Origin of the sequence: Oryzobacter faecalis, from assembly GCF_046764005.1 — a bacterium.
Lineage (GTDB): Bacteria > Actinomycetota > Actinomycetes > Actinomycetales > Dermatophilaceae > Oryzobacter > Oryzobacter faecalis.
The window spans coordinates 338488-392714 of sequence record NZ_JBKOFW010000003.1 but is presented as its reverse complement, the minus strand read 5'-3'; the positions used below and the strand labels follow the sequence as shown (position 1 = coordinate 392714).

The following is a 54227-nucleotide window of genomic DNA, read 5'->3' as shown; positions in this document are numbered from 1 at the left end:
GGTGCTGCGCGCCTTCGAGCGGCCCCTCGCCGACGTGCGGGTGCTCGTCGTCGGCCAGGACCCGTACCCGACCCCGGGGCACGCCGTGGGCCTGTCGTTCTCGGTGGCCCCGGACGTCCGGCCGGTGCCCCGCAGCCTCGCCAACATCTTCGCCGAGCTCGGCACCGACCTCGGGGTGCCGACCCCGAGCAGCGGCGACCTCACCCCGTGGGCCGACCAGGGCGTGCTCCTCCTCAACCGGGTCCTCACGGTCACCCCCGGCAAGCCCGCCAGCCATCGCGGCAAGGGGTGGGAGGACGTCACGGCCGCCGCCATCCAGGCCCTCGTCGACCGGGGCGGCCCCCTCGTGGCGATCCTCTGGGGGCGTGACGCCCGGGGCCTCGTGCCGCACCTGCCCGGCATCCCCTGCGTCGAGTCACCCCACCCGAGCCCGCTGTCCGCGCACCAGGGCTTCTTCGGGTCGCGGCCGTTCAGCCGCGCGAACGACCTTCTCGCACAGCAGGGTGGCGAACCCGTCGACTGGAGGCTCCCGTGACCACCACCTCGTCCCGCCGGGTGTGGACCCGGTACGTCGCGATCGGCGACTCCTTCACCGAGGGGATGTCCGACCCCGACCCGCACCGCCCCGGGGCCTTCGTGGGGTGGGCCGACCGCCTCGCGCAGCAGCTCGACGTCCTCGCCGAGCGCGAGCACCTCCCCTTCGGCTACGCCAACCTCGCCGTCCGGGGGCGCAAGCTCGACGACGTCGTCGGGCCCCAGCTCGACACCGCGCTGTCGATGCAGCCCGACCTCGTCTCGATGGTGGGCGGCGGCAACGACCTGCTCCGCCCGACGGCCGACGTCGACGCCCTCGCCGCACGTCTCGAGGACGCCGTCGTCCGGATCCGTCGAACCGGCGCCGACGTCCTCCTCGCGACCCCCACCGACACCCGCGACGCCGGGCTCTTCAAGGCCCTGCGTGGGAGGCATGCGGCCCATGCCGCCAACGTGTTCACCATCGCCCAGCGGCACCGCTGCTTCGTCCTGAACCTCTGGGGGATGGCGGCGCTGCGCGACTGGCGGATGTGGGCCGACGACCGCATCCACCTGACGACCGAGGGGCACCGGCGGGTGGCGCTCGCCGCCCTCACCGCCCTCGGCCACGACACCGACGTCGCCGACTGGACGACCCCGTTGCCCCCGGCGAGCCGGGCCACCCGCGCCGAGATCCTGCGCGGGCACGCCGACTGGGCCCGCACGCACGCCGCACCCTGGGTCCAGCGCCGGTTGCGCGGCACCTCCTCCGGCGACGACGTCGACGCCAAGCGCCCCTCCCTCGGCCACTTCCGCGACCCCGCGGGCGAGCCGACGCACCAGCGCCTCCCGGAGGGCTGAAGGGCCCTCGAGGTTCCGCAGGTGCGGTGCTAATCTGCGATCCATGACGCAGCTGCGAGTCAGTGAGGCCGCCGCGCTGCTCGGGGTCTCCGACGACACCGTCCGCCGGATGGTCGACACCGGTCGCCTCCCCAGCGGCAAGGACGACGCCGGTCGGCTCGTCGTCGACGGAGCCGACCTCGCGACGGTCGCCCAGGAGGTCGCTCACCCGGCACCGGTCGGCGTCGTCGCCGACGAGTCGGCGCGCAACCGCATGCGCGGCATCGTCACCCGCGTCCTCAAGGACACCGTGATGGCGCAGGTCGAGCTCCAGTGCGGACCGTTCCGCGTCGTGTCGCTGATGTCGCGCGAGGCCGTCGACGACCTCGGCCTCGAGGTGGGCTCGGTGGCCGTCGCCACCATCAAGTCCACCAACGTCATCGTCGGGGTGCCGCGATGACGACCGGCCCGGCCGCGGTCCGAGCGGTCCGAGCGGTCCGAGCGGTCCGGGCCGTCCGAGCCGTCCCCGCCGTCGTCGTGCTCCTCGCCCTCCCCCTCCTCATCGGTTGCGGCGCGGGCTCGGCGGACACCGCGACGCGGACCGGCGACGCGACCTCCGGCGCCGGTGCGAGGACCGGCGTCACCGGTGAGGTCACGGTGCTCGCGGCGGCGTCGCTGACCAGGCCCGTCAGGGCGCTGGCCGAGGCGTTCGAGCAGGCCAACCCGGACACGACCATCCGGCTCGGCTTCGGGTCGAGCACGACGCTCGCGCAGCAGATCGCCCAGGGCGCCGAGGTCGACCTCCTCGCCAGCGCCGGCACGCCCGCCCTCGACCAGCTCGGCGACGTCGAGCCCACGAGCACCGTGACGATCGCGCGGAACACCCTCGAGATCGCCACGCCGCCGGGCAACCCCGCGAAGGTCGCCGGGCTCGCCGACCTCGCACGGCGGGACGTCGCCGTCGTCCTCTGCGCCGAGTCCGTCCCCTGTGGCAGGGCCGCCGACGAGGTGCTGACGAGGGCCGGCGTCACCGCGCACGTCGTCTCGCGGGAGGTCGACGTCGGCGCGACGCTGGCCAAGGTCACCCTCGGCGAGGCCGACGCGGCCGTCGTCTACCACTCGGACGTCGTGTCCGCGCGGGGCGCGGTCGAGGGCGTGGTGATCCCGCCCGAGCGGAACACCACCCTCGACTACCCGCTCGCCCGCTTCGGCGAGGACGCCGCCGCCGCTGCCTTCGCCGCGTTCCTCGCCGGGCCGCAGGGGCGCGCGGCGCTGCGGGACGCCGGCTTCCTCGCCCCGTGAAGGACCCGAGCGCCGTGCCCGGTGCCGCCCCACCGGCCGCCGCCCCACCGGCCGCCGCCCCACCGGCCGCCGCCCCGAGGGCCGCGGGCGGGCGGGTCGGCCTGTCCCGGTCCGTCCTCGTCGTCCCCGCCGCCCTCGGCGTCCTCCTCGTCGTCCTCCCTCTCCTCGGCCTGCTCGCGGGCACCGAGTGGGAGGGCGTCCTCGGGCGGCTCGCCGACCCCGACGTCCGGCCCGCACTGCGGCTGTCCGTCGTCACCACGCTCGCGACGGTCGTCGTCTGCTGGCTCCTGGGGACCCCGCTCGCCTGGCTGCTGTCCCGGGCCGAGGGGCGCACGGCCACGTGGCTGCGGGCGGTCCTCACGGTGCCGGTCGTCCTCCCGCCCGTCGTCGGCGGTGTCGCGCTGCTGCTGGCCTACGGGCGGCGTGGCCTCGTCGGCGAGCCGTTGCTCGAGGTCTTCGGCCTGCGGATCCCCTTCACCCCCGTCGCGGTCGTCCTCGCCCAGGTCTTCGTGTCGCTGCCGTTCTACGTGCTCGCCGTCGAGGGCGCGATGCGCGGCATCGACCGCCGGCTGCTCGACGTCTCGGCCACCCTCGGCGCCCGGCCGCTGCGCGTCCTCACCCACGTGGCGCTGCCCCTCGCCGCGCCGGGCATCGCGTCCGGGACGGCCCTGGCGTGGGCCCGCGCCCTCGGCGAGTTCGGCGCGACGATCACCTTCGCGGGCAACTTCGCCGGCGAGACGCAGACGGCCAGCCTGCTCGTGTACGTCGCCCTGCAGGACGACCCGCAGACGGCCGTGGCCCTCAGCCTGCTCCTCCTCGTCGTGGCCGTGGCGGTGCTCGGCCTCCTGCGCGGGAGGTGGGTGCGATGAGCCTGGACGCGCACGTCCGGATGACGCGGGGCGGCCTCGAGCTCGACGTCACCCTCGCGGCCCCCGACGGCGGGGTCGTCGCGGTCCTCGGGCCCAACGGCTCCGGCAAGACCTCCCTGCTCCACGCGCTCGCCGGGCTCGTGCGGCTCGGGAGCGGCCACGTCCGGGTCGACGGGACGACGTGGGCCGACGAGCGCCACCACCTCGACCCGTCGTCCCGGGCCGTCGGGCTGCTCGCGGCCGACCACCTCCTCCTCCCCCACCTCACGGCGCGGCAGAACGTCGCGTTCGGCCCGCGCAGCCGGGGGACGTCGCGCCGCGAGGCCACGGCGCGCGCCGACCGCGAGCTCGACGCCCTCGGCCTGCTCGACCTCGGGCCGCGCCGCCCCGCCCAGCTCTCGCACGGGCAGGGCCAGCGGGTGGCCCTGGCACGGGCCCTCGCGACCGACCCCGCCCTCCTCCTCCTCGACGAGCCGCTCTCGGCGCTCGACCCCGCGCTGCGCCCCCAGGTCCGCGCAGGGCTCGCCGCCCGGCTGCGCGACTTCCGGGGCACGACGGTCCTCGTCACGCACGACCCGCTCGACGCCCTCACGCTCGCCGACCACCTCGTGTTCGTCGAGGCCGGCCGCGTCGTCCAGGAGGGCACGCCCACCGAGGTCGTCGAGCGCCCCCGCGACGCCTACGTCGCCCATGTCGTCGGACTCAACCTCCATGCCGGGCGGGCCGACGACGGCGACGGCGTCGAGACGGCGATCGGCACGGTCGTCTCCGCGGGGCACGCGCACCGCGGCCCCTCGTGGGTCGCGTTCGCCCCGTCGGCGGTCGCCCTCTACGCCGACCCGCCGCGCGGCTCGACGCGCAACACGTGGCCGGTGCACGTCACGGCGGTCGAGCTCGTCGGCCGGACCGCGCGGGTGCGGCTCGCGGTCGACGGCGCCCCGGAGGACGTCGCCCCCCTCATCGCGGAGGTCACCGCGGCGTCGGTGGCGGCCCTGCGCCTCCAGCCGGGGACGGCGCTGTGGGCCGGCGTCAAGGCGACCGAGGTCTCCGCCTACCCCGCCTGAGCCCCGCCCCGCCCTCTCCCGGCTGCTTCTCCTGTGTCCCCTCTCCCCTCTCCCCTCTCCCCTCCTCCACGGGCGAACGTGGGTGAAGATCGTCGGCCGGGCGACGGTCTTCACCCACGTCGTGAGGAAGGGCAGGGGCGGGCGCGACGTTTTGTTGGACGTCCGAGCACCTCGGTACCCTCGGCCCATGGTGGCGACGAGGCTGATGCCGACCGAGGAGGGCCAGGACCTCATCGACCTGACCCGCGAGATCTGCGCCAAGGAGCTGCGACCCAAGGTCGACGAGGCCGAGCGCGCCGCGGCGGTCGACGAGTCCTTCCCCACGGAGACCTTCCGCGTCCTCGGCGAGGCCGGCCTGCTGTCGCTGCCGCACCCCGAGGAGCACGGCGGGTACGGCCAGCCCTACGAGGTCTACCTCCAGGTCGTCGAGGAGATCGCCTCGGCCTGGATGAGCGTCGCCGTCGGGGTGTCGGTGCACTCGCTCACGGCGTTCCCCGTGACGACGTTCGGCAGCGCCGAGCAGCGCGCCGCCCTCCTTCCCGGCATGCTCTCCGGCGCGCAGCTGGGCGCGTACTGCCTGTCCGAGCCCCTCGCCGGCAGCGACATCGCCTCGATGACGACGCGCGCCACCCGCGACGGCGACCAGTACGTCGTCAAGGGCCGCAAGGCGTGGATCAGCCACGCGGGGCACGCCGACTACTACACGACCTTCGCCCGCACGTCCGACGACGGCGGCAGGGGGCTGTCCTGCCTCGTGGTCCCCGCCGACGCCGAGGGCCTGTCCTTCGGGACACCCGAGAAGAAGATGGGCCTGCACTGCGACACCGTCCGCGAGGTGATGTTCGACGAGGTCCGCGTCGACGCCGACCGGCTCATCGGCTCCGAGGGCCAGGGGATGGCGATCGCCCTCTCCGCGCTCGACGCCGGGCGCCTCGGCATCGCCGCCGCGTCGACCGGGCTGGCCCAGTCGGCGCTCGACCTCGCGGCGGGGTACGCGAAGGAGCGGAAGCAGTTCGGCCGGGCCATCGGCGAGTTCCAGGGCCTGTCCTTCCTCCTCGCCGACATGGAGGCCGCGGTCACCAGTGCCCGCGCCACCTACCTGCACGCGGCCCGGCTCAAGGACGCGGGCCGCCCGTACAGCAAGGAGGCCGCCGTCGCGAAGCTCGTCGCCACCGACGCGGCCATGAAGGTCACCACCGACGCCGTCCAGGTGCTCGGCGGGGCCGGCTACACCCAGGACTTCCCCGCCGAACGCTTCATGCGCGAGGCCAAGGTCACGCAGATCTTCGAGGGCACCAACCAGATCCAGCGCCTCGTCATCGGCCGCCACGTCCTGCGCTGAGCACCGGCGACGGAACCACGCGCCCCGGCGGGACGCCTAGGTACTGGAAGACCTCCCACCAGCAGGAGCCGACATGTCCCGACCCGCCAGCGCCGTGCTCGCCGCCGTCGCCCTCGCCGGCCTCGCCCTGACCACCGCCTGCGGGAGCACCCCGACCACCCCGGGCTCTTCGAGCCCGAGCCCCACGAGCCCGGCGAGCGCCACCCCCGCCCCGCCCCCGGCCTCCCCCACGACCCCGGCCCTGCCCACCGGCGGCACGGTCCCCGACGACGTGCGCGAGCGCCCTGCCGTGGCCGCCGCCCTCGAGGACGCTGCCGACCGGCAGCGGGTGACGTCCGACCAGGTCGACGTCGCGGCGTTCACCCCCGTGACGTGGAACGACGGCTCACTCGGCTGCCCGAAGGCGGACATGTCCTACACCCAGGCGACGATCGAGGGAGAGCTGCTCATCCTGCGCGTCGGGACGGCGCTCCTGCAGTACCACGGGCGCACCGGCGGGCCGTACACCTACTGCGAGGCGCCCAGCGGCGGCTACGCCGTCGGCTGACACGGGGGCTGTTCAGGAGGGTCGGGAGATGGATGACCGGGCCATCTCATACGTGGCCCGGTCACGGAGATTCTGCCAAAGCGCCTGCGGCCCGCCGTGACCGACACCCCGACGACGGCCGAACACCTCGTGAACACCACCCCCCTCAACCTGGGCACCCGAACCGAAGGTTCCGGCATCAGGCGGGAAAGTGGAGGTCAGGGAGGTCCGCGGGTCAGGCGTCCGGCTCGCGGGAGATGCCGGGGAGCAGGGTGTCGCCCCGGCGCAGCGCCTCGAGGGCGGCCGGGTCGACGTCCTCGACGTACCGCAGGCTCTTGCGGCGGTACCGGACGAGCTGGACGATCCCGAGCCCCCAGAAGAGGAACTGCACCGACATCGCGAGGCGGAAGTCCTCGAGCGTGTAGGTGTCCGGGCCGCCGGGTGCCAGCCGGTCGAGGACGATGCCGATGAGGGCGATCGCGACGAGCGAGGCCGTGAACCCGCCGACGTTGACGACCCCCGTCGCCCGGCCCAGCCGCGACGACGGGTGGAAGGTCCTCGCGAGGTCGAAGCCCACCATCGACCCGGGGCCGCCGACCGCGGTGACGACGACGAGCACGGTGAGCAGCCACACCGGGGCGCGCCCGGGCCAGAGGAGGACGACCGCCCACACGGTCGCGATGGCGCACACGATCCCGAGGACGAGCTGGCTGCGCCGGTACGGCACCCGGGAGGTGAACGCGGCGACGACGGGCCCGAACGCCATCGCCGTGACCGTCATGACGACGAGGAGCAGCGAGGCGGTGCCGGGGTCGAGCCCCTCGCCGCGGACGAGGAACGGGTAGCCCCAGAGCATCGTGAACACGGTCGCCCCGAACTGCGAGGTGAAGTGGACCCAGAGGCCCAGCCGGGTGCCCGGGTTGCCCCACACCTCGGCGAGGGTGCGCGCCAGCGCCCGCACCTTGATCCGCTCGACCGCCTCACCGCGGTAGGGCGAGTCCTTGACGAGGAGGGCGAGGGCGACGGTGAGGACGAGCCCGACCGAGGCCGCCGACGCGAACGAGCGGGTCCACCCCCAGGTCGACAGCGCTGCGGCGAGGGGCGTCGCGGCCCCGATGGCGCCGAGCTGGCCGACGACCCCGGTCAGCTGGGTGACGAACGGTGCCTGCTTGACCCGGAACCACACCGCGACGAGGCGCAGGAGCGAGGTGAAGACCATCGCGTCGCCGGCCCCGAGGAGGACGCGCGCGGCCAGCCCGGCCTCGAAGGACCCCGCCCAGGCGAACCACAGCTGGCCGCCGGTCATGAGCGCGAGCCCGGCGAGCATGAGCCGCTTCGACCCGAACCGGTCGAGCAGCACCCCGACGGGGATCTGCATCGCCGCGTAGACCGCGAGCTGGACGACGGTGAACGTCGACAGCTGGGCGGCGCTGATGTCGAACCGCTCGGCCGCGAGCAGCCCCGCGACCCCGAGGGAGGTCCGGTGGAAGACGGCGAGGACATAGACCGACAGGCCCACGACCCAGATGACCCACGCCCGGCGCCGCCCGATGGTGTGCACCTGGCGAAGAACGGGACGGGTCACCGGCCGATTCTAGGTTCGGGGGACGGCGAGCACCCCGGGCGTTCAGCCGACGGCGGCCGTGAAGGCCTCCTCGAGGACGTCGAGGCCCTCGTGGAGCAGCTCGTCGGAGATCGACAGCGGCGGCAGGAACCGGAAGACGTTGCCGTAGGTGCCGCAGGTCAGCGTGATGAGCCCGCGCTCGTGGCAGCCCTTGTTGACCGCCGAGGTCAGCGCGGCGGCCGGCTCCCTGGTCTCCGGGTCGGTGACGAGCTCCATCGCGATCATCGCGCCGCGGCCGCGGACGTCACCGACCTCGTCGTACTTCTCGGCGAGACGGCCGAGTCGGTCGAGGAGGACCTCGCCGATCTCGCGCGCGCGGCCCGCGAGGTCGTCCTCCTCCATCGACTCGATCGAGGCGAGCGCCGCGGCGCAGGCGACGGGGTTGCCGCCGTAGGTGCCGCCGAGCCCGCCGGCGTGCACGGCGTCCATGACGTCGGCGCGGCCGGTGACCGCGGCGAGCGGCATGCCGCCGGCGATGCCCTTGGCGGTCGTCACGAGGTCGGGGACGACGCCCTCGTGGTCGCAGGCGAACCAGTCGCCGGTGCGGCAGAAGCCGGACTGGACCTCGTCGGCGATGAGGAGGATGCCGTGCTCGCGGCACCACTCGGCGAGCCCGGGCAGGAACCCCTCCGGGGGCACGATGAACCCGCCCTCGCCCTGGATCGGTTCGATGATGACGGCCGCCGTGTTCTCCTCACCGACCTGTGCGTGCACCTGGTCGGTGATGACGCGCAGGGCCTCCTCGGCGCAGCGGTCGGCCCCGCCCGGCCAGCGGTACGGGTAGGCCATCGGCACGCGGTACAGCTCCCCGGCGAACGGCCCGAACCGGTGCTTGTACGGCATGTTCTTCGCCGTGAGGCCCATCGTGAGGTTCGTGCGGCCGTGGTACCCGTGGTCGAACGCGACGACGGCCGGGCGGCCGGTCACGTGCCGGGCGATCTTCACGGCGTTCTCGACGGCCTCGGCGCCGGAGTTGAACAGGGCCGAGCGCTTCTCGTGGTCGCCGGGCGTCAGGGCGTTGAGCTTCTCGCAGACCGCGACGTAGGAGTCGTAGGGCGTCACCATGAAGCACGTGTGCGTGAAGGCGTTGACCTGCGCCGTCACGGCGTCGATGACGCGCTGGTTGCCGTTGCCGACGGTCGTCACGGCGATGCCGGAGCCGAAGTCGATCAGCTGGTTGCCGTCGACGTCGCGGACGATGCCGCCCGCGCCCTCGACGACGTAGACGGGCAGCCCGGTACCGACCCCTGCAGAGACGGCGGCCGTCTTGCGGGCCTGCATCGCCCGGGAGGCCGGGCCGGGGATGGATGTCGCGAGGATCCGTCGCTGCTCGATCATGGCGCGATCCTATCCGCGCCCACGACCGGCGTGAACCACGGATTCCGTCGTCCGGAGGTCATCCGGCGGTCGAGCTCCCGATGATGTCGCTCCACACGACGGTCGACCCGGAATGGCCCGCCAGCACGACGAGCACGATGACCGCGACCCCGGCCAGACCCACCGCGACGGCGACGACGGTCTCGAGCGCGCCACCCGGCCCGCCCGCGTCCTCCCGTCCCGCCGACCGGCGACGCAGGAGCACGACGGCCACGACGACGAGCCCGAGGAAGAGGAAGGCGACGTTGCGCGCCTGCTCACCGCGCTCGGAGTGCTCCCCGATGGCCGCGAGGACGTCCTCGCCGAGCCCCAGTCTCGCGAGCCGGGCCTGGAGGGCCTCGCCGCTCTGGGTCGCGACGAACGCGGTGAGCGCGGCGACCGCCGCGAGCCCCAGGAGCGGCCACGCGAGGAGGGCCCGACGGGACGGGAGGGCGGCGAAGGCCACCCCGGCCACGCCGGCGAGGGGCCCCAGCACGACGACGGCGTGGATGACGAGGACGTGGACCGGCAACCCGGCGACGGTGTCGAACACGGGACTCTCCCTCCGCGGTGGCGTGGCACCACGGTAGGACGGGCGCCGCACGGGTCGGCAGGTCCGGCGGGATCACAACTCGGACACACGCGAAAGGCGTCCGGGAGATGCGTGCAGGGGGTTCGCATCTCCCGGACGCCGGTTCCGGGGGCCGGGGCGCGCTTGAGCGGCAAACCCTCGACGTGGTGAGTAGATTACAGCCAGACCGCTGAGATTCCCCTGAGAAAGCGGGAAATGTCGTGAGGCTTCTTCTGGTCGAGGACGAGCGCCCGTTGGCGGACGCCCTCGAGGACGCCCTCCGGGAGGAGGGCTGGGTCGTCGACCACTCCGCCGACGGCCGGGACGGGCTGCGGATGGCGCTGCTCGGGCAGTACGACGTGGTGGTCCTCGACATCATGCTGCCCTCGCTCAACGGCTACGACGTCCTCAAGCACATGCGCCGGCGGAAGGTGTGGACCCCCGTGCTCATGCTCACCGCGAAGGACGGCGAGTTCGACCAGACCGACGCCTTCGAGCTCGGCGCCGACGACTACGTGACCAAGCCGTTCAGCACGCGGGTCCTCCTCGCCCGCCTCCAGGCCCTCTCGCGGCGCGGCGCCCCCGAGCGCCCGGTCGCCCTCACCGTCGGCTGCCTCAGCCTGGACCCCACCACCCGGCGGGTCACCCGCGAGGGCCGCGAGATCCAGCTGACCGCCCGGGAGTACGCCCTGCTCCACCACCTCATGCGCAAGGCCGGGCAGGTGCAGAGCAAGAGCGAGATCCTCGAGAACGTCTGGGACAGCGACTACCCCGGCGCCGACAACGTCGTCGAGGTCTACATCGGCTACCTGCGCCGCAAGATCGACGCGCCCTTCGAGACGAAGTCGCTCGAGACGGTGCGCGGGATGGGCTACCGCCTCAACCCGATCGAGCCTCGACCGGGATCCTGACCGCGAAGCGGCACCACCCCTCCGGCGTCTCCTCGGCGGTGACGCTGCCCCCGTGGGCCCGCACGATCTCGGCGACGATCGCGAGGCCGAGGCCGGTGCCCCCGGTGTCGCGGGTCCGTGAGTCGTCGAGGCGGACGAACCGGCCGAAGATGCGCTCCCGGTCCTCCTCCGGCACCGGTGGCCCGTCGTTGTCGACGACGAGGTGCGCGAGGTCGCCCTCACGGTCCAGGACGACGCGGACCTGCCGGTCCATGTGCCTCGCCGCGTTCTCCAGCAGGTTGCGGACGACCCGGCCGAGGCGGTGCGGGTCGCCGGTGACGCGGACCGGCTCGACGCTCACCTCGACCGGCAGGCCTCGGGCCCGCAGCGCTCCGGCCTCGCCGACGACCACGTCGTCGAGGTCGACGTCCTCACGGGAGGCGGCACCCTGCTGCTCGTCCGCGGAGGCGAGCGCGAGGAGGTCGTCCACGAGGACCGAGAGCCGGTCGACCTCCGCCGACGCCCGGTTCGCCGTCCCCGTGCGCTCCGCGAGGGGGCGGTCCTCCCCGAGCCGGTCGAGGAGGACGCGGATCGTCGCGAGGGGGCTGCGCAGCTCGTGCCCGGCGTCGGCGACGAAGGCGCGACGGGCCGCGTCGGCCTCGCGGAGCCGTTCGAGGACGACGTTGAGCGTCTCGGCGAGGCGCGAGAGCTCGTCGCGCCCGGGCGGCACCTCGAGGCCCGGGGCGGGGCGCGAGGCGACGAGGGCGTCCATCTGGTCGCGCATCCGGTCCACGGGTCGCAGGGCCTGCCCCACCGCGAAGGTCGTCACGGCGGCGAGGAGGGCGACCAGCCCCGTGGCGCCGATGAGGGCGAACTCCATGGACCGGCCGAGCGCCGTGGTCTCCACGCGGGTCGGCACCGCGACGATCGCGGTGTAGCGCTCGCCGTCGGCGCCGGTCCCGTCGGCCGCGGCGACGGCGTAGCGGCCCTCGCCGATGCCGGGCAGGGCGGAGACGAGCTCGGAGCGCACCTGGCCCCGCGCGAGCGCCGGGTCGGCGATGGGACCGCCCGCCCGCGCGTCCGACGTGACGACCATCCGGCCGTCCGGGCGGACCACCTGGGACACGCGGGTCGTGAGGTCGCCGACGTGGATCTGCTGCAGCTCGTCGACGGTGTGCAGGCCGATGTCCGCGCGCAGCTCGAGCGCCTCGGCCACGGCGATCTCGCGGGCCGACACGTCGAACACCTGCCCGAGGGAGGTGTAGACGATGCCGGCGATGGCGGCGCTCACGAGGACGACGACCGGCATCGTCAGCGCGAGGATGCGGCTGCGCAGACCGAGCCGGGGCGCCATGGGGGGAGTCTAGGTTCGGCGGGGCGGGCGCACCCGCCGGTCGCCTGAGGAGGGCCTCAGCCGACGGACATCCCCCGGCGCGCCAGCCACGGCCGGGGGTCGACGGGGTCGTCCCCTCCCCTCGGGTGGATCTCGAGGTGCAGGTGCGACCCGAAGGAGTGGCCGGTGTTGCCGACGAGCCCGACGAGCTCGCCCGCGCGGACGGTCTCGCCGGTGCGGACGAGGCGCCGGCTGAGGTGGCCGTACCAGGAGACGGTGCCGTCCCAGTAGCGGATCTCGAGCTTGTTGCCGAAGCTGAAGACCTCGTCGGAGAGGATCACCGTGCCGCTCGACATCGCGTAGAGCGGGGTGCCGGTGGGGGCACCGATGTCGAGGCCGTCGTGGGTCTTGCCCCAGCGTGGGCCGAAGTCGGACGTGAGGCGTCCGGTGCGGATCGGCTCGACCCACCGGGTGCGCTGGCGTTGCGCCCTGGCCTTGGCCTCCGCCCTGGCCCTGGCCTTGGCAGCCGCCTTCTCCCGGGACCTGCGCTCGGCGACCTTGCGCTTGGCCTCGGCCACCGCCTTGCGCTTGGCGTCGCGGGCGGCCCGCACGCGCGCCTCGGCCCCGCCGCGGACCGCGGACACCTGGATCGCCGCCTCGCTGCGGCGCTGCGCGAGGTCCCTGGTCGTCGCGGCACCGGCCGCCTCCTCGACGGCCACGGCCACGGCCTCCTCGACGCTGAGGTCGATGACCGGGGCCGGGCCGGTGGTCGTGACCCCCACCCGGTCGCCGGCGGTCGTCTGGGCGAGCGAGACGCCGCCCGAGCCCAGGACGAGGGCCGCCGCGGTGACGGTGGGAAGCAGCGCCGTCACGGACCGCCCGGGCCGTCGCGCGGCCGGGCGCGCCGGACGGTGGCGACCGACGTGACGGGACGGCTGAAGGTGGGGCACGGGGACGTCCTCGGATCGGGGCAGGGCGAGGCCGTCCACGGTAGCGAGACCGTTCCGTGACATTCCGGTGTTCGGGAGAATCTGTGGACGACGCAGGTGCCGGGGGGTCAGCGCCGGGCGTCCCGGTCCCCCGCGAGCCCGTCGAGCACCCGTTCGAGCACGGGCGTCAGCGCGGCGACCTCCTGCGGGGTCAGGACGTCGACGAAGAGGCGGCGGACGGTCCGCACGTGGTGCGGCGCGGCGTCCTCGATGGCGGCGCGTCCCGCCTCGGTGACGACGACGTAGGCGCCCCGGCCGTCGTCGACGCAGTCGTCGCGGGCGACGAGGCCGCGCCGCTCCATCCGCGTCACGTGGTGCGAGAGCCGGCTGCGCTCCCAGTCGAGGGCGCGCGCCAGCTCGGAGACGCGCACGCGGCCCTCCTCGCTCTCGGTGAGCCGGACGAGGACGTCGAAGTCCGGCAGGGAGAGCCCGGCGTCGGCCTGGAGGTCGCGGTGCAGGGCGGCGGAGAGGGCGCTGCCCGCGGCGAGCCAGGCACGCCAGAGCCGCTGCTCCTCGGCGGAGAGCCAGGGTGTGGGCACCACGCCGTCAGGCTAGCCGCATGTCCGTGACGCGTCACCGTCCGTCGCGCACCGACCGGTCGAGGTGATCCGGCGGCACCAGGCACCGGCCGAACACCTCGACCCGGGCGGGACGCGGGCCGGACGGGGTCCGGCAGACTGCCGGGCATGACGGTCCCCGACCCGGCCCTCGTCGTGCTCGTCGGCGCCTCGGGGTCGGGCAAGTCCACCTGGGCGGGCCGGCGCTACCGCGCGGAGGAGGTCGTCTCCTCCGACGCCCTGCGCGGGGTGGTCGGCAGCGGACCGCACGACCTCGACGCCTCCGCCGACGCGTTCGCCGTGCTCGAGGCGGTCGTGGCGGCTCGCGTCGGTCGACGCCTCACGACGGTCGTGGACACCCTCGGCCTCGATGCCGGGCGACGCCGGGCCTGGCTGGCCGCGGCACGGGGCGCCGGCCTCCCGGCGGTCGTCGTCGTCCTCGACACCGCGGCGCAGGAGTGCCGCCGCCGCAACGCGTCCCGGGACCGGCCCGTGCCGGCGGCCGTCCTCGACCAGCAGCTCCGGCGGGTGCGCGAGGTCGTCGCCGAGGTCGCCGACGAGGGCTGGGACGACGTCGTCACGGAGCCGGGGGACGCCCCCGCCGCGCCGGCGCCCGGGGCCACGGGCCGCGATGTCACGGCACCGGACGGTCCGGACCGGACCGCCTCGACGGGGGTCGAGGTCCTCCTCCAGGTCGCGCGGTTCCCCTGGGGCGAGGACCCGATGGGCTGGCTGCGCGGCATCGCCCTGGCCGCCGACGAGGCCGGGTTCGCCGGGCTCGCCCTCATGGACCACCTCGTCCAGGTCCCCCAGGTCGGCCGGGCGTGGGACCCGATCCCCGAGCCGTGGGTGGCGCTGGGGTCGCTCGCGGGCCTCGGCACCGGGCTGCGCCTCGGGCCGCTGTGCACCCCGGTGACGTTCCGGCAGCCGGGCATCACGGCGAAGGCGGCGGCCACGCTCTCGGCCCTCAACGGCGGGCGCGCCTTCCTCGGCATCGGGGCCGGGTGGTGGGAGCGCGAGCACGCCGCCTTCGGCCTGCCCTTCCCGCCCGCGGGGGCCCGGCTCGACGAGCTGGAGCTCTCGATCCGCGTCCTGCGGGCGCTGTGGGCCCCCGGGACCAAGGCCTTCGCCGCACCCGGGATCGAGCTGCCCGAGACGACGTCGTACCCGCGCCCCACGGGGCCGCTTCCCGTCGTCGTCGGCGGAGGAGGGGAGCGCCGGACCCTGCGCATCGCCGCCGAGCTCGGCGACGCGTGCAACCTCGTGACCTCCGACCCGGAGGTGCTCCGCCACAAGGTCGAGGTCCTGCGGCGACACTGCGCCGACGTCGGCCGCGCGCCGGAGGAGGTCGCCGTGACCGTCCTCGACCTGGCGGTCGTCGGGCGCGACCGAGACGACGTGTGGGCCCGGGTCGAGCGTCACCGCGGCCGGACGGCAGCCGCGACGTTCGCCTCCCGACGGAACGCGGGAACCGTTGCGCAGCACCGCGACCGGCACGCCGCCCTCGCCGCGTCGGGCGTGTCGACGGTCTTCCTCGCGACGCCCGACCTCGACGACCCGGAGGCCGTCCTCGAGCTCGCCGGCCTCAACGACTGACGGGCCCCCGCCGGGACGGGTGAGGGGCCGCCGCCCTCAGCGCCAGGTGTGGATGCGGACCGTCGTCCCCGTGGGGCCGGACCGGAGCTGGACGAGGTCGCAGAGCTGGTTCGCGAGCCAGAGCCCGCGGCCGTGGTCGTCGTCCCACGCGGGCACCCGGCGGCCGACGAAGAGGTCGTCGATCCGCCCGGCGTCCCGCACCTCGACGACGAGCGCGCCCGGCTCGACCCAGAGCAGCAGGTCGCCCCGGCCGCCGCCGTACTCGACGCTGTTGACGGCGACCTCGTGGACCGCGAGCCCGAGGTCCTCGACCCGCACCGCACTGAACCCGGTGGCGGCCGCCCACTCCTCGGTCATCCTCCGGACGTCGGCCAGGCCGGCGCGGTCGAAGGCCACCACGACCGCCGATGCCGGCGCCGAGGGCAGCTCGGCGGCGAAGAGGTGCGCCGGGTGGCCGCCGTCGCGCAGCCCGGTCGGGCTGCCGTCGACGGTGCCGTGCGAGCGTCGGGCCTCGGCGAGCACGGCGTCCCCGAGGGCGTCGGCGTCGTACGGGCAGAGGAGCCAGAACGGCGTGTGGGACGGGAGCGCCTCGTCGAGCAACGCCTCGTGCAGCTGGCACTCGACGAGCTCGTCGGCGCGCCGGCCGGACCAGATCGGCTCTCCGACACCGCGCATCACCCGGCCGGCGTGGGCGTCGGCGAAGTCGCGCCACGCAGGGATGATGCGGGCCGGGTTGGCGCCCATCTCACCCATGTCGACGAGCCGCACCCCGGACGCCGCCGGGCCCAGCGCATCGCGCAGCGGCGCGACGTGGGAGGGGGCGACCGCGGCCATGACCGCCTCGTCGGCCTCGAGACCGTCGAGCACGAACGGCACGGTGGCGGCGAGGAAGTCGTCGAGGCCGTACCAGAACAGGGCCTCGTGGCGGTAGCCGTCGTGGCCGACCGTCCGGTCGTCGGCGGCCCTTCGAACGTCCCCCTCCGACCGCACGTCGGAGGCACCAGGACGACCGGTGCTCTTCCGGTTCATGAACGCAGTCCTTCCCCGTACAGGTGCGCTCGTCAGGGTCGCGCGGGTGTCTTCCTCGGGAGGGTACTCCCGCCCGGGGGCGAGGTGCAGGGATTCTTCCCGGACGCTCAGGATCCGACCGCGGTGTCGAAGCTGCGAGGGTTCGGCGTCAGGTGGGGGTGCCACGTCCTCCCCGGCGCGCCCGGGAACCGCCCAGGCGCGCGAGGTCGGCGGGGGTGTCCACGTCGGAGATCCCGGAGGCGACGCGGATCTCGGTGTGCCGCAGGTCGAGCAGGAGCCTCGCCGGCCGGCCGTGGGCGGTGTCGGGCAGCACGGCCCGGACGGCCGCCACCCGGTACGCGCCGAGCAACGGGTTGGGGACACCGTCGGGATCGGTCGCGACGACGGCGTCGACCTCGGCGGGACCCCCTCGGAGGGCCTCGACGAGCTCCACCGCAGCCGGCCCGCCGTCGGGCACGTCCCCTGCGAGGACGACGACGAGCGTGGTCGTGACGAGGGCGAGCCCGGCCGCGAGGCCGGCGAGGGGACCGCCGCCGGGCGGGTCCTCCACCGTCCAGGTCACCCAGCGGTCGGTGGGGCGTGCGGGGCCGACCGCGACGACGGCCCATTCCGGGGCGAGCCCGCCGAGCGTCTCACCGAGCACCGTCGACCCTCGCAACGGGGCGGCGAGCTTGTCGGACCCGAAGCGGCGCGAGGTGCCGCCGGCGAGGACGACGGCCGTGACGTCGGTCGGAGACGGAGCGGGCGGTTCGGTCACGGGACCAGTGTCGCCTGCACCCGCCCACACGGTTGCCGGGCGCTCGGTGGAGCCGGTCGGCTCAGCCGTCGGCGAGAGGTCGGTCGGCCTGTCGTCGGTGGACCGCCGGGTCGGCGACGGCGCCGTGGCCACGGGGCCCGGTCGACGGCGACGCCTCGGCCACCGGTGTTGCCACGTCGACGAGCCGGGTGCCGGTGGCCTCCTGACGGTCCCTCAGCCACGTGAGGGCCTCGGCCTCGGTGAGGCCGTGCGCCTCCATGAGCCGACCCACCGCGATCGCGACGACGCGGACGTCGTCCATGGCGAGGACGGCTCGGGCCTCGCGGCCGGCCCCGAGGTGGGCGGTGAGGGTGAGCGAACCGCGGTCGGCCAGTGACCCGATGGTGGCCAGCTCGGCGGGCGTCACGATCCCCGGGCGCACCGCGGCCAGGACGAGCGACCCGACCGGGCGCTCGCCGGGTAGGCCCATCGGCAGGACCGCCCAGCGCCGGAAGGGCAGGGCCGGCGCGTCGGCGGTGCGACCGAAGGCCGTCCACCGGCGGTCGTGGCGGAGGTCGCGGCAGACGACGGCCTCCCCCATCGCGGCACACGAGGAGACCGGACCCTGCCCGAGGCGGATCTCGAGGCCGAGCGCCTCCAGGACGGAGGCACTGCTCGTGCCCACCACCACCGGCCGCTCGCCGGTGTGGTCGACGACGGCGATGGCGTCCAGGTCGGGCAGGCCGTGCTGCCACGTGACGTGGGCGAGGGCATCGCCGGCCGCGGAGCCAGGGAGCAGGTCGGCGGCCACCCTCCCGAGTGCCTCACGGCACTCACCGGCGCGACCGGGCGGGACGTCGTCGGGCACGGCCGAGCGCGCCCGACCCCGAGCCGCGGGGTTGCGCGACGCCTTGGGCTCGAAGCGGTGGTCGGGCGGCAGCCGGACGTGGGTGTCACCTGGCCTGGACGCCATGGGTCTCCCTCCCTCCTCGTGGGTCCTCCATCTGTCGACCCTCGTACCCACCGGGTGGTTCGGCACACCTCCGGCAGGAGCGGTCGACGGCGAGGGCCGAACCCTTCGCCCCAGGTCCGCCCAGCCCTACCCTGATCTCGTGGGTGCCTTCGAGCGTCTGCAGGAGCGGTTGGGCGACGCGCTGGACGCCAACGTGCCGGGCTCGACCGTGGAGCACGTCGTCGTCGCCCTGCCCTCGTACAGCATGTCCGCCACTCTCCTGTCCCACTACCGCTCGCGCCTGGCCGCCCTCGAGCACCGCTTCCTCCTCGGCGCCCTGCAGGCCGGGCGGATCCCCGGCGTGCACGTCGTCCTGGTGACGAGCCGCGACCCGGGCGAGGTCGTCCTCGACTACCACGCCCGCCTCGCCGACCCCCATGCGCCGGAGGGGGTGCGCCGGCGGCTGTCGTGCCTCGTCGTGCCGGACGACAGCCCCCGAGGGGTCGCGGCCAAGCTCCTCGACCGGCCCGACCTCCTCACCGAGCTCCGCGACCGGATCGGCGGGCGGGTCGCCCTCGTCGAGCCGTGGAACGTCACCGCGGCCGAGGTCGAGGTGGCTGTCGCCCTCGACGCCCCGCTCAACGGGCCGGCCCCGCAGATGTGGCCGCTCGGCTTCAAGAGCTCGGCGCGCCGCCTGTTCCGCGAGGCCGGCGTGCCCGTCCCGTGCGGGGAGGAGGGCGTCCACGACGGCACCGACGTCGCCGCGGCGGTGGCGCGCATGCGGCGCAGCCGCCCGGACCTCGACCGCCTGGTCGTCAAGGTGGACGACAGCGGGTCGGGCGACGGCAACCGGGTCGTCTCGACCCGCGACGACCGCGGCGAGCCGCTGGGCGAGGCGGTCCTCGCCGCGCAGGTGCTCCGCGGTGCGCCCGACTGGTTCCTGCGCGACCTGGCGGCGGGGGGCGTCGTCGAGGAGCTCGTCGACGGCCCGCGCGTCACCAGCCCCAGCGCCCAGGTCGACCTCCTCCCCGGCGGCGGCGTCCGCCTCCTCGCCACCCACGAGCAGGTGCTGGGCGGTGCGCAGCGCCAGGAGTTCGTCGGCAGCCGGTTCCCCGCCGACAGCGCCTACGCGGCCGACCTGGCGCGCCACGTGAGCGCGGTCGCCCGGCTGCTCGCCCGGGCCGGTGCCGTCGGGCGGCTGGCGGTGGACTTCGTCGCCGTCGAGGACGCGGGCGGGTGGCGGCTGAACGCCCTCGACCTCAACCTGCGCAAGGGTGGGACGTCCCACTCCTTCGCGGCGCTGCGCCACCTCGTGCCCGGGTGCTACGACGCCGACCGGGGCCGGTGGGTGGCCGAGCACGACGGCGGGCCGCGCTGCTATCGCTCCAGCGACGGTGTGGTCGACCCGGTGTGGCTCGGCCTGGACCCCGGACGGGCCATCGAGGCCGTGGCGGACGCCGGCCTGGCCTTCGACCACGAGCAGGGCGTCGGCGTCGTCCTGCACATGATGGCCGCGCTGGCCGTCGAAGGTCGGGTCGGCGTCACGGCGATCGGCCGCACCGTCGACGAGGCCGACCGGCTGTTCGCGGCCGTCCCCGACGCGCTCCGGGCGGCGGCGAGGCGCCCCGGGTCCCGGACCCGGTGAGCGCCCCGTCCTCCCCTCCCGGCGTGACACCGGGAGAGCGTCAGCCGGATGTCGGGCGGTCCACGCTGCCGCGCGGGCCGGGCCACCCGCGGGTCGGAGCCCACGGCGAGGGTGGCGCCGACCCGCAGGGGTTGCCCGGCCTCCGGGCCCGTCCCCGGCGCGCTCGACCGCGGGGTGGCCGGTGGGTCCGGCCACTCGGCGTCGACGACGGCGTCGAGCTCGGCGCGGACGATGGCGTCGAACTCGGCACGCACGAGGTCGTCGTCGGAGAGCAGCAGGTCGACGAAGGCGTCCGCCTCACGAAGGTCGCGGGTCGCGCGCGCCGGTCCGACCGGTGAGGTCGTCATCACGGCCACCGGGCTCGTCAGGCGGAGATGGCCTGTCGCTGCTCGTGCTGCCCGATCTCGATCTTCCGCGGCTTGGCGCGCTCCGCGACGGGGATCCGCAGTCGCAGGACCCCGTGCTCGTAGTCGGCGACGATGCCGTCGGTGTCGAGGGTGTCCCCGAGGAACAGCTGGCGGCTGAAGACACCGCGCGGCCGCTCGGCGGCGATCAGCTCGCGCTCGTTCGACGCCGGCCGCCGCTCGGCCTTGACCGTGAGGACGTTGCGCTCGACGTCGACGTCGATGCTGCCCGGGTCCACCCCCGGGAGGTCCAGCTCGACGTGGAAGGTGTCTCCGTCGCGCCAGGCGTCGATCGGCATGGCGGCCGGTCGGGCGAGGGTCCCCACGGAGCCGAAGGCCTGCTGGGCCATCCTGTCGAGCTCACGGAAGGGGTCGGTGCGCATCAGCATCGTCATCACCTCCATCTGGTCGTGATGCCCCCGGAGGGGCCACGGATCCTCGTCTGGATCTGTGGTGTGCGCTATAAATTTGATATAGCACCAACCATCGCGGACTCGCAACCCCCCGGAGGGGACATGACCAGCAGACGGACCCGACGCGGCGCGTCGGCGCCCTCGGCCCAGGGCGTCTACGGCATCTCCGTCGCGGCGGGGATGGTGGGCACGGGCGTGCAGAACCTGCGCGCCTACGAGGCGCGCGGTCTCGTGACCCCCGACCGGACCCCCGGAGGGACGCGGCTCTACAGCGCCGATGACGTCGAGCGGCTGCAGCGCATCACCGGACTGCTCGACGACGGCCTCAACCTCGCCGGGATCTCCATGGTGCTTGAGCTCGAGGATGCCAACACCGTTCTCCGCGAGGAGAACTCGGCGCTGCGCTCGCGCTCCGACGAGTAGGCCCCGGCGCGGCCACTGTCGTCGCCCCGACTCACCGGCTCCCCGTGCGCGCCTCCAGCGCGTCGATGACGACGGGGCCCACGTCGACGTCGTAGAGCCGCTCGACGCTCTGCATCCCGCCGGGACTCTCGGCGTTGATCTCGACGACCTTGTCTCCGATGACGTCGATGCCGACGAGGAACATCCCGTCGGCGACGAGCTTGTCGGCCATCGCGGCGACGATGGCACGCTCGGTCTCGCCCACCTCGAGGGGCACCGACCGCCCGCCGACGCTGATGTTGGCGCGCGGGTCGTTCCCCGTCGGCACGCGGCGGAACGCCGCGTACCTGCCGTCGCGCTCGAGGATGCGGCCCTCGAGGACGAAGATCCGGGCGTCACCCTCCTCCTCGCCGTCGACGAACTCCTGCACGACCGCGTAGCCGTCGGCGAGGACCGCCTCGGTCATCTGCGCGAGGTTGGCCTCGTTCTCGTCCTCGACCATGAAGACGTTGCGGCCCTTGGCGCCGTAGAGGGGCTTGACGACCGAGTGGCCGACCTCGCGGACGAACTGCTCGATGGCCGCCGGGTCGCGCGTGACGAGGGAGCGCGGCCGGACCTGCTCGGGGAACTCCTCGAGGTACAGCTTGCTCGTGGCGCGGATCAGCGACATGGGGTCGTTGACGACGGTCACGCCCCGGGCCTTGAGCATCTGGCCGAAGACCGGCGCCAGCGGGGCCGCCCACGGCCGGTCCTGCAGGTCGTCGACCGACTCGTTGCGGATGAAGAGCGCGTCGAGGCCGTCGAGGACGACGCGCTGCGGCTCCTGCTCCTTGATGCGCTCCATGAACGACTCGAGGGTGTCGCGGTCCTCGAGGTGCGCGGCGCGGGCGCGGCCCATGAGGTACCCCTCGCCGGCGCCGACCTCCACGTCGGTGACTCCGAGGTACCAGACCTCGTGGCCGGCCGCGGCTGCCGCTCGCGCGAGCCGGGTCGTCGTGTACTCGTCGACCTCGGTGGGGACGTCGGTCACGAGGAACGCGATCTTCATGCCGTCGTCTCCCCTTCGTAGAGGTCGGTCACGGCCAGCCCGGACCGCAGGCGTTCGAGGCGCTCCTGCGCCCCCGGGACGTCGAGCCACCGCGGCCGGATCCAGGGCGGGTGCAGGACACCGCGGTCCAGCAGGTCCTGGACCAGTGGCACGTGGTCGAGCGAGAGCTTGCCGACGAGCAGGACCTCGAGGTCCAGCCCCTCGGCGAGCGCGTCGAGGAGCCTGACGATGCCTCGCAGGTAGATGGCGTCCTTGACCGAGCCACCGCCCACGACCGCCCTGATCGCGATCGACCACGCCGTCCGGGCCGGGATCGAGTGGTCCGCGCGGAGGCCCTCGAAGATGTCGAGGAAACCGGCGCCGTCGAGGAGGCGCTCGATGGCGACGACCCTCGCCGCGAGGACACGCAGGCGGCGCGGGTCCAGCCCGCCGGTGAGGTACTCGGCGAGCACGGCGAGCCCCTCCTGCGTCTCGTCGTAGCCCGGCAGGCCGATCGTCAGGAGCCGCAACGGCTGGCGGGCGCCGTTCTGGTACGTCACGACGTGGGTCCCGACCTCGTGGTGCAGGAGCGGGTCGACCCGGTCGGCCCGGATGGCGGCCGCCTCGGGGATGAGCAGCCGCCCGAACGAGACCATGAGCTCGGCGACGTCGGCCCGCACCTCGTAGGCGACCGGGAAGTCGGGGTGGTTCTCGCGGTAGCGCTCGAACTCGGCCCGGGCGGCCTCGGCGAAGGCGCCCGCGGTGACGCTCTCGGTGCTCGGGGCCTGGTGCGGGATGGTCCGGAGCAGGTGCTCGGCCGAGGCCGAGAGGGCCTCCGAGACACCGCCGTAGAGCTGCAGCGACCCGTAGACGAACCGCGAGGTGTCGCGGTCCTCCAGCGCCGTGACGATCCGGGCGAGCTCGTCGCGCTTGGCCCGCAGCAACGTGTGCAGCGCCGGGTCCTCCACGTCCTCGACGCGGAGGTCGAAGAGGTCGCGGCGCACGAGGTCGGGGTCGAACTCCAGCGGCCGCAGCCGCAGGGTGGGGGCCACGGCGAAGTCGCTGCGCTCGAAGTCGGTCCAGGCCTCGGCCGCGTTGACGGGCGAGACGTTGAGCAGGACGTCGACGGTCCGCTCGACCTCCGTGAGCCGGCCGTCGATGTCGAGCGCCACCCCGAGGTCGGTCGTGTCGGTCGCCATCCTCCACACCTACCAAACCGCGGCTCCTCGCGGGGCCGAGCCGACGCGCAACCGTTCGAGGCGTCCTCAGGATCGGCGCGCTGCGGGACCCGGACCAGCGAGAACGCGTAGCGCCGCCACCGGTGGGTAGCAGACCGGAGCCGGGTGGGTCAGACAGCCGGCCCACCCGGCACCCCGGCCTGCACGGGCCGGGTTGTCGAGGGTTGGTCAGACACGCCCGGCTGGGTACGGGGACCGGGAACGCCTCCGGGACGGCACCCGGCGCCGCTCCCCCGACGAGAGGACCGAACCGTGTCACCGACGAGCCCCTCCGGGGCCGCTGCCCTGCCCGCCGACCCGTCCGCGGGCGCACCCGGCGAGCAGCCACGGGTCGTCCTCGTCACGGGGGCCTCCAGCGGCATCGGGCGCGCCACCGCACACGCCTACGCAGGTCGCCGCGCGCACCTCGTCCTCCTCGCGCGGCGCCGCGACGTCCTCGAGCGGGTGGCGCAGGAGTGCATCGCCCGGGGGGCGGCCTCGTGCACGGTCGAGCCGGCCGACGTCACCGAGCGGGCGGCCGTCGAGGCGGCCGTGGACCGGACGCTCGAGGAACACGGCCGGCTCGACGTGTGCGTGCACGCCGCCGCCGTCATCACCTTCGGCACCTTCCTCGAGGTACCCGCCGACGTCTTCGACCGTGTCGTCGAGGTCAACGTCCTCGGCACCGCCAACGTCGCCCGCGCCGTCCTGCCGTCCATGCGCGAACGGGACGACGGGGTGCTCGTCGTCGTGGGGTCGGTGCTCGGGCGGATCAGCGTGCCCCAGCTCGTCACGTACTGCACCGGGAAGTGGGCGGTCCGGGGCCTGACCCGGATGATCTCGCAGGCGATGGCCGACCGGCCGGGGGTGCGCGTGGTCGGTGTCGCACCCGGAGCAACGAACACCCCGGTGTACGCCGTCGCGGGCAACTACTCGGGCACCGCCGCCCGGCCCCCCGTTCCCGTCGACCAGCCCGAGAAGGTCGCGGCGGCCGTCCTCCGGGCGGCCGATCGCCGCCGGCGGGGGGAGGAGTCCGTCGGGCTGGCCAACGCGCTGATGACCCTCGGGCACGAGCTGCTCCCACCGGTCTTCGACCGCCTCGTCGGGCCCCTGATGTCACGCCTCGCGCTCGCGGGTGGTCCGCTCCCCCCGACGAGCGGCAACGTCGTCGAGCCCGCGGAGCACGACGCGGTCCGGGGACCGTGGAGCGGTGGTGGGCTGCTCGGCCTGGACCGGAGACGGCGCCACCCCTCCGCGGACGGCGACTAGGGCACGGCCCCGCCCCGGGCGGCCACCGGCGCTGCCGACACCTGCGTTCGCACCGCCTCGGCCACCTCGCCGGCGTGGAGCTCGGGGAGCCAGTGCCCGGCCCCGGTGTCGTGGGCCACCAGGCGCGTGCCGCCGTGGTCGACGAGGAGCGGGCGGCTCGCGGTCCCCTCGGTCCGGGCGCCCGCGCCCTCGTCGGCACCGCGCGGCGCGCGCCGCGCCGCGCTCATCTGCCCCGGGCGGGCGGCTCGGGCAGGTCCCCGGTGAACTCGACGTGCTCGGCGACGGCTCGCAGCTTGAGGTTGAGGTCCATGCTCGTGCGGCGGAGCACGGCGAAGGCGTCGTCGCGGGAGAGCCGGTGGGTCGCCATGAGGATGCCGACCGCGCCGCTGATGACGCGGCTGCTCTCGAGGGCGGTCGTCAGGTTGCTCACGTCCTCGCGGCGCAGCTCGGCCTCGATCACGAGCGCCGCGAACGGGACCAGGAGCGATCCGGCGGCGACGTCCTCGTCGGAGAACGCGTCGAGCTCGCTCGAGTAGAAGTTGAGCCCGGCGTGGTCCTCCCCGCCCAGCGGCAGCCGGAGGCACAGCATCGACCGGATGCCGGTCTCCTCCACGCAGCGCGGGCCGTACGTCGGGTAGCGCCCGTCGTGCTCCAGGTCCGGAGCGGTGACGACCGGTGGTCCGGTCGCGGCGTCGAGGCAGGGGCCGTCCCGCAGGGCGAACTGCAGCTGGTCGAGGGAGTCGGGTACCTCGTCCGTGGCGGCGGCCGACTTCGGCGCCCGGCCGGCCCGCAGCAGGGTCACACCGACGTGCTGGGCGTGAGGGACGGCGAGCAGGGCCACCTCGACCACCCCGTCCGGGGAGATGGGCCGGTCGTCCTTGGTCATCCTCGCGGCGATGGCGCGCAGCTGCTCGTCCAGCCGGGCGGTCGCCTCGACGGTCGCCTCGGCCTCGTTCGACTGATCTGTCATGGGTGTGCACCTCGTTTGCGCCTCTGCCCCGGATCGCCGCCGTCAAACCCTCTGACCGTCACGGCCACGCGTCTCCGCATCTCCTCGACCACCGTAGCAACGGCGGCGGGGTGTGTGAGCGGCACCATGTGACCGGCTCCGGGCACCGTGGTCACCGACCCGTCGACGCACGTTGCCGCGAGGTGCCGGCACCACGCCGCGTCGGCGATACGGTCGTGCCCGCCCCGGACGACGGCCATGGGGACGCCTCCCACCGCAAGCGCGCGGTCGAGGCGGTGGTGCCGGATGCGGTCCATCCCCCGGGCCATGGTCCACAGGCCGGTGCGGAGGTACTGGGGACCCACCAAGGGGATCTCCCAGAGGTGCTCGTGGACGGCCGTCAGGCTCCACCGACCCACGATGGCCGGCCACGACGCGATCCACCGTGCCGTCGTCGGGCCGACGAGGACGACGCCCACCACCCGGTCGTCCCGGCGCGCCTCCCCAACGACCTGGCAGGACGCCGAGTGGCCCACGAGGACGAGCGGGCCCGATGGTGGGAGTTGCTCGACGAGCCGCACGGCGAGCGCCTCCGGGCGCAGGTCGTCGAGGGTGCTCGCCGCCCGGCCCATCGTCGGCAGGGTGACCGCCGTGCTCGGGCCGTCGAGGTAGGGCCAGACCCGGCTCCAGGAGCGCGCGTCGAGACCCAGGCCGGGCACGACGACGACCGTCGCCGCGCCCGGGCCGGTCGCGCTCAGCTCGTCAGCGCGTCGACGGTCTTCTTCACGGCACCGGGCTGCTCCGGGCGGCGGGGTGCCCGCTCCTTGGCCTCGGCGAGCTCGGCGCCGATCTCCTGGAGGGTGGTGCGACCGAGTGCCTCGCGCACCTTCGGGAACCACTCCTGCTCCTCCTCCTCGATGTGGTGCGTGACGTTCTCGATGAGGACGGTGGCCTTGGCCTCGAAGCGCTCGTCGTCGCGGTCCATCGCGTCCAGCTCCATGACGAGGACGTCGGCGACGTGGTGCTCCTCGTAGGACTCCAGGACGTCCTCTTCGAGGTCGGGGACGAGCGCACGGACGCGGGGGTACATGACCTCGTTCTCGATGTAGGTGTGCACGGTCAGGAGCTCGATGACCTTGCGGACGATCTGCTCCTTGCGTGCCGGGGTCGTCGAGGACTTCTGGAACTCGCGGAACAGCGCCCGGACCTCCTTGTGGTCCGCCTTGAGCATGACGATGGCGTCCTGGGACATGGAACCTCCTGTGGGCTGGCGACCTGGAACGACGCCGTGGTACCCGGTCACGCCCCCCGGAAACGACACGTGCGCTCGATGACGACCCGACAGCCGGAGGCTGACCCCACGCGGCATGCGGACCACGTCAGGACGCGTGCGCCGCGTCCGACGGGGTACGGGATCTGCGTGACCCGGTTGCCGCTCCTCCGTCGCACGCCCCGTCGCCGTGCATGACCTCCCACTGCTCCTCACCGAGCTGGCCCGCAGGATCGCCGAGGACGACCGGGGCGAGCCGTTCGCCAGGCGCCTGTGCCGCGCGGCCGCAGACCTCCTCGGCTGCGAGGGCGGAGCGCTCACGCTCGGCCACGGGGCCGACGCCCGGATGACGCTGGCGGTGACCGACTCCGTGGCCGAGGCCCTCGAGTCCGCGCAGGAGGTCGTCCAGCAGGGCCCGGGGACCGACGCCTTCACCTCCTCCCGCTACCAGCGGCTGGTCGTCGGACCGGACGGCGGCCGCGACGCGCGGTGGCCCCTGCTCGACCTCCGCCACCTCATCGAGGACCGGCCCGTCGTCATCCACGCCGTTCCGGTGCGGCAGCGCGCGAGCACGGTCGGTGTCCTCACCCTGTGGGAACGAGAGCGACCGACCGCCCTGGACCCCGAGTCGGCCGAGCTCGTCGCCGGGATCCTCGCCGCCGCCCTGTCCGAACGGCTGGAGCAGGAGGACGGCGCGCTCGTCGAGTCGTGGGCCGAACGCGCCGAGATCCACCAGGCGGCGGGCTTCGTCGTCGCGCAGCTGGGCCTCCCGGTGGACGACGCCCTGGCGCTGTTGCGTGCGCAGGCCTACGTGCGAGGGACGACGATGACGCAGACGGCGCGGGACGTCATCCAGCGACGCCTGACCTTCCGCGAGGAGCCGGAGGACGGCATCCAGGCGACGTGAACGAGCGCCCCGCTGCGGGGCACGCGGCCGAGGGCCCGGGCGTCAGTCGCTCGAGCTCGTCGCGTCGTGCGGCGCCCCGACCTCCTTGCTCTCCGGCGAGCCGCGCTCGCGCAGGTAGATGGCGAAGACCGCCATGGTGCCGATGGCGAGCAGCTCGGACTGCCAGTTCTGGAACGTCCGGTTCCAGAACTCGGGAGAGCCCAGGTACTCGAGCGGCCCCAGCGGGTCGAGTCGGTCGCGGAGCCGGTCCTCGTTGTGGGCCACCCGGCCGGCGACCAGCTGGGCGGTCCACGACAGGAGGAAGAGAACGCCCATGACGGTCACGAGGGAGTGCGAGTACAGGCTGGTGCGCCAGCCGCCGACCCTCGCCCACCGGGGGCTGTCCGGCCGCGCGTGATCGCCGACGAGCTGCTGCTCGTCGCTCTCACGACCCTCGTCGCCGGGCTTCTTCGACTCCGAGGAGCCGCGTTGGACGAGCCAGACCGTCGCGAAGATGTAGAGCGTGAACTGGAGGAACTCGGACTGCCAGTTCTCGGCGACGTCGACCGCGAAGGAGGACGAGGTGACGTAGCGCCAGAAGCCGATCTCCTGCAGGCCCTCGGCGCGCGCCAGCTGGTCGTGGAAGCGACTGCCGGACCAGGCCTGCCCGACGAGCGCGAGGAGCAGCAGCAGCGCGAAGGCGAGCGAGAGCCCGTTGTCGCGGAGGAAGCCGGCCCGCGGGACGAACCGCGCCGGGCCCGACGAGCCGCTCATCGCAGCATCAGCCCCATCGCGAGGCAGAAGCCGAGCCCGAGGGCGATGACCGCGGCGTACGCCACGAAGACGACCCTCATCTCAGCCTCCGTCCACGTCGCAGTCGTAGGGGTCCGCCAGGTGCTCCGACCCGCGCTCGCAGCCGGCCGCCACGACCCTCCACCCGTCGTCGAACAGCGAGAGGAAGAGGGTGTCCTCCGCGAACCGGGCCTGGGCGGAGTGCCCTGCGACCGTGACCTCCAGGCGCTCGCCGGGATCCTCCACGCCCGAGGCGGACAGGGCCTGCGCACAGCCCGACCCGGCCTCCTCCTCGAGCTTCTCGAGGGTGGGTGGGGCGAGGAGTGCGCACGCCGCCGCCGGGTCGTCGCGCAGGTCGGACGCGAAGGCGTCCGCGGCCTCGGCGGCGGCGGTCCGCTCCACGTCGGCACAACCCGCGAGGCACACAACGGCCATGGCGAGCGCGAGTACGGCTGCCGGAGAGCGGGATCGGCCGACGATCATCACGAGGCTTCCGGGAGCACCTGAGGACGCAGACGGGCCAGGAGCCCGCTGAGGAGTCGGGACACCTGCATCTGGCTGACACCGAGGTGCTCGCCGATCTCCCGCTGGGTCAGCTCCTCGACGAACCGCAGGTGCAGCAGCCGGTTCTCGCGCTCGGTGAGGTCAGCGAGGGCCCCGGCGAGCGCGAGGTGCGTGTCGACCCGGGCGCTGTGGTCGCCCTCGGCAGGCACGTGGTCGCCGAGGGTGCCGCCGCCCGTGGCGGGGTGGTCGAGCGAGCTGCAGCGGTACGCGGCCGACGAGGCGCGGAGCTCGTGGACCTGGTCGGTGGTGACGTCGAGGGCCTCGGCCAGCTCGTCGGCCGTCGGCTCGCGCCCGAGCTCCTGGCACAGCTGCTCCTGGACGGCACCCGCCTCGAGGCGCAGCTCCTGCAGGCGGCGGGGCGGGCGAACCGACCACGTGTGGTCGCGGAAGTACCGCTTGAGCTCACCGGCGATGGAGGGCACCGCGAACGCGAGGAAGCCGGAGCCGACCTCCGGGTCGTAGCGCGAGCACGCCGAGACGAGCGCCGCGCGCGCGACCTGCTCGAGGTCGTCGACGTCCACGCCGCGGTCGCGGTAGCGGTGCGCGATCGAGTCGGCCACCCCGATGCAGGACAGCACGAGCTCGTCGCGCAGCCGGAGCTGCTCGTCGGGGCAGTCGGCAGACACGAGGCGGTCGACGAGGAGGTGGACCTCGACCTCGTGGTCGTGATGGTCGGTGACGGTGCTGTGGACAGGGGTCATCGCTCGTTCCTTCGGGAAGAGGACGGCGCCACTGTCGGACCACGTCGTCCTTCGACCGTACGCGGACCCCACCGCAGATGGTGGCCAAGGGACACAGCGATTCGAGCCGCAGGTCCCGGGCCGGCGCATGCGGTCAGTCCTCCCGACCGCTGGCCACCCGGTTCGGCCTCGACCTCGGCGACCCTGTGCCGCCCACTCCCGGTGCGGTGCTCGAGCCGCTGCCCGAGGAGGACGCGGTCGTGGGCCCGCCGGTGCGCGCCCGGTGGCGCAGCGTCCTGCGCGGTGGGCCCGGTCGTTTCGGGCACCGGGCCAGGGGTACCGACCGGACATGACCTCGACGCCTGACGTCCTCCCCCGATCGCCCGGCGCCGTGCAGGCGCCCCTCCCGACCCGGTTCGCCCTGGCCGTGGAGCGGTGGCCCGCTGCCGACCGTCTGGCCGCGGCCCTGCAGCCCCTGGCGACGCCGTTCGGTCCGGGGCACGTGGGCGACCTCCTGCGCGACAGGGTCCTCGGGCACGCCCTGCACCCGGCTCTCACCGACCTCCCGCTGGCGGCGTGGACCGCGGCGGCCGTCCTCGACGTCCGTCGCCGGCGGGAGGAGCGCCCGGCCGCCACCGCGTTCGAGGGGCTGGGCGTCCTCGCCACCGTGCCGACGGCGCTCACCGGCCTCGCCGAGTGGACCCGCACCGACGGCGCCGAGCGCCGCGTCGGCGCGACCCATGCCGTCGCCAACACCGCGGCCCTCGCCCTGCACGTGCTCTCCTGGGCCGCCCGGCGGTCGGGGCGCCACCACCTCGGCGTCGCGACGGCGACGGCGGCCAACGGCGTCGTCGGCCTCTCGGCGCTCCTCGGTGGCCACCTCACGACGGTGCGGAAGGTCGGCAGCGCCGGCGTGGCCGACGCCGACGGGACCGACGTCTCGACCGGGGGTCCGGCATGAGCGCCGACCAGCCGGGGACGGTGGCCGACGGCCCGCTCGGGCGCGACCCCATCCTCGAGCGCCCCGAGCGCACCCGGCTCGTCGAGGCCGGGCCCGAGGCCGTGTGGCGGGTGCTCGCCGACGGGTGGCAGTACGCGACGTGGGTCGTCGGCGCCTCCCGGGTCCGCGCCGTCGACGCCGACTGGCCCTCCCCCGGCTCGCGCATCCACCACAGCGTCGGCCTCTGGCCCCTGCTCCTCTCCGACGTCACCGAGGTCGAGGCCTGCGAACCGGGGCGCTCACTGCTCCTGCGGGCCAAGGGCCGCCCCCTCGGTGAGGCCCGCGTCCTCATCGAGCTCACCCCGCAAGGGGACGGGTGCCTCGTCGGCATCCGCGAGGACGCCTCTGGCGGTCCCGGCCGGTTCGTGCCCGTGTGGCTGCGGCAGGCCGCGATCCTGCCCCGCAACGACGAGGCGCTCAAGCGGCTCGCGCTGCTCGCCGAGCGGCGCGACGGGTCAGGGTCACCGACCGCCGACCGCTGAGGTCCGACTGTCGGCCGGACGTCTGGGGGGCGGCCCTTTCGGGAACGAGTCGAGGGCAGCTGGCCATCCTTCGTGTTCCGGACTCGGCCTGTGGGTGCAGAACGCGCGATATGGCGCGCGTTCTGCACCCCTGTGGCCCACAGGCCCACAAGGTGCTCAGGTCGGCAGGGTCAGCCCGGGCCGAGGAGGCGGCGCCATGCCGTCCGGCCGAGCGCGCGGCGCACCGAACCCGTGGGACCAGCCTCCGCGAGCGCCGACCGGGCGGCGTTCCACCCGCACGCCCCGTGCACCCCGCCCCCCGGGTGCGCCGACGCGGACGCGAGGTACAGCCCGTCGACCGGGGTCGCCGGCCGGCCGAGCCCACCGACGGGCCGGAGGAAGAACTGGTGGTGCAGCGAGGACGACCCGCCGTTGATGGCGCCGAGGTCGAGGTTGGCGTCGGCGGCCTGGAGGTCCAGCGGCGTCTGCACGAGGCGGGCCCCGACCCGGTCGCGGAACCCGGGGGCGACGTCCTCCACGGCCGACTCGAGCGCCTCGACCTGGGCGTGCACCGCGTTCTCGTCGGTGGCAAGGGCCCGCGGGAGGTGGGTGTAGGCCCAGGCCGTCTCCGTGCCCGGCGGGGTGCGCGTCGGGTCCGCGACACCCATCTGCCCGAGGACGACGAACGGCCGTTCCGGCCGCTTCCCGGTCGACAGGGCCGCCGACGCCGTGACGAACCCGTCGACGTCGACCCCGAGGTGCACCGTCCCCGCTCGACGGGCGCCCTCCGCCGACCAGGGCACCGGGCCGTCGAGCGCCCAGCTGACCTTGACGGTCGACGGGTCCCACTCGAAGCGGCTGATCCGGTCCCGCAACCGCGGGTGCACGGCTGCCGGGGGCAGGAGGCGCTCGTAGAGCGCAGGTGCCGACACGTCGGCGAGGACGGCGCGGGCCGCCAGCACCCGCCGCCCGTCGGCCAGCCGCACGCCGGTGGCGCGGCCGCCGGCGACGTCGATGCCGACCACCTCGGCACCGGTCTCGAGCCGGGCCCCTCCGGCGCGGGCCCGGTCGACCAGTGCGTGGGCGAGCCGCCCCGCCCCGCCCTCCGGCACCGGGTACCCGACGTCCTGCCCCAGCATCGTGAGCAGCCAGCCGTAGAGTCCGCTGCCCGCCGCGTCCGGGGGGACGTCGGCGTGGACCGCGTTGCCCGCGAGCAGCAGGGCCGCCTCCCGGCCGCGGAACTCCTCCGCAGCCAGGCGGCGCACGGGGGTCGTCAGCTGGCGAAGGAGGTCGACCGCGTCGGCGGTCCCGAGCCGGTGCAGGAGCCGGGCCGTCGGACGCACCGGCGGGAAGGTCGTGAAGAGCAGGTCGAGCAGCGGGTCGCGGATCCGGTCCCAGCGCGCGACCATCCGCAGCCAGGCGTCGCCGTCGCCCGGCGCGTCGTCGTCGAGCCGGGCAGCGGTGTCGGCCGCCTCCGCGTGGAGGACGGCGCAGGTGCCGTCGACGAGCGGGTGGGCGAGGACGTCGGGCGAGCGGCGCCAGACGAGCCCGTGGGCGTCGAGGCCGAGGTCGCGGATCACCGGGCTCGCGGCCGCCAAGGGGTAGAAGGCACTGAAGAGGTCGGTGACGACACCCGGCCCGAGGACCTCGCTGCTGCGGACCGCTCCGCCGGGCTCGTCGGCGGCCTCGAGGACGACGACGTCCCAGCCGGCGTCGGCCAGGGCGTTCGCGGCGACCAGCCCGTTGGGCCCCGACCCGATGACGACCGCGTCGCACCGCTCGGTCGGGCCCCCGCCCGCAGGTGTGCGGTCCTGCAGGCGGGGGCCCGGTCCGTGGGCCGGCCCGGGGGCCGGTCGCGGTGGTGCGCTCACTCGGAGATCCGCTGGACGACCTCCCCGGTGTCCGCGTCAGCGGAGGCGCGGGCCACGTCAGCCTGGCTGATGATGCCGACGACCCGGTCGCCGTCGATGACGGGCAGCCGGCGCACCTGGTGGTCGGCCATGACGGCGCGAGCCTCCTCGAGGGAGTCGTCGGCACCGATCGTCACCGCCTCGCCCTGGGCGACCTCCTTGACGGCGACCGACGAGGGGTCGCGTCCCTCGGCGACGGCGCGGACCACGATGTCGCGGTCGGTGACGACGCCGACGAGGCGCTGGTCGGCGGAGCAGATCGGCAGTGAGCCGACGTCGAGGTCGGCCATGCGGCGGGCTGCGTCGGCGAGGGTGTCGTCCTCGCCGACCATCTCGACCTCGGTGGTCATGACGTCTCGTGCGGTGGTCATCGGAAGTCCTCTCCTCGGTCGTGGGGTCGTGCTCGGGTCAAGGCCACTACCCGGCAGGTGGCCGACCATGCGCGGCCCGTGCCGTCGTTCGGCGGTGGCGTGACGGGGGGCCCTTCGCACGGTTCGTCCCAGCGGGCCCCGGGTACGTGCCCGGCATGAGCACGACGCCGACGCCCCACGAACCCGCAGGCGACGCGGAGGCCGTCGCCCGGCTGGCGCTGTCCGCCGGATGGACGGTCGGGGCCGCCGAGTCCCTGACGAGCGGGGCGGTGTCCTCGGTGCTGGGCGCCGCGCCCCACGCCTCCGACTGGTACCGGGGCGCCGTCGTCGCCTACTCCAAGGAGGTCAAGTTCCACCTGCTCGGGGTCCGCCGGGGCCCGGTGGTGACGAGCACGGCCGCGGTGTCGATGGCCCGCGGCGCCCGGCGCGAGCTCGGCGCCGACATCGCCGTGGCGACGACCGGCGCCGGCGGCCCCGACCCGGAGGACGGCCAGCCGCCCGGCACCGTCTGGCTCGCCGTGGCGTGGCCGGGCGGGGTCGACGCCGAGGAGCTGCACGTCGAGGGCGACCCGGAGCAGGTGGTCACCGCGGCGACCGCCCGGGCCGTCGCCCTCCTCCGCGAGGTCCTCGAGGACCCGGTCAGAGCCCGTGGGGCCTCAGGACGACCTTGACCATGCCGTCCTCCTTCTTCTGGAACGTCGCGTAGGCCTCGGGGGCCTCGTCGAGCGTCAGCCGGTGCGTGGCGAAGCCCTCGACGCCGAGTGGGTCCTCGTCGGTGAGGAGCGGGAGGATGTCGGGCACCCACCGCTTGACGTTGGCCTGGCCCATCCGCAGCTGCACCTGCTTGTCGAACAGCGTGAGCATCGGGAACGGGTCCGTCGCACCGCCGTACACGCCACTGACCGAGACGGTGCCACCACGGCGGACCGCGTCGAAGGCGGTCGTGAGCGCGGCGAGCCGGTCGCTGCCGAAGCTCTTCATCATCCGCTTCGAGAGCGCCGACGGCAGAACCTTGGTCACGGCGTGGGTGGCCGCCGCGACCGGCGACCCGTGCGCCTCCATGCCGACGGCGTCGACGACGCCGTCCGCGCCACGACCACGGGTGCGCTCGCGGACGGCGTCGCCGACGTCGTCGACCTGCCGCAGGTCGATGGTGTCGACGCCGCGCGAGGCGGCGCGTTCGAGGCGCTCGTCGACGAGGTCGACGCCGATGACGTGCTGGACCCCGCGCTGGCGCGCGACGCGGCACGCCATGTCCCCGATCGGCCCGAGGCCGAGGACGAGCAGGGTGTCGTCGGGCGACGGGTCGGCGTAGGCGACCGCCTGCCATGCGGTGGGCAGCACGTCGGACAGGTAGACGAACCGCTCGTCCGGCGGTCCCTCGGGGACCTTGATGTGGGTGTAGTTCGCCTGGGGCACCCGCAGGTACTCGGCCTGTCCTCCGGGCACGCGCCCGTAGAGCTCGGTGTAGCCGAACAGCGCTGCGCCCGTTCCCTGTTCGGTGACCTGGGTCGTCTCGCACTGCGACTGGAGGCCGCGCTCGCACATCCAGCAGTGGCCGCAGGAGATGTTGAACGGGATGACGACGCGGTCGCCCGGACGGATCTCGGTGACCTCGGCACCGACCTCCTCGACGATCCCCATTGGCTCGTGACCCAGCACGTCGCCTGCGTGCATGAACGGACCGAGCACCTCGTACAGGTGCAGGTCGGACCCGCAGATGTTCGTGCTCGTGACCCTGATGACGGCGTCGGTCGGTTCCTGGATGCGGGGGTCGGGCACGTCCTCGACCCGCACGTCCCTGACTCCCTGCCACGTGACTGCTCGCACTGGAGACCTCCTCGGTCGTCGCGGACCGGACCCCTACCCGGCATCGGCCCGCCGACACCGCTGGACGTGCGATGCATCGTCCGGCGCCCGGTGGGTAGGTCTCGTGGGCAACAACGTCCCCTACGTACGGAGTCATCACATGGACATCGGTGACAGCTTCCAGCGCACGACCGACGGGATCATGGGCTTCCTGCCCAACCTGCTCGGGTTCCTGCTCATCCTCCTCGTCGGCTGGATCGTGGCGAAGGTCGTCGCGGCGGTGGTGCGCAAGGGCCTGGAGAAGGCCGGTGTGGACCGCCACCTCCACGAGTCGCGCGCGCACGACTACGTCGAGCGGTTCCTGCCGGGCGCGAGCCCGAGCAACGGCATCAGCCGGGTCGTCTTCTGGCTCGTCTTCGTGTTCTTCCTGTTCTCGGCGATCGGCGCCCTGGGCATCCCCGCGGTGACCGGCTTCATGAACGCCGTCCTCGCCTACCTGCCCAACGTCATCGTCGCCATCGTCATCTTCGTCGTGGCGGCACTGGTCTCCGGCGCGGTGGCGGCCGGGATCAGCCGGGTCATGGGTGACACGCCCACCGGCAAGGTGGCGGCCAGCGTCGTGCCCGCCCTCGTCATGGTCATCGCCTTCTTCATGATCCTCGAGCAGCTGCAGATCGCCCCGGAGATCGTGCGGATCGCGTTCGCGGCCACCATGGGTGCGCTCGCCCTGGGCCTCGCGCTCGCGTTCGGGCTGGGCGGCCGCGGGGTGGCCCAGAAGCTGCTCGAGGACGCGTACAGCGCGGGCCGCGAGCGGGCCGACGACGTCAAGGACGACCTCCGCACGGGCCGGGCCCGGGCCGAGGCCGACGCGCGTCGGGCCGACGCCCAGGTGAACGCCGGCGCGACCGCCGGCTCGGCCACGACGGCCACCGCGACGACCGACGGGACGGCGCCGTACCCGACGCACGGGGCCCGCACCGGCGACCTCTGACCGCGCGACCCCGGCCCCCGCTCCCACCGTGGAGCGGGGGCCGGACCGCTGTCCGGGCGGCCGGACGGCGACACGAGGCACCGTCCGTGGGCCGGTTTCGTCACGACGCGGGTCGCCCTACTAGATTTGCCCGCACGGGGTGCGAGCGTCCTACACCGGTGCGCATCCCCCCGGAATGGTCATCCGGAGCTCTCGCACGTGAACGACTCGACAATCCCGGCCGACGTCCCCGACCACGGGCTCGGCCGGCAGTTCTCCGACCTCGCCCATCGCCTCGTGCGCGACGGCGAGGTGCTCGACCCCGACCTCGTGGTCGAGATGGTGGTCCGCGCTGTGCCCTCGGCCGACGCCTGCGGCCTCACCCTGCTCAGGCCCGACCGCGCCCCGCTCACCGTGGCGGCCACGGGCGAGCTGCCGCTGCTCGTCGACCGCCTGCAGCAGCAGGCCCAGGAGGGGCCGCTCGTCGACGCCCACCCCGACCGGGGGGCCGTCGTCGTCGGCGACCTGCTGTCCCACGGGCGCTGGCCGCGCTTCTCCCTCGAGTGCGTGGAGGCCACCGGCGTCCGCAGCATCCTCACGCTCCGCCTCGCGCTCGCCGGCAGCGACCAGGCCGCGCTCTCGCTCTACGGCTGCACCCCGGGCTCCTTCGACGACGGGCACGTCACGACGGCGTCGATGATGGCGCCCTTCGCCGCGCTGGCCGTGGAGTCCAGGCTGCGCGTCCAGGACGTCGGCAACCTCACGGCGGCGCTGGAGACCAGCCGCCAGATCGGCACGGCCGTGGGGATCGTCATGGCGAGCCACCGGGTGACCGGTGACGAGGCGTTCGCGCTGCTGCGCCGCGCCAGCATGGACCTCAACCGCAAGCTCCACGACGTCGCCCAGGAGGTCGAGCTCACCGGGTGGGTCCCGGGGTACGAGCCCGACTCCGGCGGGACGGACGGGTCCCAGGTCATCGACGAGGGCCCCGTGCCGCTGCCCGACTGACCGGACCCCCTCGGGCCGTGGCTGCGGGACGGCCGTGTGCGCCCGGCCCGGCCGGGGTAGGAGCCCCCTCGACCTCGTCGACGGACGGGGGTCCCGCCCACGAGGGAGCAGACCCGCACATGACCGAACCGCTCGACCGGGTCCTCGCGACCCGGGCCGCCGAGGGCCTCGACACCGCGCACCGCGACGTCGTCGTCGCCGCCGTGGAGGAGATGGTCGCCCACCCCGAGTACCCCTGCCTGGGGGCGCGGTCGGTCTTCCGGCGCGACGCCGTGACGAGCGTCGTGCTGGACGACCTCACCGACGGGTCGGCCGGCGGCTCGCTCGACCGGCTCGGCGACGCGCTGCGGTCCTACGTCGACGACGTCGACACGGAGGGCGACCTCGTCTCGTTCCTCGCCTGCTTCCGCGGCCCCGAGGTGATGACGGAGCGCGAGTTCGAGCAGGCGCTGTGGGGTGCTCTCCAGCACCTCCACGACCGCGACGACCGGCCGTGGGCGGAGGGCGTCGCGGCCGACCCCGGGAACCCGCACTTCGCGTTCAGCCTCGGGGGCACGCCCTTCTTCGTCGTCGGGCTGCACCCCGGCGCCTCGCGGGTCGCCCGCCGGGCACCCGTGCCCACGCTCGTGTTCAACCTCCACGAGCAGTTCGAGCGGCTGCGTGCCGACGGCCGGTTCGACCGCCTGCGCGACGCGATCCGCCGCCGCGACACCGAGCTGCAGGGGCGGCCCAACCCCATGGCCGTCGACCACGGGGTGACCTCGGAGGCGCGGCAGTACAGCGGCCGGGCGGTCCCCTCGGACTGGTCGCCGCCGTTCCACCCGGACCCGCAGCGCCACGACGTCGAGGAGGAGCAGTGAACCCCGCCCGCCGCCGCCACCCCCGCGCCGCCATCGCACCGCCCTACGCGGGGGACGCGGCCGGTCCCGCCGACGGCTGGACGCGGGTCCCCCCGCAGTCGGGGACCGCGGTCGTCCTCGCCCCCGGCGACCGGCTCACCCTGCTCGACCCGTGCGGCGAGCAGGTGAGCGACCTCTACCTCGTCTCGGCCGACGACCCCGCCGAGGTGTTCTCCTCCGGCCGCACCACCGACTTCGGCAACACGGTCTACGTCTCCACCGGGTCGGCCCTGTGGAGCAACCGGAGCCGGGTCCTCGCCGAGGTGGTCGAGGACTCGGTCGGGACCCACGACCTCACTCTCACCCCGTGCAGCCAGGCGACGTTCGACGTCCTCTACCCCGAGCTCGAGGGCGCCGCCCACCCGTCGTGCTTCGCGAACCTCGTCGCCGCACTCGCCCCCCACGGTGTCGACCCCGACCGGATCGGGGTGACGCTCAACGTGTTCATGGACGTCTGGACCGATGCCGAGGGCGAGCTCCACATCGACCCGCCACCGAGCCGCCCCGGCGACCGGTTCACCGTCGAGGCTCGCGTACCGGTCGTCGCCGGGGTGACGGCGTGCTCCGCCGAGAAGTCCAACAACGGCGAGTGCACGCCCATCGACCTGCGGGTCGACCGCAGCTCCTAACCGCTCCCGTCGAGCGCTCCCAGGGCGAGGGCCGCCGCGACGTCGAGCTCGCTCCCCTCCTCGACGAGCCGCTCCAGCGCGTCGCCGACCGCGGCACGGCTGCCCGCGAGGCGCTCGTCGAGGAAGGCGCGGTCCGGCTCCGCGAGGGTCAGGTGGGCACGCAGCCGCTGCTGCCCGGCCGCCGCGGCGAGCACCACGGCCCGCTCGTGCCGGCCCTGCTGGGACGCGGCCACGGCGAGCAGCTCGACGACGCCGAGCGTCAGGTCGGGGTCGCCGTGCTCCTGGACCGAGGCGGCGACGTCCCGGAGCAGGGCGACGGCCTCGGCGGTCCGCCCGGCGACGAGGAGGGCGGCCGACCTGTTGCTCCGGTCGGCGGCGACGCCCCAGCCGTCCTGGAGCCGGACGTCGATCTCCTCGGCCCGGCGGAGCAGGTCGATCGCGGCGTCGGCGTTGCCGGTGTCGATCTCCAGCAGCGCGAGGTTGGTGAGGGCGGTGGCCTCGCGCGGGAGGTTGCCGAGTGACTGCGCGACGGCCGCGCTCTCGCGGAGCAGCACCCTCGCCCGGTCCGGGTCCCCGAGGCCACGGTGGGTGACGCCGAGGCTGTTGAGGGCGACCGCCTCCTGGGTGCGGTCGCCCGCACGGCGGGCGAGGACGAGGGACTTGGCCAGGACGTCGCGCGCCCGCGCGAGGTCGCCGTGCTGGAGCAGGAGCAGGCCGAAGGACTGCAGCAGCCGCGCCAGCTCCGGACCCTGGCCGGCGGCGGCCGCACCACTCGCGAGCTCGAGCCACCGCCGCCGCTCGTCGTCGAAGCCCGTGGCGTACCAGTACCACCCGAGCGCGGTGCAGAGCCGGACGCCGAGGACGGAGCGTTCTCTCTGCGCCTCCCCCGAGGCCGCTCCTCCCTCGTCCGCGACGCCGCCCGCCGACCCGAGGGCGAAGTCGAGGGCGGCCCTGAGGTTGTCCGCCTCGACGTCGAGGACCCGCCGGGCGTCGGCTGCGCCCGGGCCCTTGAGCCTCGGGGCCGTGCGCTCGGCGAGGGCGGCGTAGTACACGGCGTGGCGGTGCCGCAGCACCTCGCGCTGGTCGTCCGCGGCCAGCAGCCGACCCGCCACGGCCCGGACCGGCTGGAGGGCGCGGACCCGTCGCCCGGCAGGGTCGTCCTCGACCCGCACGAGGGCGGCATCGAGCAGGCCGGCCACGAGGGCGAGGACCGAGCCCTCCCCGAGGACGTCCGCGAGCGCCTCGAAGGACCCACCTGAGGTCCCGAAGACCGACAGCGCCCGGAAGGCCCGCTGCCCCTTGGCGTCGACCATGCCGTAGCTCCACTCCACCGTGGCGGCGAGGGAGCGGTGGCGGTCGGGGCGACCGCCGGAGGGCAGGCCCAGTGCCTCGTCGAGGTGCTCGACGAGCTGCCTCGGGGGCAGCAGGCGCACCTGGGCGGCCGCCAGCTCGATGGCGAGCGGGAGCCCCTCGACGCGCCGGCACACCGCCACGACGTCCGCGACGTTGTCCTCGGTCAGGGCGAACGCGGGGTCCGAGAGGGTCGCGTGCTGGACGAACATCCGCACCGCGTCGGTCCCGCCCGCCCCGAGGACGGTGACCTTCGCCCCTGGTGGCGGGAGCCGCATCGGCTGGACCGGGTACACCTGCTCGCCGGCGGCGTGCAGGGGCCTGCGGCTCGTGACGAGGAGGCGCACGTCCCGGGTGCCCTCGAGGAGGCGGGCGGCGATGGGCGCCCCGCAGCCCGGGAGCTGCTCGGGGGTGTCGAGGAGGAGCAGGGCACGCTGGGCGCGCAGGTGGTCCACGAGGTCCGCCTCGTCGTCGCCGGGGCGGCCGAGCGCGGCACCCAGGGCGGCCCAGGCGGCACCCGGGTCGACGATCGCGGCCAGGTCGACGAAGTGGACCCCGTCCGGGTACCGCTCGGAGACGTGTCGCGCGACGGCGAGGGCGAGCCTGGTCTTGCCCGTCCCCCCGGGACCGGTGAGCGTGACGAGCCGCGGCCCGCCCTCGTCGAGCAGTCCCGAGAGCGTCGCGAGGTCGCCCTCGCGCCCGACGAACGGCGTCGGGGGCGTCGGCAGCCCTCCCGGTGCGCCGAGGCTGCGGAGCGGGGGGAAGGACGCCGTGAGTCCGTCAACCGTCAGCTGCCACAGGCGCTGCGGCTCGGGGATGTCCTTGAGCCGGTGCACCCCGAGCCCCTCGAGAGCGGTCCCGCTCGGGAGCCGCCCGGCGAGCCGGTCGACCGTGTCCGCGCTGAGGACGATCTGCCCCCCGTGCCCCGTCGCCGAGATGCGTGCGGCCAGGTGGACGTCGAAGCCGGCGAGGTTGTCCTCGAACTCCTCCGGGTGACCGGTGTGCAGGCCCATCCGCACGCGCAGCCGCACGCTCTCGGGCCACGCGTGCGCCTCCAGCCCCCGCTGCCCCTCGACGGCCGCGGCGACCGCGTCCTCCGCCGCCTCGAAGACGACGAAGAAGCTGTCGCCCTCCGTCCCCAGCTCGCGGCCGCTCCTGTCGCGGAACGCGGTCCGCAGGATGTGGCGGTGCGCGGCGAGGACGTCGGAGAACCGGGGACCGAGCCGGTTCAGCAACCGGGTGGATCCCTCGATGTCGGTGAAGAGCATCGTCAGCTCGGGCGACCGGTCCACCCTCACGTCGCCATCCTCCGGCTCCGCGGCCCTCCCCGACAATGCCCCGACCGGGCACTCCTTCGCCCATGGTGGCGGCCGCGTCACGGCCCTACGCTCGACAGTGCCGCGTCCGGCGGCCACACGAGCGCCTGGAGGGCCCATGGCAGCGCAGACCACCGGTCCCCACGCCCCGGTGATCCTCGTGTGCTCCGGGCCGGACGACCGGCGCGCCGCGGTCGTCGCGCAGCTCGAGGAGCGCTACGCCGCGCACTACGCCGTGCTCGCCGCGGCGACCGCCGACGAGGCGAGCGCGCTGCTGGAGTCGGTGGCGGCGTCGGGCCGGACCGTGGCCGTCCTCCTCGCCGACGACGCCGGTGCCGTTGACGGTGGGCGGACCGTGTTCCAGGTGGCCTCCGCACTCTTCCCGGACGTGCGCCGCGGGCTGCTGGTCGAGTGGGGCGCGTGGGGCGACCGCGCCACCGCCGACCAGGTCCTGGCGCTCATGGCTCAGGGGCAGGTCGACTACTACGTCATCCGGCCGTGGCACTCCCCCGACGAGTACTTCCACCGCACCGTCACCGAGTTCCTCGTCGAGTGGGACCGCTCCATCGGCCTGCGCCCGCGGGAGGTGTCCGTCGTCGGCGACGCCGAGGGCGTGCGGGCGCACGACGTGCGGCGGCTGCTGGCCCACAGCGGCGTCCCCCACCGGTTCCTCGACGCCGCAGGGCCCGAGGGCCGGGCCCTCCTGGATGCCGCGGGGGTGCCCGCGGGCTCCGAGGCGGTCGTCCTCCTGCACGACGGCCGCGTCCTCGTCGACCCGGGGGACGCGGAGCTCGCAGCGGCCTACGGCCTCGCCGTCGACGTCGACGACGGGGCCCGGTTCGACGTCGTGGTCGTCGGGGCCGGCCCCGGGGGCCTGGCCGCGGCGGTGTACGCCTCCTCCGAGGGCCTGCGCACGCTCGTCGTCGAGCGGGCGTCGATCGGCGGGCAGGCGGGGTCCAGCTCGCTGATCCGCAACTACCTCGGCTTCGCCCGCGGCGTCTCCGGTGCCGAGCTCGCCCAGCGGGCGTACCAGCAGGCCTGGGTGTTCGGCTGCCAGTTCGCGCACGTGACGGCGGCGACCTCGCTGGGCACGGACGAGCACGGGTTCGTCGTCGGGCTCGGTCCCGACCGGCGGGTGCTGGCCGGAGCCGTCGTCCTCGCCACCGGCGTCTCCTACCGCCGCCTCGACGTCCCCTCCCTCGAGGCGCTCGAGTCCCGGGGGGTCTTCCACGGCGCCTCCGCCTTCGACGCCCAGGGCCTCGCGGGCGGCGTCGTCCACGTCGTCGGCGGGGGCAACTCCGCCGGGCAGGCGGCCCTGCACCTCGCCCGGTACGCGCGGCGGGTCACCCTCCTCGTCCGTGGGGCCTCGCTCGCCGACAGCATGTCGCGCTACCTCATCGACACGCTCGCGGCTGCCGGCGTCGCGGTGCGGTTCCGGTCGGCCGTCGTCGGCGGAGGTGGGGACGGGCACCTGGACCACCTCGACGTCAAGGACCTTGACAGCGGTGCGGAGACCACCGAGCCGAGCGACGCCCTCTTCGTCCTCATCGGCGCGCGGCCGCGCACCGAGTGGCTCCCGGCAGCGGTGCTGCGCGACCCGTGGGGGTACGTGTTGACCGGCGCGGACGTCCTCGAGGAGGGTGGGCGGCGGGCCTGGCCGCGCGACGACACCCCCGGCCCGCTCGAGACGGCTCTCCCGGGCGTGTTCGCCGTGGGCGACGTCCGCCGCGGGTCCGTCAAGCGCGTCGCCTCCGCCGTCGGCGAGGGCTCGGTCGTGGTGTCCTCGGTCCACCGCCGCCTCGCCGAGGCCGCGTCGGACCCGCGCCGCGGCACGGCCTGACCCCCGCGCCGGACGTGCCCCTGGAGGCCGACGGTTCGGCCTCCTCCTCGTGGGTAGGGCACGAGTTCAGCCCCCTACGAGAAGGAGCGCACATGTCGGACGACGAGAAGGTCGCCAAGGACCTGGTCGAGACCCTGAAGGACGGCGAGCGAGGCTTCGGCGCCGCGGCGGAGAAGCTGCGGGACAGCGACCGCCCCGAGTGGGCCGCCACCATGGAGCGGTTCTCGGAGCAGCGGGCGCAGTTCCGGCGCGAGATCGTCGCCCTCGGCCACGCCTACGGCGACGACGTCGACGAGAGCGCCTCGGCCGCCGGAGCGCTGCACCGCGGGTGGATCGCCCTCAAGGACGCCCTGACCGGCGACGACGCGGGCAGCGTCCTCGGCGCCGCGGTGACCGGGGAGAACCACGCGGTCTCCGAGTACGAGAAGGCCCTCGAGAAGGACCTCAGCGCCGGCTTCCGCGAGGTCGTCAGCCGGCAGCACGCCGCGGTCGTCGCCGCACGCGACGAGGTCAAGGGCCTCCAGCTCGCGGACTGACCCTGCGTCCGTCGTGGGCCCCGACCGGTCGTCCCGGTCGGGGTCCACGCGCGCCGCGGGGCCACCGGCCGGGACGCATCCTCGCGCCGTGACGGGGTAGGAGTGGGGACGCACCGTTCCACCGACGCGAGGAGGAGATCGTGCCCGCACGCAAGGGCCCCGGCCCGTCCGTGAAGGACCCCGAGCTCTACGAGGAGCTGCGCGACGACGGCGCCAGCAAGGAGAAGGCCGCCCGCATCGCCAACGCCGCCGCCAACACCTCGAGGTCGGCCGTCGGCCGCAAGGGCGGCAAGGCCGGCGACTACGACGACTGGACCAAGGACGCGCTGGTGAAACGGGCCCGCGAGCTCGGAATCCGGGGCCGGTCCTCGATGAGCAAGTCGCAGCTGGTCGACGCGCTGCGCCACCACTGAGGCCCTCGCCGGTCGCCGCGCCCTACACTCGCGGCCACCGGTTCGACCACGAGCCGCCGCGCACGCCCCCACGGAGGACCGATGGCCGAGCACGACCGCGAGCCGGACGACGACACCGACGGCACGCACGACGCCGACGAGCAGCCCGCGCAGGAGACGCTGACCCGCAACTGGGACGAGCTGCTCCAGGAGATCCGGGTGACCCAGACCGGGGTCCAGATCCTCACCGGCTTCCTGCTCACCGTGCCGTTCTCGGCGCGGTTCGCCGACCTCACCGCGTTCCAGAAGGGCCTGTACCTCGCGGTGCTGGGTGGGGCGGTGATGACGACCGGTCTCGTCGTCGCCCCCGTCGCCTTCCACCGCGCGCTCTTCCGCCAGCGGCGTCGCGAGCTGCTCGTCGAGTCCGGCAACCGCCTGGCGATCCTCGGCCTGGCGATGCTCGGCATCACCGTGGCGGGCGTCGTCACCCTCGTCGTCGACGTCGTCGTCGGCGCCCCCGAGGGCTGGGTCGCGGGCGGTGTCGCCCTCGTGGTGCTGGCTGCGCTGTGGGCGGGGCTGCCGCACCTGGCCGACCGGGTCGACGACACCCCGCGCAACCCGCCCCCCGAGCGCCACCGCGAGCCGGCCGGCTGAGCCGGTCACGCGGGCATGCCACGGCCCCCTCGGGGTAGGAGGATGGCTCCCGACCGAGAGGACCGACACCATGACGACCCAGCTGCCCCGCCAGCAGCAGGAGTGGCCCGGAACGCCCCGCGAGCTCGACCCGCCCGCGGACCACGGCGAGACCTCGTGGCGCGGCAGGGACCGCCTCGGCGGCCGGCGCGCCCTCGTCACCGGGGGCGACTCCGGCATCGGACGGGCCGTGGCACTCGCCTTCGCCCGCGAGGGCGCCGACGTCGCCATCGCCCACCTGCCGCAGGAGTCCGACGACGCCGAGGTGACGGCCGAGCTCGTCCGCGCCGAGGGCCGACGGGCCGAGCTGCTGCCCGGCGACCTGCGGACCTTCGAGGCCAACCGCGACCTGGCCCGCGCGGCGGTCGAGGCCCTCGGGGGTGTCGACGTCCTCGTGTGCAACGCCGCGTTCCAGATGACCCACGACGCGGTCGAGGAGTTCCCGCCGGACCAGGTCGAGCGGACCTTCGCCACCAACGTGTTCTCCCCCTTCTGGCTCGTCCGCGAGCTGGCGGACGAGCTGTCGTCGAACGGTGGCAGCGTCATCGTCACGACCTCGATCCAGGCCTACCAGCCCTCCGACCACCTGCTCGACTACGCGGCGACCAAGGCGGCCCTGAACAACCTCGTCGTCAACCTGGCGCAGGAGCTCGGGCCCCGCGGGGTGCGGGTCAACGCCGTGGCGCCCGGGCCGATCTGGACCCCGCTCATCCCCGCCACGATGTCGCCGGAGAAGGTCGAGTCCTTCGGGGCGGACACGCCACTGGGCCGGCCCGGCCAGCCCGTCGAGGTCGCGGCCGCCTTCGTCTTCCTCGCCTCCGACGAGGCGAGCTACGTGTCGGGGACCGTCCTCGGCGTCACGGGCGGCAAGCCCGTCTTCTGAGCCATGAGCGACACGATGGCGCTGCTCCTCGCCTGGGCGGAGCTCGCCCTGCTGCTCGGGGTGCTCGCCCTCGTCCTCGCCCGCGCGTCGCGGCGATGACGGCGCCCGGGCGGGCCCGGCCGGCGGTGCTCGTCGCGGTGCTGGCGCTCACCGTCGGCCCGTCGGCGTGCGGTTCCCCCGCCCCGGACGTCCCCGACCACCGCGACGCCGTCGTCACGGCGGTGGAGGCGGCCCTGGGCGACTCACGGACCGCGCTGCTGGCCGTGGACGCCTGGCGCGACGGTGACGCGACGACCGCCTACGCCGCGGTCGTGCTCCGCGAGTCGGCGACCGCGGTCGAGGGAGCCTCCTCGGAGCTCACCGGGCTCACCCCGCCCCCGGGAGGTGAGGACCTGCGCTCCCGTGCCGAGGACGCGTTGTCCGACGCCGGCGACGCGGTGGTCGCTGCCCGGGTCGCGGTCGAGCGCGACGACCGCCATGGCGCCGCGGACGCCTCGGCGGCGGTCGCCGAGGCGTCCGCGGCCCTCGAGCGCCTCGCCGAGGGGCTGCGGTGAAGAGGCTCTTCGCCGTCGCCCTCGGCATCCTCACGGCCATCGGCGGCTTCGTCGACATCGGCGACCTCGTCACCAACGCCGCCGTCGGCGCGCGCTTCGGGCTCTCCTTGGCGTGGGTCGTCCTCGTGGGCGTCGTCGGCATCTGCGTCTTCGCGGAGATGAGCGGTCGCGTGGCTGCCGTCAGCGGGCGGGCCACCTTCGACCTCGTCCGCGAGCGCCTCGGGCCGCGGGCCGGGCTGGCGAACCTCGTCGCCTCCGTGGCGGTCACCTTCCTCACGTTGACCGCGGAGATCGGCGGCGTCGCCCTCGCCCTCGAGCTGGCCAGCAGCGTGCACCACCTCCTGTGGATGCCGGTCGCCGGCGCCCTCGTGTGGCTCGTCCTGTGGCGGGTGCGGTTCGGGACGCTCGAGAACGTCTTCGGGACGGCCGGGCTCGCGCTCATCGTGTTCGCGGTGGCCGTCTGGAAGCTCGGGCCCGACTGGGGCGAGCTCGCCGGGGCGGCGCTCGCTCCCGCGGTCCCCGCCGGCGAGGACGCGACCACCTACTGGTTCTACGCCGTGGCGCTCTTCGGCGCCGCGATGACGCCGTACGAGGTGTTCTTCTTCTCCTCCGGCGGCGTGGAGGAGAAGTGGGGCGCCGGCAGCCTCGGCACGATGCGCGCGAACGTCTTCGTCGGGTTCCCCCTCGGCGGGCTGCTCTCGGTGGCGATCGCCACCTCGACGGCCCTCGTCCTCCTCCCGGCGAAGGTGGAGGTGGCGACGCTCGGCCAGGTGGGGCTGCCCGTCGTGGTCGCTCTCGGCAAGGTCGGCCTCGTCCTCGTCCTCGTCGGCTTCTTCGCGGCGACGTTCGGGGCCGCCTGCGAGACAGGCCTGTCCGTGGGATATGCCATCGCCCAGTACGCCGGGTTCCAGTGGGGCAAATTCGTCCAGCCGCGCCACGCGGCGCGCTTCCACGCCGTCGTCCTCATCGCCTGCGTCCTCGCCGTGGGCCTGCTGCTCACCACCGTCGACCCGATCATGGTCACGGAGTACTCCGTCGTCTTCAGCGCCGTGGCCCTGCCGCTCACCTACCTCCCGATCCTCGTCGTCGCGAACGACCGCACCTACATGGGCGAGCACGTCAACGGCCGCCTGGCCAACGCCCTCGGGTCGGTCTACCTCGTCGTCGTCGTGGTGGCCTCGGTGGCGGCGATCCCGCTCATGGTCGTGAGCGGAGCCGGCCAGTGACCGGCGCGCGCTCGTTCCCCGGCGTCGCCCACGGGCGGCCGGTGAAGGAGATCGGCCTCGTCCTGCGGCTCCTCGACCACCAGGTCGTCGGGGCCGAGGGCGAGCTCGTCGGGAACGTCGAGGACCTCGTCCTCGAGCGGGTCGGCGACGACGTCGTCGTCGTGGGTCTCGTCCTCGGCACGCAGGGCTGGGCCCGGCGGCAGCCCGGCCTCATCGGTCACTGGGTGGAGTCGGTGTGCCGCCGGCTGCACCGCCACGAGGATCCCCCGCCCACGACGCTCGCGCTGCGCCACGTCGAGCACCTCGACTCCGCCGTCCACGTCGACGCCGCGGCGACGCGGTGGTCCCTGGCGACCTCCGACCTCGAGCGCTGGCTGCGCCGGCACCTCATCGCGCCGATCCCGGGATCGGGGGTCGACGGCGACGACGTCCCGGACCCGGAGGACGAGGACGCGCCTGCGGTCGCCCCCACGCCGCTCGAGGAGCCGGGCAGGTCCCGGCTCTCCGAGCTGCTCGGCACGCCGGTGGTCGACGCCTCCGGCACCGCCCACGGACGGGTCATCGAGGTGCACGCGGCCCCTGCGACCGTCCGGGGCGAGGCGGTGCTGCGCCTCGTCTCACTGACGCACGGCGACCGCCTCGTCGGCAGCGGCCTCGGATACGGCGACGCCGCGCACCAGGGCCCCCTCGCCCTCGCCGCGCTCGTCCGCTGGTGGCACCGGCACGACCGGGTCACCCCGTGGGGCGAGGTGCTGGAGGTCCCGGCGGGTCCCGGAGGGCTCGTCCGCGTGGCCTCCCGCTGAGGCGGCGCGGTGACGGTGGGTTGGGGGCGGGGGGTCAGCCCCCACCCTCTCCGTCGGGGAGGTCCGCCGGGGTCGCCTCGTGCCCTGGCCGTCCGTGGGTGCGGCGGTCCTGCTTCATCTCGGCCTCGAAGACGTGCCGCCGCCCACCCATGAGCTCGTCGCGGGCGCGCCGCTCGTGCTCGCGGAACGCGGCGTAGTAGCCGTCGTCGTACTCCTCGACCAGCTGGAAGGTCCACCGCCCCGGGAGGGTGTTGCGCCCGACGAGGTCGGTGTCGATGCGCTCGGCGAGCTCGGAATGGCCGGCCTCGCGGAGCAGGTCGACGGCCTCGCCGAGGGCCAGGTCCGCCATCCCGCTCTTGCGGTGGAAGGAGTAGAGGTCACCGCGGGCGTCCTCGACGACCTCCAGGGCCTCCGAGAGCTTGCCGAGGGCCTCGACGGTCCGGTCGCTCGTGGAGTCGGGTCGGGTGTGTGCCTCGTCGACGGACATCCCCCCACGCTAGGCCCCGGAGGTCTCCCCCACCGCGATCGGTGCAGGTCAGCCCTCCTCGTGCAGCGCCGCCCACCCCTCGTCGTCGACCCACTGGGCGTCGCACCGCAGGCAGCGGAACGCGCGCTGGGTGTGCGGGGGCTCGCCTGCCTCGTGGGGACGCGGGACCTGCACGGTCGTGAGCTTCTCCCACCCGCACCGCGGGCACACGGTTCCCTTGCGCACCTCGTCACCTCCGGTCGACCACCAGCCCTGCCGGTCACGAGGTCCGCCGCGAGCCGCGGCGCCGTCCCCTCGCACCCGGGTCCTACCCCGGCGGGCTCGCCCCAAGCCTACGGCGCCGCGAGGACGAAGCGTCGCGGCACGACGTATCGCCGCGGACGTGGGTGAAAGCCGTCGTTGGGCCGACGATCTTCACCCACGTTCTCGAAGGGGACTCGTCGCCGGGAAGTTCAGCTCACGTCCGGCGCGGGCCGGTCGTGGCCGGCCCACGTCGAGGGCGGGTCGCTCCCGGGGAACGACTCCTCCTCCATCTCGTCGGCGAGGGCGTCGTCGTGGGCGCGCGCCTCTTCGGCCTCCGTGCCGGGGGTCGTGGGCCCGGCACCCGCATGCTGCTCGTCGACCACGCCACCACCGTACGCCGCTGCGACGGCGCCGGCACCGGGTCAGAACCCGGACACGTCGAGGAGCGGTTCCTGGACCGCGTCCCGGTCCCCGACCCAGTCGTACGTCCCCGCGGCGAGGAGGGCACTGCGGACCTGGGCCGGCGTCGCCCCGGGGTGGGTGGACAGGTAGAGCGCCGCGGCGCCCGCCACGTGCGGGCTGGCCATCGAGGTGCCCGAGATCGCGCGGTAACCGCCCCCGCGCCACGTCGAGGTGACGCAGACGCCGGGCGCCGTGAGGTCGACATCGGGCCCGAAGTTGGAGAAGCCCGCGAACGTGTCGTCCGTCCCGTACTGGCAGGTGGGTGCCCCCACCCCGCCGGGGAGGCCGTCGAAGTCGGTGATCGCCGACACCGTGATGACCTCGTCGTAGGTCGCCGGCACGAAGCCGGAGGCGTTCGAGGCCGCGTTGCCCGCCGACACGACATAGGTGACGCCGGCCGCGGTCGAGCGGCAGATCGCCTCGCGCAGACCGTGGTCCGAGCAGGAGCCCTCCCCGCCGCCTCCTCCGAGGCTCATGTTGGCGACCTCGATGACGTCGGCGCGTGCGGTGACCCAGTCGATGCCGCAGAGGATGGACGACCACGACCCCGACCCGTTGGCGTCGAGGACGCGGACGGCCCACAGCCGGGCGCCGGGTGCGACGCCGACGACGCCGGTGCTGTTGTCCCTCGCCGCGGCGGTGCCCGCCACGTGGGTGCCGTGCCCGTTGAGGTCGGTGAAGGAGTTGTTGCCCTGGATGCAGTTGACGCCGCCGACGACGTCGAGGTCGCGGTGCCTGGCGTCGATGCCGGTGTCGAGGATCGCGATGTCGGCGTCGACGGCGCCACGGCCGTTGCCGGCGGCCGCGGAACCGCGTGTGGCCCCGACCCGCTGGATGCCTGCGGGAACCACCTGCGCGGTGACCCGCACCTCGCGGTCGGGCAGCACCGCGGCCACCCGTGGGTCGCTGGACAGCCGGTCCGCGGCGGCAGCCGTCAGGGTCGCCGAGTACCCGGAGAGGGCGTGCCGGTAGACGTGGCCGACCGCCGCGCCGTGCACGCGCGCATGGTCGCTCGCGACGCGCCCGGGGTCGGCGCCGGGCCTGAGGGTGACGACGTACCGTGCCGGCGCGGCGGGCGCCGCGTCGGCGGCGAGCACGGGTGCCCCCGCACCGGCGACGGCGACGAGGGTGGCCACGGCCACGGGGACGACTCGGATCCTGCGCATGGCCTCTCCCCTTCCGCGCCCGACACCCGTCGGGCCGTGGGCCTAGCGTAGAGGGAGTGACCCACGTCACACTATGGTCAGCCGCCCAGCCGACTCCAGCAGGGGAGCCGCCACGGGAACCGGCACGGAGGGAAGGGGAAGAGCCGATGAGGACCTCACGTCGCCTCTGCGCGGCCGCCCTGGCTGCGCTCACCATCGTCGGGATCTCGGCGGCTCCGGCGCAGGCAGCGCCCCCGGGCAACGACACCTACCCAGGGGCCGAGGTCATCGCCACCATCCCGTTCACGGTGTCGCTCGACACCTCGGAGGCGACGACCGACGCCGACGACGCCGAGCTGAACGCCGTGTGTGGCGCCCCGGCCATGGACGCCAGCGTCTGGTACTCGTTCACGGCCACCGCCGACGAGGCCTACCTGGCGGATGCCCGCGCCTCCAGCTACTCGGCCGGGGTGTTCGTCGCGACCGGATCACCCGGGACCTTCTCGGTCCTCGCGTGCGGACCCGGCGGTGCCGCCTGGCAGGCGACGGCCGGCGAGACCTACTCCATCGTCGTCATCGACGACCAGATCGATGGCGGCGGCAACGGCGGCGCGATGGCGCTGACCGTCGACGTCGCTCCCCCGCCCCCGGCCCTGGAGGTCACCGTCAGCCCGACGGCCCAGTTCGACTCCAGGACCGGCTCAGCCCTGCTCTCGGGCACCATCCTGTGCGGCGCCGACGCCGACTTCGCCTTCCTCGAGGCCCAGCTGACCCAACGTGTCGGACGCCTCCTGATCCGCGGCTTCGGCGGCACCGAGGTCACGTGCGACGGAACCACCCGCCCCTGGACCCTCGAGGTGATCGGCGACAACGGCCTGTTCAAGGGCGGGAAGTCCGCCACGGTGACCTTCGCGGCCGCCTGCGGGGTCGCCTTCTGCTCCGAGTACCTCAACGAGTCGACGATCCAGCTGCGGGGTGGGCGCTAGGACGGGGGTTCAGCCCGCCAGGTCGCGCAGCCGCGCGGCGATGGACTCGGGCTGGGCGTCGTTGACCCAGCCGCCGACGCCGCTCTCGGAGCCGGCGAGGTACTTCAGCTTTCCCGGCGCCCGCAGGATCGTCACAAGCTGGAGGAAGAGCCGGGACACCTCGCGCCCGCCCTTCGCTGGCGCCTGGTGCCAAGCCGCGATGTAGGGCATCGGGATGCCGTCGCCACGGTCGTCGACGTGGTACCGGTCGAGACGCCGGAGCAGCTCGGGGTAGAAGGACGCCAGCTCGTCCCGCTCCTCTCCCGTGAGCGCGGCCAGGTCGGGCACGTCCCGGTGCGGCGCGAGGTGCAGCTCCATCGGCCAGCGGGCGGCGAAGGGCACGTAGGCGCTCCAGTGGGACCCGGTCGCGACGACGCGCGAGCCGTCTGCGCGTTCGGCGGCGAGGACATCGGCACCGAGGAGCCGTCCCGTGGTGGCGTGGTGCTCGCGGGCCCGGGCGAGCATCGTCGCGGTGCGCTCGGGGACGTAGGGGTAGGCGTAGATCTGCCCGTGCGGATGGTGGAGGGTCACTCCGATCTCCTGCCCGCGGTTCTCGAAGCAGTAGACGTGGGCGACCCCGCCGCGGGCGCCCAGCTCGGCCGTGCGGTCGGCCCAGGCGTCGATGACGGTGCGGACGCGCGAGGTCGGCAGCGTCGAGAAGCTGGTGTCGTGGTCGCTGGTGAAGCAGACGACCTCGGTCCGCCCGCCGGCCGGTCGCGCCTCGAACCCGTCCGCCACGACCGGCACCGGCTCGGTGACCGGAGCGTACGAGGGGAACCGGTTCTCGAAGACGACGACGTCGTAGTCCGCGTCCGGGATCTCCGAGGGGGCCGATCCTCGTCCGGTCGGGCACAGGGGGCACAGGTCCTTCGGGGGCAGGAAGGTCCGGTTCATCCGGTGCCCGGCGATGGCGACCCAGTCACCGGTGAGCACGTCGTGGCGGACGTGCCCCGCGGTGGAACGGGACTCGTGGGGACGCGCGTCCACGGCGGCCCGCGGCGCGGCCTCCGTGTCGTCGAAGTAGATGATCTCCCTGCCGTCGGCGAGCGTCCGGACGGTCCGGCGGACCTCGTGGCCGGCGGCCTGCGCCAGGACGTGGGTGGCACCGTCGCTCGTCATCCTCGGGCCTCCTCGCGCGTGACGTGGAACAGGACGACTTGGTCGGGATCGACGAGAGGAGGGGTGGTGCCCAGGTGCGCCAGGGCCGCGCCCGTCAGGACGGCGCCCGGGAAGACTGCACCACGGGCCACGGTCCGCTCGGGCCGCATGGTCGCGGGGTCCTGCGGCTCACCGGACGCGTGCCCGTCATCGCCCCACCACTCCGGGGCGACCAGCCCCGAGGGAGGAGTGCCGACGACCAGGGGCCGGACGCGGTAACGCCCGAGAGGGTCCAGGCCGCGGAAGCGAACGCGCGGTCCGGGGGTGTGCAGCGGGCTGCCGACGGTGGCGAGCGCGAACAGGGCCTCGGCGCGGTCGGGCGCGACGACCCCGTGGACGAGGACGCTCGGGTCCCCCGTGTCGACCCGGACGAGGGTCCCCCCGAGCAGCAGGTGGCGGTGGTCCTTGAACGCGCGGACCCACTCGGCCAGCTCGCCGAGCGTGGCGTCGTCGACGGCGGTGAGGTCCCACTCGATGCCGACGTGCCCGAACAGCGCCGTCCCCGCCCGGAAGGACAGGTGGTGCATCCGTCCGGTGGAGTGCGACTGCCCCGAGGCGATGTGCGACCCGAGGTACTCCGGGGGGACCAGCTGGGTGGTCCAGCGGAGCATCTGCTGGCGCTCGAGCGGGTCGATGACGTCGGAGACCCACACCCGGTCGGTCCGCTCGAGGACGCCGAGGTCGACCCGCGCGCCACCGGACGAGCAGGACTCGATCTCGAGGTCGGGGTGCACGGCGCGGATCTCGTCGAGGAGCCGGTACACGGCGGCCGTCTGCCCGTGGACGGCGGGTCGGCCGCCCCGCACCGGGCTGCCGGCCTCGTGGAGGTCGCGGTTGTGGTCCCACTTGACGTACGAGATGTCGTACTCGCCCAGGATCGCCAGCACCTGTTCCTTGACGTGCGCGTACGCCTCCGGGTTCGTCAGGTCGATGACCTGCTGGTGGCGGGAGGTCACCGGCGGCTCGCCGCGGGCCGCCAGGATCCACTCGGGGTGGGCCCGCGCGGCGTCGGAGTCGGGGTTGATCATCTCCGGCTCGAACCAGAGGCCGAACTGCATCCCGAGTCCCCGGACCCGCTCGATGAGCGGACCGAGACCGTCGGGCCAGACGTCCGGCGAGACGACCCAGTCGCCGAGACCGGCCCGGTCGTGCCGGCGCGCCCCGAACCAGCCGTCGTCGAGCACGTAGCGCTCCACCCCCACCGCCGCGGCCCGCTCGGCGAGCGCGACGAGCCGGTCGAGCCGGTGGTCGAAGTACACGGCCTCCCACACGTTGAGGGTCACCGGGCGCGTCGACGACACCCGCCGGGGTCGGGACCGGACGTGGCGGTGGAACTGGTGCGCCACGGCATCGAGGCCGGTGCCGGCGGCGAAGAACACCCACGGCGAGGTGTGCGAGGCGCCGCGGTCGAGGACGACCTCGCCGGGCAGGAGCAGCTCGCCCCCGCCGA

General features: G+C 74.6%; 59 protein-coding genes (2 of these 59 only partly in view). 30 read left to right on the top strand and 29 right to left on the bottom strand.

The features are described from left to right. The 8 genes from ACK8HX_RS08555 to ACK8HX_RS08520 form a co-directional block, all read left to right on the top strand. Nucleotides 1-535 carry the 3' portion of a uracil-DNA glycosylase gene (locus tag ACK8HX_RS08555; RefSeq protein ID WP_411940259.1) on the top strand. The gene continues 155 nt to the left of window position 1, outside the view, so only the last 535 of its 690 coding nucleotides appear in the window; its start codon lies beyond the left edge, outside the window; the stop codon is at nucleotides 533-535. A gap of 65 nt (nucleotides 536-600) precedes the next feature. Next, nucleotides 601-1374, top strand: a complete 774-nt coding sequence (locus ACK8HX_RS08550; RefSeq protein ID WP_411940338.1) for an SGNH/GDSL hydrolase family protein — start codon at nucleotides 601-603, stop codon at nucleotides 1372-1374. A 43-nt stretch (nucleotides 1375-1417) separates the two neighbouring features. Continuing rightward, the gene (locus ACK8HX_RS08545; RefSeq protein WP_411940258.1) at nucleotides 1418-1813 is read left to right on the top strand and encodes a TOBE domain-containing protein; all 396 of its coding nucleotides are present in this window, start codon (nucleotides 1418-1420) and stop codon (nucleotides 1811-1813) included. Next, nucleotides 1810-2655 (top strand): molybdate ABC transporter substrate-binding protein, encoded by an 846-nt coding sequence (gene modA / locus ACK8HX_RS08540; RefSeq protein ID WP_411940257.1) that lies wholly within the window; start codon nucleotides 1810-1812, stop codon nucleotides 2653-2655. Before ACK8HX_RS08545 ends, modA begins: the two co-directional genes overlap by 4 nt. Continuing rightward, nucleotides 2652-3524: an ABC transporter permease gene (locus ACK8HX_RS08535; RefSeq protein ID WP_411940256.1), complete on the top strand. Its 873-nt coding sequence runs from the start codon at nucleotides 2652-2654 to the stop codon at nucleotides 3522-3524. The genes modA and ACK8HX_RS08535 overlap by 4 nt, the downstream gene beginning before the upstream one ends. Beyond that, the gene (locus tag ACK8HX_RS08530; protein ID WP_411940255.1) at nucleotides 3521-4588 is read left to right on the top strand and encodes a sulfate/molybdate ABC transporter ATP-binding protein; all 1068 of its coding nucleotides are present in this window, start codon (nucleotides 3521-3523) and stop codon (nucleotides 4586-4588) included. The genes ACK8HX_RS08535 and ACK8HX_RS08530 overlap by 4 nt, the downstream gene beginning before the upstream one ends. A 187-nt stretch (nucleotides 4589-4775) precedes the next feature. Next, a complete protein-coding gene (locus ACK8HX_RS08525) occupies nucleotides 4776-5930 on the top strand; it encodes an acyl-CoA dehydrogenase family protein (RefSeq protein ID WP_411940254.1) in 1155 nt (384 codons plus the stop codon). A 73-nt stretch (nucleotides 5931-6003) separates the two neighbouring features. Continuing rightward, entirely contained in the window at nucleotides 6004-6477 is a 474-nt protein-coding gene (locus ACK8HX_RS08520; protein WP_411940253.1) for a hypothetical protein, read from the top strand. 214 nt (nucleotides 6478-6691) lie between these two features. On the opposite strand, the gene ACK8HX_RS08515 is transcribed toward ACK8HX_RS08520, so the two are convergent. The 3 genes from ACK8HX_RS08515 to ACK8HX_RS08505 are packed head-to-tail and all read right to left on the bottom strand — an operon-like array spanning nucleotide 6692 to nucleotide 9989. Further along, nucleotides 6692-8041, bottom strand: a complete 1350-nt coding sequence (locus ACK8HX_RS08515; protein ID WP_411940252.1) for an MFS transporter — start codon at nucleotides 8039-8041, stop codon at nucleotides 6692-6694. 42 nt (nucleotides 8042-8083) lie between these two features. Further along, complete coding sequence (gene gabT, locus ACK8HX_RS08510; RefSeq protein WP_411940251.1) at nucleotides 8084-9418, bottom strand: 4-aminobutyrate--2-oxoglutarate transaminase; 1335 nt, start codon at nucleotides 9416-9418, stop codon at nucleotides 8084-8086. Between the two features lie 58 nt (nucleotides 9419-9476). Further along, nucleotides 9477-9989, bottom strand: a complete 513-nt coding sequence (locus ACK8HX_RS08505; protein WP_411940250.1) for a DUF2231 domain-containing protein — start codon at nucleotides 9987-9989, stop codon at nucleotides 9477-9479. Nucleotides 9990-10228: 239 nt separating this feature from the next. Here ACK8HX_RS08505 and ACK8HX_RS08500 point away from each other — a divergent pair, with 239 nt between their 5' ends. Continuing rightward, nucleotides 10229-10918, top strand: coding sequence for a response regulator transcription factor (locus tag ACK8HX_RS08500; protein ID WP_411940249.1), 690 nt, complete (start codon nucleotides 10229-10231; stop codon nucleotides 10916-10918). Here the strand turns inward: ACK8HX_RS08500 and ACK8HX_RS08495 are convergent. From ACK8HX_RS08495 to ACK8HX_RS08485, 3 genes are all read right to left on the bottom strand, one after another. Beyond that, on the bottom strand, nucleotides 10887-12251 hold the full coding sequence (locus ACK8HX_RS08495; RefSeq protein ID WP_411940248.1) for a sensor histidine kinase: 1365 nt from the start codon (nucleotides 12249-12251) through the stop codon (nucleotides 10887-10889). The two genes, ACK8HX_RS08500 and ACK8HX_RS08495, sit on opposite strands and share 32 nt — an antisense overlap. A gap of 56 nt (nucleotides 12252-12307) precedes the next feature. Next, a complete protein-coding gene (locus ACK8HX_RS08490) occupies nucleotides 12308-13102 on the bottom strand; it encodes a M23 family metallopeptidase (protein ID WP_411940247.1) in 795 nt (264 codons plus the stop codon). 185 nt (nucleotides 13103-13287) lie between these two features. Beyond that, complete coding sequence (locus ACK8HX_RS08485) at nucleotides 13288-13761, bottom strand: MarR family winged helix-turn-helix transcriptional regulator (protein WP_411940246.1); 474 nt, start codon at nucleotides 13759-13761, stop codon at nucleotides 13288-13290. A gap of 144 nt (nucleotides 13762-13905) precedes the next feature. On the opposite strand from ACK8HX_RS08485, the gene ACK8HX_RS08480 reads away from it, so the two are divergent. Then, complete coding sequence (locus ACK8HX_RS08480; RefSeq protein ID WP_411940245.1) at nucleotides 13906-15372, top strand: LLM class flavin-dependent oxidoreductase; 1467 nt, start codon at nucleotides 13906-13908, stop codon at nucleotides 15370-15372. Between the two features lie 36 nt (nucleotides 15373-15408). Here ACK8HX_RS08480 and ACK8HX_RS08475 read toward each other — a convergent pair whose 3' ends face one another. The 3 genes from ACK8HX_RS08475 to ACK8HX_RS08465 form a co-directional block, all read right to left on the bottom strand. Continuing rightward, complete coding sequence (locus ACK8HX_RS08475) at nucleotides 15409-16401, bottom strand: anti-sigma factor RsbA family regulatory protein (RefSeq protein ID WP_411940244.1); 993 nt, start codon at nucleotides 16399-16401, stop codon at nucleotides 15409-15411. Between the two features lie 148 nt (nucleotides 16402-16549). After that, complete coding sequence (locus ACK8HX_RS08470) at nucleotides 16550-17158, bottom strand: NTP transferase domain-containing protein (RefSeq protein WP_411940243.1); 609 nt, start codon at nucleotides 17156-17158, stop codon at nucleotides 16550-16552. Between the two features lie 61 nt (nucleotides 17159-17219). After that, nucleotides 17220-18110 (bottom strand): GAF and ANTAR domain-containing protein, encoded by an 891-nt coding sequence (locus ACK8HX_RS08465; RefSeq protein ID WP_411940242.1) that lies wholly within the window; start codon nucleotides 18108-18110, stop codon nucleotides 17220-17222. Nucleotides 18111-18249: 139 nt separating this feature from the next. Here ACK8HX_RS08465 and ACK8HX_RS08460 point away from each other — a divergent pair, with 139 nt between their 5' ends. Next, the gene (locus ACK8HX_RS08460) at nucleotides 18250-19734 is read left to right on the top strand and encodes a peptide ligase PGM1-related protein (protein WP_411940241.1); all 1485 of its coding nucleotides are present in this window, start codon (nucleotides 18250-18252) and stop codon (nucleotides 19732-19734) included. Between the two features lie 364 nt (nucleotides 19735-20098). On the opposite strand, the gene ACK8HX_RS08455 is transcribed toward ACK8HX_RS08460, so the two are convergent. Beyond that, a complete protein-coding gene (locus ACK8HX_RS08455; RefSeq protein ID WP_411940240.1) occupies nucleotides 20099-20527 on the bottom strand; it encodes an Hsp20/alpha crystallin family protein in 429 nt (142 codons plus the stop codon). A gap of 126 nt (nucleotides 20528-20653) precedes the next feature. On the opposite strand from ACK8HX_RS08455, the gene ACK8HX_RS08450 reads away from it, so the two are divergent. After that, nucleotides 20654-20974 (top strand): MerR family transcriptional regulator, encoded by a 321-nt coding sequence (locus tag ACK8HX_RS08450; RefSeq protein WP_411940239.1) that lies wholly within the window; start codon nucleotides 20654-20656, stop codon nucleotides 20972-20974. A gap of 31 nt (nucleotides 20975-21005) precedes the next feature. Here ACK8HX_RS08450 and ACK8HX_RS08445 read toward each other — a convergent pair whose 3' ends face one another. Then, nucleotides 21006-22001 (bottom strand): ATP-grasp domain-containing protein, encoded by a 996-nt coding sequence (locus ACK8HX_RS08445; RefSeq protein WP_411940238.1) that lies wholly within the window; start codon nucleotides 21999-22001, stop codon nucleotides 21006-21008. Beyond that, nucleotides 21998-23179, bottom strand: coding sequence for a flavohemoglobin expression-modulating QEGLA motif protein (locus ACK8HX_RS08440; protein WP_411940237.1), 1182 nt, complete (start codon nucleotides 23177-23179; stop codon nucleotides 21998-22000). Before ACK8HX_RS08440 ends, ACK8HX_RS08445 begins: the two co-directional genes overlap by 4 nt. A 291-nt stretch (nucleotides 23180-23470) precedes the next feature. Here ACK8HX_RS08440 and ACK8HX_RS08435 point away from each other — a divergent pair, with 291 nt between their 5' ends. Next, nucleotides 23471-24466 carry an SDR family NAD(P)-dependent oxidoreductase gene (locus ACK8HX_RS08435; protein WP_411940236.1) on the top strand — a complete coding sequence of 332 codons (996 nt, stop codon included), beginning with the start codon at nucleotides 23471-23473 and terminating at the stop codon, nucleotides 24464-24466. Here the strand turns inward: ACK8HX_RS08435 and ACK8HX_RS08430 are convergent. Genes ACK8HX_RS08430 through ACK8HX_RS08415 form a run of 4 tightly spaced genes read right to left on the bottom strand, consistent with a single transcriptional unit; the run spans nucleotide 24463 to nucleotide 26667 of the window. Next, nucleotides 24463-24693: a hypothetical protein gene (locus ACK8HX_RS08430; protein ID WP_411940235.1), complete on the bottom strand. Its 231-nt coding sequence runs from the start codon at nucleotides 24691-24693 to the stop codon at nucleotides 24463-24465. The two genes, ACK8HX_RS08435 and ACK8HX_RS08430, sit on opposite strands and share 4 nt — an antisense overlap. Further along, a complete protein-coding gene (locus tag ACK8HX_RS08425; RefSeq protein WP_411940234.1) occupies nucleotides 24690-25436 on the bottom strand; it encodes a GAF and ANTAR domain-containing protein in 747 nt (248 codons plus the stop codon). The genes ACK8HX_RS08430 and ACK8HX_RS08425 overlap by 4 nt, the downstream gene beginning before the upstream one ends. Continuing rightward, the gene (locus tag ACK8HX_RS08420; protein WP_411940233.1) at nucleotides 25433-26134 is read right to left on the bottom strand and encodes an alpha/beta fold hydrolase; all 702 of its coding nucleotides are present in this window, start codon (nucleotides 26132-26134) and stop codon (nucleotides 25433-25435) included. The genes ACK8HX_RS08425 and ACK8HX_RS08420 overlap by 4 nt, the downstream gene beginning before the upstream one ends. A 35-nt stretch (nucleotides 26135-26169) precedes the next feature. Further along, nucleotides 26170-26667 carry a hemerythrin domain-containing protein gene (locus ACK8HX_RS08415; RefSeq protein ID WP_411940232.1) on the bottom strand — a complete coding sequence of 166 codons (498 nt, stop codon included), beginning with the start codon at nucleotides 26665-26667 and terminating at the stop codon, nucleotides 26170-26172. A 208-nt stretch (nucleotides 26668-26875) separates the two neighbouring features. Here ACK8HX_RS08415 and ACK8HX_RS08410 point away from each other — a divergent pair, with 208 nt between their 5' ends. Beyond that, nucleotides 26876-27592 (top strand): ANTAR domain-containing protein, encoded by a 717-nt coding sequence (locus ACK8HX_RS08410; protein WP_411940231.1) that lies wholly within the window; start codon nucleotides 26876-26878, stop codon nucleotides 27590-27592. Nucleotides 27593-27634: 42 nt separating this feature from the next. On the opposite strand, the gene ACK8HX_RS08405 is transcribed toward ACK8HX_RS08410, so the two are convergent. From ACK8HX_RS08405 to ACK8HX_RS08395, 3 genes are all read right to left on the bottom strand, one after another. After that, nucleotides 27635-28345: a DUF6766 family protein gene (locus ACK8HX_RS08405; protein WP_411940230.1), complete on the bottom strand. Its 711-nt coding sequence runs from the start codon at nucleotides 28343-28345 to the stop codon at nucleotides 27635-27637. Between the two features lie 81 nt (nucleotides 28346-28426). Continuing rightward, entirely contained in the window at nucleotides 28427-28765 is a 339-nt protein-coding gene (locus ACK8HX_RS08400) for a hypothetical protein (protein ID WP_411940229.1), read from the bottom strand. An 80-nt stretch (nucleotides 28766-28845) separates the two neighbouring features. After that, nucleotides 28846-29628 carry a sigma-70 family RNA polymerase sigma factor gene (locus ACK8HX_RS08395; protein WP_411940228.1) on the bottom strand — a complete coding sequence of 261 codons (783 nt, stop codon included), beginning with the start codon at nucleotides 29626-29628 and terminating at the stop codon, nucleotides 28846-28848. A gap of 328 nt (nucleotides 29629-29956) precedes the next feature. Between ACK8HX_RS08395 and ACK8HX_RS08390 the strand changes: the two genes are divergently transcribed. Both ACK8HX_RS08390 and ACK8HX_RS08385 read left to right on the top strand, forming a co-directional pair. Beyond that, nucleotides 29957-30568, top strand: coding sequence for a DUF2231 domain-containing protein (locus ACK8HX_RS08390; RefSeq protein ID WP_411940227.1), 612 nt, complete (start codon nucleotides 29957-29959; stop codon nucleotides 30566-30568). Continuing rightward, nucleotides 30565-31089 (top strand): SRPBCC family protein, encoded by a 525-nt coding sequence (locus ACK8HX_RS08385; RefSeq protein WP_411940226.1) that lies wholly within the window; start codon nucleotides 30565-30567, stop codon nucleotides 31087-31089. The genes ACK8HX_RS08390 and ACK8HX_RS08385 overlap by 4 nt, the downstream gene beginning before the upstream one ends. 170 nt (nucleotides 31090-31259) lie before the next feature. On the opposite strand, the gene ACK8HX_RS08380 is transcribed toward ACK8HX_RS08385, so the two are convergent. Next, nucleotides 31260-32939, bottom strand: a complete 1680-nt coding sequence (locus ACK8HX_RS08380) for a phytoene desaturase family protein (protein WP_411940225.1) — start codon at nucleotides 32937-32939, stop codon at nucleotides 31260-31262. Continuing rightward, nucleotides 32936-33349 (bottom strand): CBS domain-containing protein, encoded by a 414-nt coding sequence (locus ACK8HX_RS08375; protein WP_411940224.1) that lies wholly within the window; start codon nucleotides 33347-33349, stop codon nucleotides 32936-32938. The genes ACK8HX_RS08380 and ACK8HX_RS08375 overlap by 4 nt, the downstream gene beginning before the upstream one ends. Nucleotides 33350-33504: 155 nt before the next feature. Here ACK8HX_RS08375 and ACK8HX_RS08370 point away from each other — a divergent pair, with 155 nt between their 5' ends. Further along, nucleotides 33505-34020, top strand: coding sequence for a CinA family protein (locus ACK8HX_RS08370; RefSeq protein ID WP_411940223.1), 516 nt, complete (start codon nucleotides 33505-33507; stop codon nucleotides 34018-34020). Here the strand turns inward: ACK8HX_RS08370 and ACK8HX_RS08365 are convergent. Continuing rightward, the gene (locus tag ACK8HX_RS08365) at nucleotides 33989-35179 is read right to left on the bottom strand and encodes a zinc-dependent alcohol dehydrogenase (protein WP_411940222.1); all 1191 of its coding nucleotides are present in this window, start codon (nucleotides 35177-35179) and stop codon (nucleotides 33989-33991) included. The two genes, ACK8HX_RS08370 and ACK8HX_RS08365, sit on opposite strands and share 32 nt — an antisense overlap. Nucleotides 35180-35318: 139 nt before the next feature. Here ACK8HX_RS08365 and ACK8HX_RS08360 point away from each other — a divergent pair, with 139 nt between their 5' ends. The 4 genes from ACK8HX_RS08360 (at nucleotide 35319) to ACK8HX_RS08345 (ending at nucleotide 38664) form a co-directional block, all read left to right on the top strand. Then, entirely contained in the window at nucleotides 35319-36149 is an 831-nt protein-coding gene (locus ACK8HX_RS08360; protein WP_411940221.1) for a mechanosensitive ion channel family protein, read from the top strand. Between the two features lie 198 nt (nucleotides 36150-36347). After that, complete coding sequence (locus ACK8HX_RS08355) at nucleotides 36348-37136, top strand: GAF and ANTAR domain-containing protein (protein ID WP_411940220.1); 789 nt, start codon at nucleotides 36348-36350, stop codon at nucleotides 37134-37136. 119 nt (nucleotides 37137-37255) lie between these two features. After that, entirely contained in the window at nucleotides 37256-37996 is a 741-nt protein-coding gene (gntA, locus tag ACK8HX_RS08350; protein WP_411940219.1) for a guanitoxin biosynthesis heme-dependent pre-guanitoxin N-hydroxylase GntA, read from the top strand. Then, nucleotides 37993-38664 (top strand): DUF1989 domain-containing protein, encoded by a 672-nt coding sequence (locus ACK8HX_RS08345; protein ID WP_411940218.1) that lies wholly within the window; start codon nucleotides 37993-37995, stop codon nucleotides 38662-38664. Before gntA ends, ACK8HX_RS08345 begins: the two co-directional genes overlap by 4 nt. On the opposite strand, the gene ACK8HX_RS08340 is transcribed toward ACK8HX_RS08345, so the two are convergent. Continuing rightward, complete coding sequence (locus tag ACK8HX_RS08340; RefSeq protein WP_411940217.1) at nucleotides 38661-41312, bottom strand: ATP-binding protein; 2652 nt, start codon at nucleotides 41310-41312, stop codon at nucleotides 38661-38663. The two genes, ACK8HX_RS08345 and ACK8HX_RS08340, sit on opposite strands and share 4 nt — an antisense overlap. A gap of 136 nt (nucleotides 41313-41448) precedes the next feature. On the opposite strand from ACK8HX_RS08340, the gene ACK8HX_RS08335 reads away from it, so the two are divergent. The 8 genes from ACK8HX_RS08335 (at nucleotide 41449) to ACK8HX_RS08300 (ending at nucleotide 48257) form a co-directional block, all read left to right on the top strand. Then, nucleotides 41449-43170, top strand: coding sequence for an NAD(P)/FAD-dependent oxidoreductase (locus tag ACK8HX_RS08335; RefSeq protein WP_411940216.1), 1722 nt, complete (start codon nucleotides 41449-41451; stop codon nucleotides 43168-43170). 92 nt (nucleotides 43171-43262) lie between these two features. Then, nucleotides 43263-43706: a ferritin-like domain-containing protein gene (locus tag ACK8HX_RS08330; RefSeq protein WP_411940215.1), complete on the top strand. Its 444-nt coding sequence runs from the start codon at nucleotides 43263-43265 to the stop codon at nucleotides 43704-43706. Between the two features lie 140 nt (nucleotides 43707-43846). Continuing rightward, the gene (locus ACK8HX_RS08325; protein ID WP_411940214.1) at nucleotides 43847-44119 is read left to right on the top strand and encodes a DUF7218 family protein; all 273 of its coding nucleotides are present in this window, start codon (nucleotides 43847-43849) and stop codon (nucleotides 44117-44119) included. Nucleotides 44120-44200: 81 nt separating this feature from the next. Next, nucleotides 44201-44752, top strand: a complete 552-nt coding sequence (locus tag ACK8HX_RS08320; RefSeq protein ID WP_411940213.1) for a DUF6328 family protein — start codon at nucleotides 44201-44203, stop codon at nucleotides 44750-44752. Between the two features lie 70 nt (nucleotides 44753-44822). Further along, the gene (locus tag ACK8HX_RS08315; RefSeq protein WP_411940212.1) at nucleotides 44823-45674 is read left to right on the top strand and encodes an SDR family oxidoreductase; all 852 of its coding nucleotides are present in this window, start codon (nucleotides 44823-44825) and stop codon (nucleotides 45672-45674) included. 95 nt (nucleotides 45675-45769) lie between these two features. Next, nucleotides 45770-46228, top strand: a complete 459-nt coding sequence (locus ACK8HX_RS08310) for a hypothetical protein (protein WP_411940211.1) — start codon at nucleotides 45770-45772, stop codon at nucleotides 46226-46228. Then, nucleotides 46225-47454, top strand: a complete 1230-nt coding sequence (locus tag ACK8HX_RS08305; protein ID WP_411940210.1) for an NRAMP family divalent metal transporter — start codon at nucleotides 46225-46227, stop codon at nucleotides 47452-47454. The genes ACK8HX_RS08310 and ACK8HX_RS08305 overlap by 4 nt, the downstream gene beginning before the upstream one ends. Beyond that, nucleotides 47451-48257 (top strand): hypothetical protein, encoded by an 807-nt coding sequence (locus ACK8HX_RS08300; protein ID WP_411940209.1) that lies wholly within the window; start codon nucleotides 47451-47453, stop codon nucleotides 48255-48257. Before ACK8HX_RS08305 ends, ACK8HX_RS08300 begins: the two co-directional genes overlap by 4 nt. Before the next feature lie 34 nt (nucleotides 48258-48291). Here ACK8HX_RS08300 and ACK8HX_RS08295 read toward each other — a convergent pair whose 3' ends face one another. The 4 genes from ACK8HX_RS08295 to ACK8HX_RS08280 form a co-directional block, all read right to left on the bottom strand. Continuing rightward, nucleotides 48292-48744 (bottom strand): hypothetical protein, encoded by a 453-nt coding sequence (locus tag ACK8HX_RS08295; RefSeq protein ID WP_411940208.1) that lies wholly within the window; start codon nucleotides 48742-48744, stop codon nucleotides 48292-48294. 48 nt (nucleotides 48745-48792) lie between these two features. Continuing rightward, on the bottom strand, nucleotides 48793-48969 hold the full coding sequence (locus ACK8HX_RS08290; RefSeq protein ID WP_411940207.1) for a hypothetical protein: 177 nt from the start codon (nucleotides 48967-48969) through the stop codon (nucleotides 48793-48795). Between the two features lie 227 nt (nucleotides 48970-49196). After that, on the bottom strand, nucleotides 49197-49370 hold the full coding sequence (locus tag ACK8HX_RS08285) for a hypothetical protein (RefSeq protein WP_411940206.1): 174 nt from the start codon (nucleotides 49368-49370) through the stop codon (nucleotides 49197-49199). Between the two features lie 39 nt (nucleotides 49371-49409). After that, a complete protein-coding gene (locus ACK8HX_RS08280) occupies nucleotides 49410-50615 on the bottom strand; it encodes a S8 family peptidase (protein ID WP_411940205.1) in 1206 nt (401 codons plus the stop codon). A 146-nt stretch (nucleotides 50616-50761) separates the two neighbouring features. Here ACK8HX_RS08280 and ACK8HX_RS08275 point away from each other — a divergent pair, with 146 nt between their 5' ends. After that, nucleotides 50762-51580 carry a DUF6299 family protein gene (locus ACK8HX_RS08275; protein ID WP_411940204.1) on the top strand — a complete coding sequence of 273 codons (819 nt, stop codon included), beginning with the start codon at nucleotides 50762-50764 and terminating at the stop codon, nucleotides 51578-51580. Between the two features lie 9 nt (nucleotides 51581-51589). On the opposite strand, the gene galT is transcribed toward ACK8HX_RS08275, so the two are convergent. Together galT and ACK8HX_RS08265 are read right to left on the bottom strand one after the other, a co-directional pair. After that, nucleotides 51590-52738 carry a galactose-1-phosphate uridylyltransferase gene (gene galT, locus ACK8HX_RS08270; RefSeq protein WP_411940203.1) on the bottom strand — a complete coding sequence of 383 codons (1149 nt, stop codon included), beginning with the start codon at nucleotides 52736-52738 and terminating at the stop codon, nucleotides 51590-51592. After that, on the bottom strand, nucleotides 52735-54227 hold the 3' portion of the coding sequence (locus tag ACK8HX_RS08265) for an alpha-galactosidase (protein ID WP_411940202.1). The gene runs 565 nt beyond the window's last position; only the last 1493 of its 2058 coding nucleotides appear in the window; its start codon lies off the right edge, out of view — the gene reads right to left on this strand; its stop codon occupies nucleotides 52735-52737. Before ACK8HX_RS08265 ends, galT begins: the two co-directional genes overlap by 4 nt.

Coding starts and splice junctions, on each gene's coding strand:
- gntA (WP_411940219.1), top strand. CDS start 37,256: ATGACCGAACCGCTCGACCGGGTCCTCGCGACCCGGGCCGCCGAGGGC.
- ACK8HX_RS08425 (WP_411940234.1), bottom strand. CDS start 25,436: ATGACAGATCAGTCGAACGAGGCCGAGGCGACCGTCGAGGCGACCGCC.
- gabT (WP_411940251.1), bottom strand. CDS start 9,418: ATGATCGAGCAGCGACGGATCCTCGCGACATCCATCCCCGGCCCGGCC.
- ACK8HX_RS08275 (WP_411940204.1), top strand. CDS start 50,762: ATGAGGACCTCACGTCGCCTCTGCGCGGCCGCCCTGGCTGCGCTCACC.
- ACK8HX_RS08315 (WP_411940212.1), top strand. CDS start 44,823: ATGACGACCCAGCTGCCCCGCCAGCAGCAGGAGTGGCCCGGAACGCCC.
- ACK8HX_RS08375 (WP_411940224.1), bottom strand. CDS start 33,349: ATGACCACCGCACGAGACGTCATGACCACCGAGGTCGAGATGGTCGGC.
- ACK8HX_RS08455 (WP_411940240.1), bottom strand. CDS start 20,527: ATGCTGATGCGCACCGACCCCTTCCGTGAGCTCGACAGGATGGCCCAG.
- ACK8HX_RS08415 (WP_411940232.1), bottom strand. CDS start 26,667: ATGTCCCAGGACGCCATCGTCATGCTCAAGGCGGACCACAAGGAGGTC.
- ACK8HX_RS08450 (WP_411940239.1), top strand. CDS start 20,654: ATGACCAGCAGACGGACCCGACGCGGCGCGTCGGCGCCCTCGGCCCAG.
- galT (WP_411940203.1), bottom strand. CDS start 52,738: ATGACGAGCGACGGTGCCACCCACGTCCTGGCGCAGGCCGCCGGCCAC.
- ACK8HX_RS08545 (WP_411940258.1), top strand. CDS start 1,418: ATGACGCAGCTGCGAGTCAGTGAGGCCGCCGCGCTGCTCGGGGTCTCC.
- ACK8HX_RS08530 (WP_411940255.1), top strand. CDS start 3,521: ATGAGCCTGGACGCGCACGTCCGGATGACGCGGGGCGGCCTCGAGCTC.
- ACK8HX_RS08430 (WP_411940235.1), bottom strand. CDS start 24,693: ATGAGCGCGGCGCGGCGCGCGCCGCGCGGTGCCGACGAGGGCGCGGGC.
- ACK8HX_RS08310 (WP_411940211.1), top strand. CDS start 45,770: ATGACGGCGCCCGGGCGGGCCCGGCCGGCGGTGCTCGTCGCGGTGCTG.
- ACK8HX_RS08525 (WP_411940254.1), top strand. CDS start 4,776: ATGGTGGCGACGAGGCTGATGCCGACCGAGGAGGGCCAGGACCTCATC.
- ACK8HX_RS08320 (WP_411940213.1), top strand. CDS start 44,201: ATGGCCGAGCACGACCGCGAGCCGGACGACGACACCGACGGCACGCAC.
- ACK8HX_RS08405 (WP_411940230.1), bottom strand. CDS start 28,345: ATGAGCGGCTCGTCGGGCCCGGCGCGGTTCGTCCCGCGGGCCGGCTTC.
- ACK8HX_RS08295 (WP_411940208.1), bottom strand. CDS start 48,744: ATGTCCGTCGACGAGGCACACACCCGACCCGACTCCACGAGCGACCGG.
- ACK8HX_RS08480 (WP_411940245.1), top strand. CDS start 13,906: ATGACGGTCCCCGACCCGGCCCTCGTCGTGCTCGTCGGCGCCTCGGGG.
- ACK8HX_RS08335 (WP_411940216.1), top strand. CDS start 41,449: ATGGCAGCGCAGACCACCGGTCCCCACGCCCCGGTGATCCTCGTGTGC.
- ACK8HX_RS08360 (WP_411940221.1), top strand. CDS start 35,319: ATGGACATCGGTGACAGCTTCCAGCGCACGACCGACGGGATCATGGGC.
- ACK8HX_RS08370 (WP_411940223.1), top strand. CDS start 33,505: ATGAGCACGACGCCGACGCCCCACGAACCCGCAGGCGACGCGGAGGCC.
- ACK8HX_RS08395 (WP_411940228.1), bottom strand. CDS start 29,628: ATGACCCCTGTCCACAGCACCGTCACCGACCATCACGACCACGAGGTC.
- ACK8HX_RS08445 (WP_411940238.1), bottom strand. CDS start 22,001: ATGAAGATCGCGTTCCTCGTGACCGACGTCCCCACCGAGGTCGACGAG.
- modA (WP_411940257.1), top strand. CDS start 1,810: ATGACGACCGGCCCGGCCGCGGTCCGAGCGGTCCGAGCGGTCCGAGCG.
- ACK8HX_RS08550 (WP_411940338.1), top strand. CDS start 601: ATGTCCGACCCCGACCCGCACCGCCCCGGGGCCTTCGTGGGGTGGGCC.
- ACK8HX_RS08465 (WP_411940242.1), bottom strand. CDS start 18,110: ATGGCGTCCAGGCCAGGTGACACCCACGTCCGGCTGCCGCCCGACCAC.
- ACK8HX_RS08330 (WP_411940215.1), top strand. CDS start 43,263: ATGTCGGACGACGAGAAGGTCGCCAAGGACCTGGTCGAGACCCTGAAG.
- ACK8HX_RS08495 (WP_411940248.1), bottom strand. CDS start 12,251: ATGGCGCCCCGGCTCGGTCTGCGCAGCCGCATCCTCGCGCTGACGATG.
- ACK8HX_RS08390 (WP_411940227.1), top strand. CDS start 29,957: ATGACCTCGACGCCTGACGTCCTCCCCCGATCGCCCGGCGCCGTGCAG.
- ACK8HX_RS08520 (WP_411940253.1), top strand. CDS start 6,004: ATGTCCCGACCCGCCAGCGCCGTGCTCGCCGCCGTCGCCCTCGCCGGC.
- ACK8HX_RS08475 (WP_411940244.1), bottom strand. CDS start 16,401: ATGAACCGGAAGAGCACCGGTCGTCCTGGTGCCTCCGACGTGCGGTCG.
- ACK8HX_RS08385 (WP_411940226.1), top strand. CDS start 30,565: ATGAGCGCCGACCAGCCGGGGACGGTGGCCGACGGCCCGCTCGGGCGC.
- ACK8HX_RS08440 (WP_411940237.1), bottom strand. CDS start 23,179: ATGGCGACCGACACGACCGACCTCGGGGTGGCGCTCGACATCGACGGC.
- ACK8HX_RS08280 (WP_411940205.1), bottom strand. CDS start 50,615: ATGCGCAGGATCCGAGTCGTCCCCGTGGCCGTGGCCACCCTCGTCGCC.